Source organism: Actinomyces denticolens (assembly GCF_002072185.1).
GTDB classification, from domain to species: domain Bacteria; phylum Actinomycetota; class Actinomycetes; order Actinomycetales; family Actinomycetaceae; genus Actinomyces; species Actinomyces denticolens.
On sequence record NZ_MVIW01000001.1, the window covers coordinates 57,672 to 115,342 of the forward strand.

Here is a 57,671-nt window from a genome sequence, read left to right on the forward strand (position 1 = left end):
GACGCGCTCGGCGTCGCCCGTGAGCTCGGAGAAGGTGAGCGTCCCAGCGGCGCGCAGGCGCTGGGCGAGCACGGTGATCTGCTCGCTGACCGGGACCGCCTCGTGGAGGTGGACGGTCTGCACCCCCGGGGCGTCGGGGCGGTTGAACGCGGCCAGGGCGATGCGGGCGAGCTCGGCGGGGCCGACGGTGGCCACGAGTCTGGGCAGCAGGGAGGCGAGCTCGGGGGCGAGGGCGACGACGCGCGGGTGGGCAGTGGCCGCCTCGGCGGACATGGCGGACAGGGCGGCGGCGGCCCGCTTGTAGGCGCGGTACTGCAGGAGGCGGGCGAAGAGCAGGTCACGGGCCTCCAGCAGCTCCAGGTCCTCGTCCTCCTCGCCGTCCATCTGGGGCAGGAGGCGGTGGGCCTTGAGCGCCAGGAGCGTGGAGGCCACCACGACGAACTCACTGGCGTGTCCGAGGTCCCAGTCGGCGCGCATATGCGCGATGAACTCATCGGTGACCTCGGCCAGGGCGAGTTCGGTGACATCGAGCCGACGCCTGGCGATGAGGCTGAGAAGGAGGTCGAAGGGACCCTCGAACTGGGGCAGGCTGACGGAGAAACCGGGGAGCCTGGCGGGCCCCTCCTGCTCGGCGCCCTCACGCCTCTCGGCCCCGGGAGCCCCCGCGGTCCCGGGCTCTCCGGCGCCGTCAGGCGACACAGCCGCGAGCGATGATCTCCCTGGCCAGGCGCCGGTAGGATTCCGCGCCGGCGTGCGTGGGGGCGTAGGTGTTGATGGGCTCGGCGGCCACGGAGGCGTCGGGGAACTTCACCGTGCGGCGGATCCGCGTGTCGAAGAGCCGCTCGCCGAAGGCCTGCTCCAGCCGCTCCAGGACCTCGCGGGAGTGCAGCGTGCGGGAGTCCACCATGGTGGCGAGGATGCCGTCGATGTCGAGGCGCGGGTTGAGGCGGTCCTTGATCCGCTCGACGGTCTCCACGAGGAGGGCCACGCCGCGCAGGGCGAAGAACTCGGTTTCCAACGGGATGATGACGCCGTGCGAGGCCGTGAGTGCGTTGACCGTGAGCAGGCCGAGGGAGGGCTGGCAGTCCACGATGATGGCGTCGTAGTCGTCGACGACGGGGCGCAGCACCCGGGCGAGCGCCTGCTCGCGGGCGACCTCGTTGACGAGCTGGACCTCGGCGGCGGACAGGTCGATGTTGGCCGGCACGAGGTCCAGGCCCGGCATGGAGGTCTGCTGGATGACGGGCAGGATGTCGGGGCGGGCGGCCACGAGCAGGTTGTAGATGGTGGTGTCGAGCTCGTTGGCGTTGACGCCGAGCCCGGCGGAGGCGGCGCCCTGCGGATCGAAATCGACGATGAGGACCTTGCGGCCGTACTCCACGAGGGAGGCCCCCAGGCTGATGGTGGTCGTGGTCTTGCCGACCCCGCCCTTCTGGTTGCACATGGAGATGATCCGTGCCGGCCCGTGGGACTCCAGGGGCGCGGGAACGGGGAATTCCTTCTGCTCAGGGGCGGGAAGGTCGATCAGGCCGGGCTGCTTGGAGTCACTCACAGGGCCAGGGTAGCGGACCGTACTGGAATCATCAGTAGGCATCATCAGTGAGCCCGGGGGTGGCTCGTGGCGTAGACCTCCCTGAGGTGGTCGACGGTCACCCGCGTGTAGATCTGCGTCGTGGTCACGGAGGCGTGGCCGAGCATCTCCTGGACGACTCGCACGTCGGCCCCGCCGGCGAGCAGGTGGGTCGCGAAGGAGTGGCGCAGCGTGTGGGGCGAGATATGGCGACCGGCCTGCGCACCGTCGGCTCCGCCTTCCCCCCCGCCGACGCCGTCGGGGGCCTCACCGGGAACCCGGCCGATGAGCCCGGCGCGGGCCGCCGCCTGCTGGAGGACGCTCCACGCGGTCTGGCGGGACAGGGGCCGCCCGAGAGTGTTGAGGAAGACCTCGGGCGCTCCCCCGCCCTTGGCGGCCAGGCTCGGCCTTCCCCGGACGAGGTAGGCGTCGAGCGCCGCCCAGGCGTACTGCCCCATGGGCACGATGCGCTCCTTGCGGCCCTTGCCGAAGAGTCGGAGCACGCCCGTCTCCGCGTCGAGATCGTCGATGACGAGGCCGACCGCCTCGGAGATGCGGGCCCCGGTGGCGTAGAGGATCTCCAGGAGGGCACGATCGCGCAGGCTCACGGGCGAGTCGTCGATCCCGGCCGCCTCCAGGAGCGCTCGCACCTCCTCGACGCTGAGCGCCTTGGGCAGGCGGCGCCCGACCTGCGGGGGCCGCACGGCCGCCGAGGGGTCCGTTGGCGCCGTCCCCTCGTCGAGGAGGAATCGGTGCCAGCCGCGCACGGCGGTGACGGTGCGCGCGGCGGAGGAGGCGGCCAGGGGGCGTCCCCCGTCCTCGCCGGTGCGGATGGCCTGGGAGAAGGCGGAAACGTCCTGCTCGGCGACGGCGCTGGGGTCCTCGATCCCCCGTTCCCGCAGGAAGCCGGTGTACCGCGACAGGTCCCGCAGATAGGCGGCCAGGGTGTTCTCGCTCAAACCCCGCTCGACCCGCAGATGCGCGAGATACCCGCGCAGGGATCGCTCGAGGGCGTCCCCACGCGGGTGCGCCGCGCGGCCGGATGAGGTGGTCAGGAGAACTTCACCAGGAGCCCGAGGCCGATGATCGTCACGGCCCACACCAGGCCCACGCCCACGGTGATGCGGTCGAGGTTGCGCTCGGCGACGCCGGAGGAGCCGGCCGAGGAGGAGATGCCGCCGCCGAACATGTCGGACAGGCCGCCGCCCTTCCCCTTGTGCAGGAGGATCGACATGATGAGGAAGAAGCTCGACAGAACGAGGAGCACCTGGAGGATGATGCGGAGGATGTCCACGCCGTCGTCCTTTCTTTGGGGGATCCGCGGCAGGGCCGCGAGGAGCCGGGAGGTGCCGCAGGCGGGCAGTCGCGCGGCATGACTGCGGCCGACTCTACCCGAATCGCGCGCCGGGGCCAGGGAGCGCCTCCTGTGAAGCGCCCTGGCCCCGGTCGCGGTTGCATCACGGGCGCCGCGCCGGCCGCGTGCCGGTCATAAGGCCGCGGCCGCATGCGCGGCGCCCGGTAGCGCTCAGGCGGCGTAGAAGCGGCACATGGCCGCGAAGGAGTCCGCCTTGAGGGATGCGCCGCCGATGAGGGCCCCGTCGATGTCGGGCTGGGCCATGAGCTCGACGATGTTGCCGGGCTTGGCGGAGCCGCCGTAGAGCACGCGGGTGGCCTCGGCGGTGGCCTCGCCGAAGTCCTCGCGCAGGGCGGCGCGGATCGCGCCGCAGACCTCCTGGGCGTCCGCGGCGGTGGCGGTCTCGCCGGTGCCGATGGCCCAGATGGGCTCGTAGGCGATGACGATCTTGGCGACGTCCTCGGCGCTCCAGCCCTTGAGGGCGGCGCGGATCTGGCCGAGCACGAAGTCGACGTGCGTGCCGGCCTTGCGGATCTCCAGGGCCTCGCCGCAGCACAGGATCGGCGTCATGCCGGCGTCGAGGGCCTTGCGGGCCTTGGCGCCGACGAGCTCGTCGGACTCATTGTGGTACTCGCGGCGCTCGGAGTGGCCCATGACCACGTAGGAGCATCCGAGCTTGGTGAGCATGGCGGTGGAGATCTCACCGGTGTAGGCGCCGTTGTCGTGGATGGAGACGTCCTGGGCCCCGTACTTGATCTCCAGGTTGTCGGCGTCGACGACGGTCTGCACGGTGCGCAGGTCGGTGAAGGGCGGGATGACGACGGCCTCGCACTTGGCGAAGTCGTGTCCGGCGTCCTTGAGCTCCATGGCAATGCCCTGGACGAGGTGGTTGGCCTCGAGGTGGTCCAGGTTCATCTTCCAGTTGCCCGCCATGAGGGGGGTGCGGTTCGACATTGCGGTGGTGTCCTTCGTTGTCAGTTGGGGTGTGGGTCGGCTGGCGCTGGCGCGATCAGCCCTCGAGGACGGCGATGCCCGGCAGGGTCTTGCCCTCGAGGAGCTCCAGGGAGGCGCCGCCGCCGGTGGAGATGTGGGAGAACGTCGACTCGTCGAAGCCGAGGGTGCGCACGGCCGCGGCGGAGTCACCGCCGCCGATGACGCTGAAGGCGTCGGAGTCGCTGATGGCCTGGGCGACGGCCTTGGTGCCGCCGGCGAAGGCGTCGAACTCGAACACGCCCATGGGGCCGTTCCACACGACGGTCTTGGACGAGGCGATGGCCCGGCCGAAGATCTCGGCGGTCTTGGGGCCGATGTCCAGGCCCATCTGGTCGGCCGGGATGGCGTCGGCGGCCACGACGGTCGCGGGGGCGTCGGCCTTGAACTCCGGGGCGACGACGGTGTCGACGGGCAGGAGGAGCTCGACGCCGTTGGCCTTGGCGGTCTCCAGATACCCCTTGACGGTCTCGACCTGGTCCTTCTCCAGCAGGGAGGTGCCGACCTCGTGGCCCTGGGCGACGAGGAAGGTGTAGGCCATGCCGCCGCCGACGAGGAGCCGATCCGCCTTGGACAGCAGGTTGGCGATGACCCCGAGCTTGTCGGAGACCTTGGAGCCGCCGAGCACCACGGTGTAGGGGCGCTCGGGGTTGTTGACGGCGCGGCCGAGGGACTCGATCTCCTTGACCACGAGGAGCCCGGCGGCGGCCGGGAGGATCTTGGCGATGTCGTAGACGGAGGCCTGCTTGCGGTGGACCACGCCGAAGCCGTCGGAGACGAAGGCGTCGGCGAGTTCGGCGAGCTGGGCGGCGAAGGCCTCGCGCTCGGCGTCGTCCTTGGAGGTCTCGGCGGCGTTGAAGCGCACGTTCTCCAGCAGGACGATCTCGCCTGCGCTCATGGCGGCGACGGCGGCCCTGGCGGACTCGCCCACGGTGTCCTCGGCCAGGACGACCTTGACGCCGGTGGCCTCGGCCAGCCGCTTGGCGACGGGGGCGAGCGAGAAGTCCGGGTTGGCCTGGCCCTTGGGACGGCCGAGGTGGGCAGCGATGATGACCTTGGCGCCGGCCTCGAGGAGCTTGCGCAGGGTGGGCAGGGCGGCCTGGATGCGGCCGTCGTCGGTGATGTTCTTGTCGGCGTCGAGCGGGACGTTGAAGTCGGAGCGGACGAGGACGCGCTTGCCGGCCAGATCGCCGAGGGACTCGATGGTCTTCATGGAACCTCTCAAGGTGTGTTGTGGCGTTCGAGTGAACGGTGGATGGAGGACGGGTGGCCGACGCCCGCGCACGCTGGGCGTGCGCGGGCGTCTTCTCATCGGGTGCTCACGGTGCTCATGACGCCGCGCCTCCCGATCGTGGGCTCAACTCGTGCGCCGACTCAGGCGAGCTTGGAGCCGACCAGGGAGGTCAGACGGACGAGGGCGTTGGAGTAGCCCCACTCGTTGTCGTACCAGGACAGGACCTTGACGAGCTGGCCGATGACCTTGGTCTCGGTCGCGTCGAAGATCGACTGGTGCGGGTTGCCCACGATGTCGGTGGAGACGATCGGGTCCTCGGTGTACTCGAGGACGCCCTTGAGCTCACCCTCCGCAGCGGCCTTGACGGCGGCCTTGACGGCCTCGACGGAGACCTCGTTCTTCGCGATGAAGGTGAGGTCGGTCAGAGAGCCGGTCGGGGTGGGCACGCGGACGGCGAGGCCGTCGAACTTGCCCTTGAGCTCGGGCAGGACGAGGGCCACGGCCTGGGCGGCGCCGGTCTTGGTGGGGATCATGTTGAGCGCGGCCGCCCGGGCGCGGCGCAGGTCGCCGTGCGGGGCGTCGAGGACGCGCTGGTCACCCGTGTAGGAGTGGATGGTGGTCATGATGCCCTGCTCGATGCCGAAGGAGTCGTTGAGGACCTTGGCCAGCGGAGCGAGGCAGTTCGTGGTGCACGAGGCGTTCGAGATGATGTTCATCGTCGCGCCGTCGTAGTCGGCGTCGTTCACGCCCATGACGAAGGTGCCGTCGACGTTCTTCGCGGGAGCGGAGATGACGACCTTCTTGGCGCCGGCGTCGATGTGGGCCTTGGCCTTCTCGCCGTCGGTGAAGAAGCCGGTGGACTCGACAACGACCTCGACGCCGAGCTCGCCCCAGGGGAGCTGGGCCGGGTCGCGCTGCTCCAGGACCTTGATGTGCTTGCCGTTGACGGTGATGCCGTCGTCGTCGAAGGAGACCTCGCCGTCGAAGCGACCGAGGATGGAGTCGTACTTGAGGAGGTGGGCGAGGGTCTTGTTGTCGGTCAGGTCGTTGACCGCGACGACCTCGATGTCGGCGCCCTGCTCAAGCGCGGCACGGAAGAAGTTGCGGCCGATGCGGCCGAAGCCGTTGATACCAACGCGGGTGGTCACTTTGTGTCCTCCTAATGCGCCGGTGAGGCGCACGGTTACGTAGTTCCAGCGCATCATCGATGCGCCCCGGCCCGCCGGAAGAGCTTTCAAGGGGTCCCGTGGGCCGGCTCGCCGAGTCTACCGTCACAGCGCGGTGAGGCGCGACTCAAGTCCACGCCCTCGGCGAACGACCCCCGCGCGGCCGACGTGATCCCGCCGTGACGCCCTCGGCATGGGGGACGGACGTCCCAGGCCCCGCGGTGCGGGCGCCGGGACGGGGCCCGCGGCTACAGGTCGAGCATGTCCGGGGTGAGGACGGACTCGGTATCTGGAATGCCCAGGTCGTGGGCGCGCTTGTCCGCCATGGCGAGCAGGCGGCGGATGCGCCCGGCGACGGCGTCCTTGGTGAGCTGGGGGTCGGAGAGCTGGCCGAGCTCCTCGAGACTGGCCTGCTTGTTGGCGATGCGCAGACGGCCGGCCTCGATGAGGTGGGCGGGCACGTCGTCGCCGAGGATCTCGAAGGCCCTCTCCACTCGCGCCCCCGAGGCGACGGCGGCCCGGGCGGAGCGGCGCAGGTTGGCGTCGTCGAAGTTGGCCAGGCGGTTGGCGGTGCCGCGCGACTCCCGGCGGCTGCGCCTCTCGCCCCAGGTCTTGAAGGCCTCCTTGGCGCCCATTCGGTCCAGCAGGACGCCGATGGCCTCGCCGTCGCGCACGACGACGCGATCAGTGCCGCGCACCTCGCGGGCCTTGGCGACCACGTCGAAGCGGCGGGCGGCGCCCACGAGCGCCAGGGCCGCCTCGGAGCCCGGGCAGGTGACCTCCAGTGAGGAGGAGCGGCCCGGCTCGGTGAGCGAGCCGCGGGCGAGGAAGGCGCCCCTCCAGGCCGCGGCGGCCGAGGTGCGCACGCCGTGGACGACGGCCACGGGCATCCCGCGCACGGGTCGGCCGCGCCCGTCGACGAGACCGACCAGGCGCGCCAGCTCCTTGCCCCGCTCGCTCACGCGCAGCACGTAGCGGGCTCCACGGTGCAGGGACCCACCCTGGACCACCAGGACCTCGGGCTCCATGCCGAAGAGCTCCTTGAGGTCGTGGTGGAGGCGCCGGACCGCCCCGCCGTGGTCGAACTCCGCCTCGACGACGATGCGCCCCGAGACGATGTGGAGCCCACCGCCGAACCGCAGCATCGACGCCACCTGGGCGCGGCGCTGTGCGGTGCTCTCCGCGCTCACGCGCGCCAACTCGTCCTTGACGGTGACGGTCAGCGACATACCTTCCGCTCTCCTCGCTCGTGCCTGGCTGAGGGGCTGGGCCGCGCCCGGGTTCAGTCCCCCAGGGCTCCGCCGATGCCGACATCGCCCACCACGCCGTCGAAGGCGTCCCGGAAGGCGGCGGCCAGCCGCAAGGGGTCATGGTTGCACATGGAGTCCCCGGTGCGCACCTGCCGCAGGATCACGGTGGCGCCCATGGCCCCCGCGACCTCCTCGAGATCGTCGAGATCCTCGACGGTGGAGGGGTCGGCGAGAACCACGTCGAGGCGCAGCTCGGGCGCGTGCTCGCGCAGCACCCTCAACAGATCGGCAGCCGTCATGCCGTCGGTCTCCCCGCTCTGCGCGGTGAGGTTGAGGACGACGGCCCGACGGGCACGCGTGGTGACCAGTGCCTCGCGCAGGGAGGGCAGGATGACATGGGGGAGGACGGAGGTGTACCAGGAGCCGGGGCCGAGCACCACCCACTCGGCCTCCTCGATGGCGTGAATGGCCTCGGGATGGGCCTGGGCGTCCTCGGGGACGACGGCGACGTTCTCGAGCCGACCGCGCGTCTTGGCCACGGCGACCTGGCCGCTCACCCGCTCCCGGGACTCGCCGTCGACCACGTCGGCCTCGATGACCAGCGGGGAGGCGCTCATCGGGATGACCCGGCCGTGGATCCCCAGCAGGCGGCCCACCCAGCCCAGGCCCTCGACCTCGTCGCCCAGGAGCTGCCACAGGGCCAGGATGAGGAGGTTGCCCAGGGCGTGGTTGTCCAGCTCCCCCTCCCCCGAGAATCGGTGCTGGAGAACATCGCGCCAGGTCAAACCCCACTCGGACTCGTCGCACAGCGAGGCCAGCGCCATGCGCAGGTCCCCGGGGGGCAGGCAGTCGAACTCCTGGCGCAAGCGGCCCGAGGAGCCGCCGTCGTCGGCGACCGTGACGACCGCCGTGAGCCGGTTGGTCACGTGCCGCAGCGCCCGCAGGGTGGCGGACAGGCCATGGCCCCCTCCCAGGGCGACGACGGCGGGGCCCTCCTCGCCGCGCCGGGGCCAGCCCCCGGAGTCGATGGTGGTCGGCATGGCTCACTCCCGTCCGAGATCGCGGTGCTGGGTGTTGACGCGGAAGCCGCGCGAACGCAGGCGCGCCGAGATGCGCTCGGCGGAGGCGACGGAGCGGTGCTTGCCGCCGGTGCAGCCCACGGCGATGGTGACGTTGGGCTTGAGCTCGTCGACGTAGTGGGGCAGCGCGGGCGCGAGCAGGTCGGCGTACCCGTCGACGAAGGCCGCGGCGCCGGGCTGGCGGAACACGTACTCGGCCACGGGATCGTCGCGCCCGGTGAGGTGGCGCAGCTCGGAGACCCAGTACGGGTTGGGGATGAAGCGGACGTCGAGGACGTGGTCGGCGTCGACGGGCAGACCGTACTTGAAGCCGAAGCTCATGATGTTGACGCGCAGCGCCAGGTCGGACTCGGTGGCCACGAGGTCGCGCACGCGGCGGGCGAGGTCGTGGACGGACAGGTCGGTGGTGTCGATGACCATGTCCGCGGTGCCCTTGAGCCCGCCCAGCAGCGTGCGCTCGTGCTCGATGCCGTCGAGGATGGAGGAGGTGCCCTGCAGCGGGTGGGGCCGGCGGGAGGACTCGAATCGCCGCACCAGGACGGCGTCGGAGGCGTCGAGGAAGAGGACGCGCACGTTGGTCCCGCTCTCGCGGACCTCGGCGAGGTAGCGCATGAAGTGGGCGAAGAACTCCCGGCTGCGCACGTCGACGACGGCGGCGAGCCGGTGAACGCCGGCGCCGACGGTCGTCATCATGCCCGCCAGCGCCGGCAGCAGCTGGGGCGGGAGGTTGTCGACGACGTACCAGTCGAGGTCCTCCAGGGCATTGGCGGCCCGGGAGCGGCCGGCCCCGGACATGCCGGTGACGATGATCATCTGGGGGCTCGTGGCGGGGGCCACGGGCGGCGCCTCCTCATCGATCCGGGGGATCTCGATGGGCACCGTGTCCTGGCGGGGCTCGGCGGCCCGGGAGTAGTCGGCCTCGTCCTCGCGGCCGGAGGACCGGGGCCGTGGCTTGCGATGGGTCTCCATGGGCCAAGCATGGCATGACGGGCGGGCCTGTAGCCTGCTCCCGCCCACCGGGATCGAGCCCCGGCGGGCCCCGAGACGACCCGCCCGCGCCGCCGGGGAGCTCGGGCCCCGGACCCACGCACAGGAGTCACGCGCATGAGCATCAGCGCCGCCGTCCCCTCCCCCGCCGCTCCGCCCGACGTGCCCGACGCGCCCGCGCCGCTCGGCACGCCGTGGACGCCGCGCGCCACCCGGGTGGCGCTGCTGGGCTCGGGCGAGCTCGGCAAGGAGGTGGCCATCGCGCTGACGCGCCTGGGCGTGGAGGTCATCGCCATCGACCGCTACGACGGCGCTCCCGCCCAGCAGGTCGCGCACAGCGCTCTGACCGTCGATATGTCGGACGCGCGCGAGCTGGCCGCGGCGATCCGCTCCAGCGGGGCTCAGGTGGTGGTCCCGGAGATCGAGGCGCTGGCCACGGACGCCCTCGAGGCCCTGGAGTCCGAGGGCGTCCGGGTGGTGCCCTCGGCGCGCGCCGCGCGTCTGACGATGGACCGCGAGGGCATCCGGCGCCTGGCAGCCGAGGAGCTGGGCCTGCCCACGAGCCCCTACGTCTTCGCCTCCTCGGCGGCCGAGCTGCGCGCCGGCGCCGAGGAGGTCGGGCTGCCCTGCGTCGTCAAGCCGGTCATGTCGTCCTCGGGCCACGGGCAGTCCGTCGTGCGCTCGGCCGACGATCTGGACGCGGCCTGGCGGCGCGCCGCCGAGGAGGGCCGGGTCGACCGGGGGCGGGTGATCGTGGAGGGCCTCGTGCGCTTCGACGCGGAGATCACGCTGCTCGCCGTGCGCTCGCGGGACGCGGCGACGGGCGGAACGGTGACCTCGTTCTGCGAGCCGATCGGTCACCGGCAGGTGGGCGGCGACTACGTGGAGTCGTGGCAGCCGCAGGCCCTGCCGGCCCGCGCGCTGACGCGCGCCCGCGAGGCGGCCGAGAGGATCACCGGCGCCCTGGGCGGCTGGGGCGTGTTCGGGGTGGAGCTGTTCATCTGCGGCGAGGAGGTCCTGTTCTCGGAGGTCTCGCCGCGCCCCCACGACACCGGCATGGTGACGATGGCGAGCCAGCGCCTGTCCGAGTTCGAGCTGCACGCCCGTGCCCTCCTGGGTCTGCCCGTGGACACGGCGCTGCGCTCGCCGGGGGCCTCCGCGGTCGTCAAGTCCCCGGGCGCATCGGCGCCGGGCGAGGGCGCCCGCTTCGACGGCGTCGCCGAGGCGCTGGCCATTCCGGGGGCCGATCTGCGGATCTTCGGCAAGCCGGAGGCCCATGAGGGCCGCCGCCTCGCCGTGGCGGTGGCCGAGGGCGCGACCGTCGAGGAGGCGAGGCAGCGGGCCGCCCGCGCCGCCCAATCCATCCGCATCCTCCTCTAGCCGCCCCTTCTCCCGCCGAGACCGGTCGAAAACGCCATCGAAACCGGTCCGCCCTCCACAGGCCCGACCGAGGAGGCGCATCCCGCGGGACAGTGGTTCCAGGGTTCCAGGCGACTCCGGTATTGCTCGCTACCGCCCCGCGGGGCTGGAGGAATCGAGGAGCCGGGCGATATGGATCGCCAGATAGCTGATCTCGTCCGGCCGGACCGCGATCCCGACCCGCTCCCGGAGAAGGGAGGCCACCTGCTCGGCGAGTCCGAAGGCCTCGGGATAGCGCCCGCGCAGGGACTCGGCGATGATCTCGGCGGTGCCGTCGTCGATCTGGGCGCCGGTGCGGGCGCGGGCGAGGAAGTAGCGCAAGTGGGTGGCGAACCGGGCGGCATGGATGGAGCCTTGATCGATGCCTCCGGGGGCGGCGCCGTCGATCAGGTCGATGGCACGGGCCACGATCCGGGACTGCGCCGCGGCCTCCTGGAGGGAACCGGCCCCGGTGGAGGCGGCGAAGAGGTGGAGCGCGAGGGCGAAGGCCTCGCCGTCGGGCAGGCGCACGGCCTGGGATGCGTTGAGGTCGGCCACCATCCGCTCGGCCAGGCGCAGTTCCTCGGGGTGGAGGTGGGCGACCTCTGCCCGCAGGGGGTAGTCCATGCGCTCGCCGCGCCGGGCGCGCTCGAGCGCCTGGTGGACGTGGTCGACGACGGCGATGAGGCCCGCAGAGGTGATGGTGGCGCCGAGGTCCTTGACCGCCTGGGTGAAGACCTCCTCGATGAGGGTGATGCGTCCGAGCGGGATCTCGGAGAGCATCTGGCCGACGAGGCCGGCGTCCTGCGCGGTGACGTAGCGGCGGGCGATGAGGGACTCGTCGAGGTCCTGGCCGGCCCTGCGCCCGAAGGCGAGGCCCCGGCCCGTGGCGACGATCTCCCGTCCCAGGGCGTCACGGGCCAGAACGACGTTGTTGTTGAACACCCGCAGGATTCTCACTCCCCGAGTGTGCCACACCACACCCGCCCCTCCCACCGAGACCGGTCGAAAACGGCACCGACACCGGTCCGCCCTCCACAGGCCCGGGGTGGGCGCGCCCCGCGCCCCTCCCCGTACCGGCTGTGGTTCCCGGGCCGGCACTGGGGCCGGCCCGGGCCCGGTCGTCAGCGGCCGGCGATCTGGAGCGTCGCCCCGTTGGAGGCGATGAGGTCCTTGTACCAGCCGAAGGACTTCTTGCGGTAGCGCGCCAGGGTGCCCGCGCCGTCGTCGTCGCGATCGACGTAGATGAAGCCGTAGCGCTTGGACATCTGCGCGGTGGAGGCCGAGACGCAGTCGATGCAGCCCCAGGAGGTGTACCCCATGACCTCGACGCCGTCGGCGATGGCCTCGGCCACCTGCACGAGGTGGTCGTTCATGTAGGCGATGCGGTAGTCGTCCTCAACGGTCGGGCCGTCCGGGCCCTCGATGAGCTCGTCCTTCGCCCCCAGTCCGTTCTCGACGACGAACAGGGGCTTGCCCCAGCGGTCCCAGAACTGGTTGAGGATGATGCGCAGGCCGATCGGGTCGATCTGCCAGCCCCACTCCGAGGCGCTGAGGGTGGGGTTGGGCACGCCGCCCATGATGTTGCCCGGCCCCTGGCCCACCGCCTGGGTGGCGGTGTCGCACACGGACATGTAGTAGGAGAAGGACACGAAGTCCACCGTATGCTCCTTGAGGGTGGCCAGGTCGCCCTCGGCGATGTCGAGCTCGATGCCCTTCTCGGCCAGGGTCCGCAGGAGGTAGCCGGGGTACTCGCCGCGCACGTGGACATCGGAGAAGGCGAGATTGGCGTGGTCGGCCTCCAGGCAGGCGAGCACATCGCGCGGGTCGGGGGTCAGCGGATAGATCGGCACGCCGATGACCATGCACCCGACCTTGATGGCCGGATTGATCTCATGGGCGATCCTCGTGGCGCTCGCCGAGGCGACGAGCTCGTGGTGGATCGCCTGGTAGAGGTCCTTGGGCGCGAGCCGCTCCTTGGGCGTGTTGATGCCCCCCGACAGGAGGGGCGCATGGAGCACGGAGTTGATCTCGTTGAAGGTGAGCCAGTACTTGACTCGGTGGCCGTAGCGCTCGATCACCGTACGGGCGTAGCGCTCGTAGAAGCCGATGAGGCGCCGGTCGGTCCAGCCGTTGTAGGCCTCCGCGAGATGCAGCGGGGTCTCGTAGTGGCTGAGGGTCACGAGCGGCTCGATGCCGTGCTTCTCGAGCTCGTCGAGGACGCGGTCGTAGAACTCCAGGCCGGCCTCGTTGGGCTCCGCCTCGTCGCCGTGGGGGAAGATGCGGGACCAGGCGATGGAGAAGCGGTAGACCTTGAAGCCCATCTCGGCGAAGAGGGCGATGTCCTCGGCGTAGCGGTGGTAGAAGTCGATGGCCTCGAGTTTGAGGTTGTCCGGGGTCGGCCTCTCGGTGCGGGGGGCGATGATGCCCTTGGGCATGACGTCCTGGATGGACAGCCCCTTGCCGTCGGCGTCGTAGGCGCCCTCGATCTGATTGGCGGCGGTGGCGCCGCCCCAGAGGAATCCCTCGGGGAATCGGGGCGTGAACGTGGTTGTTCCTGTCATTCTCTGTCTCCTTGGTCGTTCGCGGTTGGTCATGGTCCGTTGCCGCCGGGGCCGGCGGGATGTCAGTGGTCGATCTCGATGATGGTCTCACCCGCGCGCACATCGCCGTCGACGACGGGCACGACGGCGCCCAGGCCGGCGGTGGAGGTCACGACGACGATAGTGGTGGTGTCGTAGCCGGCGGCGCGCACCGCCCCGAGGTCGACGACGACGAGCGGGTCACCGGCGCTCACGCGGTCGCCCACGGCGACGCGCGGCGTGAAACCGGCGCCCTTGAGGTTGACGGTGTCGATGCCAACGTGGATGAGGATCTCGATGCCGTCGTCGGTCTTGATGCCGAAGGCGTGCCCGGTCTCCATGGCGGTGACGACCGTCCCCGCGGCCGGCGCGGCCAGGAGGCCGGAGGCCGGGACGATGCCGACGCCGTTGCCCAGCGCGCCCGAGGAGAACACCGGGTCCTTGACCCGCTCCAGCGGGACGGCGGAACCGCCGACGGGGGCGACGAGGGCGTTGGTGGGCTCGGCTGCGGGGGCGGCGCTGGGGCCGGTGGTCGCAGCGGACCCGGCGGGTCCGCCCGACTGCTCCCCCGGCGCGGCATCGGCATCGTCCTTCCCGCCGAACATGAAGGTGAGGATGAAGGCGACGGCGACACCGACGATGACGCCGATGGCCCACAGCAGAAGATGCGGGGTCTCCAGGTAGGCGGGAATCCCGATGAGCGAGGGGAAGACCCCCGGCTGCGAGACCCGGCCCCCGGCGAGCGCGCCGATGGCCCCGCCGACGGCGCCTCCGAGGATGCCGAAGTAGAAGGGGAGCTTACGGGGCAGGTTGATGCCGTAGATGATCGGCTCGGTCACGCCTGCCAGGAAGCCGGACAGCGAGGCGGGGCCGGCGAGCTCGCGGACCTCGGCGCGGCGGCTGCGGAGCATGACGGCCAGGCCGGCGGCGGCCTGGGCGAGGACGGCGGCCTCGATGGGTCCGTAGATGAGGGAGTAGCCGTTGGTGGTGATCTCCTGGGTCATGATGGGCACGAGGCCCCAGTGGAGGCCGAACATGACGAAGACCTGCCAGAACCCTCCGATGACGATGCCGCCGAGAAGCGGGACGTGGATGAACAGCCACTGGACGCCCGTGGCGATGCCATTGGCGACGGTGGTGGTGAGCGGACCGATGGTGAGCAGGGTGAGGGGGACCATGACGAGCACGGTGGCCCAGGGCGTCATGAAGTTGCGGAGGGCACTGGGGAAGACCCGGTCGCAGACCCTCTCCACATGGCTCTGCACCCACACGGCCACGATGATGGGCAGCACCGAGGATGTGTAGCTCATGATGACCAGCGGGATGCCGAGGAAGGTGTGGGAGCCGCCGTCGTTCATCGCGACGATCGAGGGGTAGACCAGCGCTCCTCCGATCGCCATCGCGGTGAATTGATTGGCCTTGAAATGACGCGCCGCCGTCACAGCGAGAACGAGGGGGAGGAAATTCATGAAGGCGTCGGACGCGGCGTAGAGCACCGTGTAGGTGTCCGAGGCCTCATCGATCCAGCCGAAAGTGGCGAACATGGCGAGGAAGGCCTTGAAGAGGCCGGTTCCCGCCAGGGTCCACAGCACCGGGTAGAAGATCGCTGAGACGAGGGCGATGAAGGCGTCCAGCGGGTTGCGCCTCGGCGCCGTCCCGGCCTCGTCGTCATCGCCCTTGTCCGCGCCTAGCCCCGGCAGGAGCGCCTGCATCTGGGCGAAGAGCAGTGGGACATCGTTGCCGATGACCACCTGATACTGGCCGCCCGCCTGCACCACGGTGACCACGCCCCTCATGCTCTTGATCGCGTTGGTGTCCGCCTTGGAGACGTCCTTGAGGACGAATCGCATGCGGGTGGCGCAATGGGAGAGCGCGGAGACGTTCTCCTCTCCCCCGATCAGCTCGAGCAGGTCCGGCGCCATTGCCGCGTAATCGACTTTTGTCATGAGGAGCCTCCTTGCCTTCCCATGATCCGCGCCGGGGCAACAAAAAAGACCCGAGGCGCTCATCGCGCGGCACGGCGCGAGGCGTCTCAGGTCTTGCCCCTGGCGGGTCACAATCCTGGTGGGCTATTGCCCACGGATGACGATAGGCGGAACGCTCTTGGCATGACAAGAGCACCCCCACATGCTGCACGTCACACCCCGGGAAGAGGGAACCATGGGCATTCCAGCCACGACCAGGATCCTCCTGATCGACGTCGACGGCACGCTCGTCACCTATGAGAGCACGATCTCGGCCTCGGCGGCACGGGCACTGCGACGGGCTCGGGCGGCCGGCCACCGGCTCTACGCCTGCACGGGGCGCTCCCGGGCCGAGATGCCGCCGGCGCTGTGGAACCTCGGCCTGCACGGCATGATCGGAGGGAACGGCGGTTATGCGGAGGACGACGGCGAAGTGATACCTCCACAGCCATCTGAGCGCCGAGCAGCGCCGGCAGGCAGTGGACTTCCTGCGCGAACAGGGCCTCACTTCCTACTTGGAGGCGAACCCGGGGCTCTACGCCCCGCCCGACTTCACCCCGCCGGCTCGCCCCTACCGCCCAGGTGCTCGTGGATGGTGGCGGCGAGGGCCGGGCCGATCCCCTTGACCTGGCCGATCTGCTCCACGCTGGCGGCGCGCAGGCGCTTGACCGATCCGAAGGCCTTGAGCAGCGCCGCCTGGCGAGCGGGTCCGAGGCCGGGGACATCGTCGAGCACGGAGCGGGTCATGCTGGCGGAGCGCTTGGCCCGATGATGGGTGATGGCGAAGCGGTGCGACTCGTCTCGCAGGTGCTGGAGGAGATAGAGCGCGGGCGATGTGCGCGGCAGGATGACGGGGAAGTCGTCGCCGGGCACCCAGATCTCCTCGAGGCGCTTGGCCAGGCCGACGATGGGGATGTCGATGCCGAGCTCGTCGAGGACGGCGCGGGCGGCCCCTACCTGCGGCAGCCCGCCGTCGACGACGACGAGGCCGGGCGCGTAGGAGAAGCGCTTGGCCCGCCCGGTCTCGGGATCGATGGGCCCGGAGGCGACGGCGACGCCCTCGACGTCCTCGATCTGCTCGGCGGCCTCCGCCGCGCTCAACTCGTCCGTTCCGCGGCCCTGCTCGGCGAGGAGGCGCTTGAAGCGGCGGGTGAGGACCTCGCTCATGGCGGCGGTGTCATCGGTGGCGCCACCGCCGTCCTCGCCGCGGATGATGAAGCGGCGGTAGTCGGACTTGCGGGGGGCGCCGTCCTCGAAGACCACCATGGAGCCGACCTGGTGGGTGCCCTGGGTGTGGGAGATGTCGTAGCACTCGATGCGCAGGGGCGCCTCGGGCATGTCGAGGGCCTCGGCGAGCTCGTCGAGGGCCGCGGAGCGCTGGGTGAGGTCGCCGGCGCGCCGGGTCTTGTGGAGGCGCAGGGCCTCCTCGGCGTTCTTGCGCACGGTCCCCATGAGGGCCGCTTTGTCCCCCCGGGCGGGGACGCGCAGGTCGACGGCGGCGCCGCGCAGTCCGGCCAGCCAGGCGCGCACGGCGGGGGCGTCGTCGGGCAGGACGGGGACGAGCACCTCGCGGGGCACGGCGGTGGTGGAGGTGTGGGCGACGTCGTCGACGCTGGTGGCCGCGGCCTCGGCGCGCCTGGGCGTGGGCTCGTCCTCGCGTCGGGCGCGCGGGGCCGGGGAGGCGAGCGCCCGCCCGGTGACGCCGACCGAGGTGGTGGGACCGGAGACGGGAGCGGTGGTAGGCGCGGCCGGCTCGGGCGGAGAGGTCTCGGGGGCGCCGGTGTCCCCGGGGTCGAGGAGGTCCGCGTAGACCTGCTGGATGAGGCGCTCGATAAGATCGGCGTCGGTGGCGTCGTCGGGGGTGTCGATGACCCAGCCCCGCTGGCCGCGGATGCGCCCGCCGCGGACGTGGAAGACCTGGACGGCGGCGGTCAGCTCGTCGCGCACGAGGCCGAAGACGTCGGCGTCGGTGGCGTCGGGCAGGACCACGGCGTTGCGCTCGATGACCTTGCGCAGCGCGGCGGCGTCGTCGCGCAGGCGGGCGGCCTTCTCGAAGTCGAGGGCGCCGGCGGCGGCGCGCATCTGGGACTCGACCTCGCGCAGATAGGGCCCGGTGCGCCCGGCGAGGAAGGAGCAGAGGTCCTCGGCCAGGGCACGGTGGTCGGGGGCGGAGATGCGGCCGACGCAGGGGGCGGAGCATTTGTCGATGTACCCCAGGAGGCAGGGGCGGCCGGCGGCCTTGGCGCGGCGGAAGACACCGGCGGAGCAGGAGCGGACGGGGAAGACGCGCAGGAGCTGGTCGAGGGTGTCGCGGATGGACCAGGCCTGGACGTAGGGGCCGAAGTACCGGGCGCCGCGCTTGCGGGCGCCGCGCACGACCTGGGCGCGGGGGAACTCCTCGCCGAGCGAGATCATGAGGTAGGGGTAGGACTTGTCGTCCTTGTACATGACGTTGAAGCGCGGGTTGAACTCCTTGATCCAGGAGTACTCCAGGGCGAGCGACTCCACCTCGGTGGCCACAACGGTCCACTCGACAGCGCAGGCGGTGGTGACCATCTTCTGCGTGCGCGGGTGGAGAGCGGCCAGGTCCTGGAAGTAGTTGCTCAGGCGCGCGCGGAGATTCTTGGCCTTGCCGACGTAGATGACACGGCCCTCGGGGTCGAGGAAGCGGTAGACGCCGGGCGACGTGGGGATCTCGCCTGCGGCGGGCCGGTACGTCGAGGGGTCTGCCATGCCGGTGCCTCACTCCCGCAGCCCGGGGACGGACAGAAAAACCCGGACCGTGGGGTCCGGGCGGGGCGGGCTGCGAGTGGGCGATACTGGGTTCGAACCAGTGACCTCTTCCGTGTCAGGGAAGCGCGCTACCGCTGCGCCAATCGCCCGAGGTGGGTACCGGATTCGAACCGGTGTAAACGGCTTTGCAGGCCGGTGCCTAGCCTCTCGGCCAACCCACCAGTGAGATGCTGGGGGCTGGGTGGCCGCCCGGCTCCTCGGAGCGGATGACGGGACTCGAACCCGCGACCCTCACCTTGGCAAGGTGATGCTCTACCAACTGAGCCACATCCGCATGTCTGCCCGTTCTCCCCGACTCAACGCCGGATCGCTCGGTGCTGCGCAACCATATCACCCCACCTCCGCACCCGCGCAAATGACATGGCGGTGACTCACCTCACCGGAGCCCCGTTTGCCGGGTGCGACCAGTTCTGGCTAATCTGAGTGCGCATCGGGCGATTGGCTCAGGGGTTAGAGCGCCTCGTTCACACCGAGGAGGTCACTGGTTCGATTCCAGTATCGCCCACCAGCACGTTGGGGCCCGGACTTCGCAGTCCGGGCCCCAACGCGTTCCACGCCCCCGACGGGTGCCGGGCGCGGGCAGGTCGGCGTCGGACGCCCCTGCCGACGCGCACCGGGCTTGTGGACGCGTGCCGGGGTTGCGGACGCCTCCCCGGCACGCGTCCACAGCCCCGCCGAGCGCCCTCGGATCAGAGCCTCGCCCCATCGGCGATGGAGCCGGGTGAGCCCTCCTCCGTCACGACGGCGTCGCCCGAGGCCACGACACCCTCGCCGAAGGTCCAGTCACCGCGCACCGTCAGCGTTCGCGCACCCCGGATCGAGGGCACCCCGCCGGGGAACCGCGCCTCGAAGTCCTGGATCCTCTTGTAGTAGCGCGGGTCGAGGTCGACGGTGCAGGAGGTCTCGGAGACCATGCGCAGCAGGCTGTCCTCATCCACCTCGTACACGTCCGAGCGCACGAGGAGGAGGTCGTTCGTCGTCTTGACCGGCAGGAAGCGGCTGCGCGGCACCTCCACGGCGGTGGCGCCCTCGAAGGCCTCGACCGCCGCGCCCATCGCCGTCTCCAGCTGGTAGACCGGTGTTGAGGAGGCGTCCGACGGGTCCACGGTCTTCTCATTGCGGATGAGCGGCAGGCCCAGGATCCCCTTCCGCTCAGTGAGCGTGGCGCGCAGGACCTCCAGGTCGAACCAGAGGTTGTTCGTGTGGAAGAAGGGGTGGCGGAACTGGTCGGTGAAGTAGTGCATCTCATCGGCCGGCGTCTGCGCGGTATCCCTCAGGATGATGCGCCCATCGGACTTGCGCACCGCCAGGTGCCCGCCCTTGACATCCGCCGGGGTGCGACGGCACATCTCCGGGGCGTAGGGGGCGCCGGAGGCCGCGAACCATCCGGCGATGCGCGCCGAGGGGGCCGCGCCCAGGTTGTCCGCGTTCGACGTCATCGCGTACTTGTAGCCGCGCTCGATGAGAGCGTCGAGCACGCCTGAGGCCACGAGGGCGGTGTAGATGTCGCCGTGCCCCGGGGGGCACCACTCCAGGGAGGGGTCGGCCTCCCATTCGACCGGCTCGAGGTTGTCCTGCCGGATCTTCGGGATGCGGTTCTGGAGGAAGTCGAGCGGCAGGCCGTCGACGGCGATCCCCGGGTGACGCTCCAACGCGGCCAGGGTGTCCTCGCGGGTGCGGAAGGAATCCATGAAGATGAGCGGCAGGGCGACGCCATGCTTGGCGCGGGCGGCCTCCACCTGCCCCACGAGGAGGTCGAGGAAGGACTTGCCGTCGCGCACCGGCAGCAGGCTCTTGGCGCGGCTCATCCCCATCGAGGTGCCGAGCCCGCCGTTGAGCTTGATGAGGACCGTGCGCGACAGGGCCTCACGCGCGTCCTCGTCGCTGATCTCGACGTCGTCGATGGAGTCGATGGAGGTCAGTGGCTCGATCGTGCTCTCGGGGATGAGGCCGGTGGCGCCGGCCTCCAGCTCCTTGTAGTAGTGGGTGAAGACGTCGACGGCCTCCGGGGCCACCTCGCCCTGCTGCATCTTCGCCTGCGCTGCTCGCAATCCGCTCTCGCTCATGCACCAGAGCCTACCCGCGCGACCGCCGTATGTGAACGATAACAATCAACATCCCGGGTCTCATCCGCTCGCGTCCGATCGGACTCCTCGATGGCGCGCGCCCTCATGCGAGCAGTTCACGGTGAATGGTGGTGTCCCCCGTGAGCTCGGGGTGGAAGGCGACCCCGACGATCCGCCCGCCCGCGCCGCTCTGCTCGACGCCGACGACGCTGGGCGCCTCATCCGGCCGCCTCGGATCCGTCCACGTGGACAGCGCCTTCACGCCCTCCCCCACGCGGATGACGCGCGGTGCCCGGATGAGGGCGGCCCGCACCTGCCCGCCGCGCCAGGGCAGGACGGCCTCGGCGGAGTCCGCTTGAGGGCCGAAGGCGTTGCGCTCGACGTCGACGTCCAGCGCGCCCAGGCGCGCGAGCAGGATGAGGCCGGCGCAGGTGCCCAGGGTCGGCACTGCCCGAGCGGTGTCGGCGAGGGCCCGCGCGAGGTCGAAGGCATCGAGCAGGCGCAGGAGGGCGGTGGATTCCCCTCCCGGCAGGATGAGCGCGTCCAGACCGGCCAGGTCGCCGGCGCGGCGCACGGGGACCGCCTCGCTCCCCAGCCGCTCCACCATCCGGGCGTGCTCGGCCACCCCGCCCTGGAGAGCGAGGATGCCGACGTGACGGTGGCTCACCAGCCGCGCTCCGCCAGGCGGTGCGGCGCGGGGAGGTCGGCCACGTTGATGCCGACCATCGCCTCGCCCAGGCCGCGGGAGGCCTCGGCGATGACAGCGGGGTCGTCATGGGCGGCGGTGGCGCGCACGATGGCGGCGGCGCGGGCGGCAGGGTCCCCGGACTTGAATATCCCCGAGCCCACGAAGACGCCATCAGCACCGAGCTGCATCATCATGGCGGCGTCGGCCGGGGTCGCGATTCCCCCGGCGGTGAACAGGACCACGGGGAGAGCGCCGGTGCGCGCCACCTCGGCGACGAGCTCGTAGGGGGCTCGCAGCTCCTTGGCGGCCACGTACAGCTCGTCGGCGGGCAGGCCCCGCAAGCGGGTGATCTCCGCGTTGATCGTGCGGATGTGCCGGGTGGCCTCGGAGACGTCGCCGGTTCCGGCCTCGCCCTTGGACCGGATCATGGCCGCGCCCTCGGCGATGCGGCGCAGAGCCTCTCCGAGGTTGGTGGCGCCGCAGACGAAGGGGACGGTGAAGTGCTGCTTGTCGATGTGGTGCGCGTAGTCGGCCGGGGAGAGCACCTCGGACTCATCGATGTAGTCCACACCGAGGTGCTGGAGGACCTGCGCCTCGACGAAGTGCCCGATGCGGGCCTTGGCCATGACGGGGATCGAGACGGCGTCGATGATGCCCGCGATGAGGTCCGGGTCGGACATGCGGGCCACACCCCCTTGGGCGCGGATGTCGGCCGGCACGCGCTCGAGGGCCATGACGGCCACCGCACCGGCCTCCTCGGCGATGACGGCCTGCTCGGGGGTGACGACGTCCATGATGACGCCGCCCTTGAGCATGTCGGCCAGGCCGCGCTTGACGAGTGGGGAGCCGGTCGTGGGGGCGGATAGTGGGCGGACGGCGGGGCGCGAGGCGCTTGTCATGGTGGTCATGGTGGTCATGGCGCGATCCTCCCTGCTCGTGTGGCCCATTGATGAGTCCACATTTGATTGATTCTCATGGACCACCGCTAACCTTGCGGTCGTGAGCCCGAATCGACAGGCGCCCGCGGCCCGGGCGCGGCGGGAGAAGCCCTCCGGGGCGCCCCCGGCGCTCCCCGGGCGGCCGGGGCAGGAACGACCGGTCGCAGGGATGTCAGTGCCGCAGCGGATCGTCGCCGATATCCACCAGCGGATCACCTCCGGTCTTCTTGCGCCGGGCGACCGGCTCCCCTCCTCCCGCCGCCTGGCCGCCGAGCTGGGAGTGTCCCGAGGCAGCGTTGTGGCCGCCTATGAGCAGCTCGTCGGCGAGGGATACCTCGCGGCGACGCATGGGGGCACGCGCGTCGACCCCGCGCTCCCCCGATCCGCTCCACCCGCCGCGCCCAGGGCCCGGTCGATCGCCGCGGCCCCCGGCCCGTCCGCGCTGAGGCCCGGGGCGCCGGACGCCTCGGAGGTGACATCGGCGCTGTGGCGGGCGGCCTGGCGCGCCGCTGCGGCCGATCCCCGGCCCCATCCGCCGCCCGGCTCGGAGGAGCTTCGCGCGCTCCTGGCCGAGCACATGCGCCTGACCAGGCGGGTCACGGTCGATCCGCATCGGATCCTCGTCACCGCCGGAGCCCGTGATGGTCTGCGACTCGTCCTCTCCGCCCTGCGCGCCGCGGGCAGGATCGGTGTCGAGGACCCCGGCTACCCCTCCCTTCGCACCATCCCCGGCCTGCTGGGATGGCGCGCGCGGCCCCTACTCATGGATGCCGACGGCGCACTGCCCGAGTCGCTGGAGGGGGTCGAGGCGGCGCTCCTCACCCCGAACCACCAGTTCCCCACCGGTGGGCGCATGCCCGCGGTGCGGCGCCACGCCCTCCTGGCCGCCGCGTCGTCAAGCGGAACGCTGCTCATCGAGGACGACTTCGACGCCGATCTCCATGAGGCGCCGGCGCCACTGCTCGCCTCGGGGGTGGACGGGCCCGTGGCGCTCCTGGGTTCGTTCTCGCCCAGCCTCACCCCCGCCCTGGGGCTCGGCTGGGCCGTCGTCCCCGAGGAGCTCATCGACGACGTCGCCCAGCGCTGCGTCCCGGTGTCCGGCATCGTCCAGGACGCGATGACCCGCTACCTCCGCCAGGACGGCCTGCGCCGCCACGCGGCCAGGGCCCGCCGTCTCGATCGGAGGCGGCGCGGGGTGTTCCTCGAGGTCTTCCCCTCCGGCACGCCCATGGAGGGCGGGCTGCACGCCGTCGTGCCGCTGATTCCGGGCACCGATGAGGCCGTCGCCGTGGCGAGGGCCCGGGCGGCGGGGCTCGGTGTTGAGGGCCTGGGCTCGTACTGGTCGGCCGAGGGACGGGGCGATTGGCCGGGGATCGTCCTGGGGCTGGGCAGTCGCTCTCCGGAGCGGCTGCGCCAGCTGCTCGACGAGCTGCGGGAGGCGCTGGGGCCTGAGAGCGTGCTGGGCGAGCACCCCGGGCCGACGGTCCCGGCACCGTTCCTCGGGGAGGATTCCCCATCGAAATCCCAGGCGGGGGGCCATCAGGGCTCGTAGAGTGTGCTCTGTCCCACTTCCCTGCTGACCAGCCGGACCAGCACCAGGAGACATGATGACCGATCCCGTCCAGGGCCATGATCCCGGATACGCATCGAGCCCCTCCCGCAGCACCGACCTCGAACGAAGGCTGCACGCGCTCGAGAGCACGATCGAGGCGATCGCCGGACTGCTCGCCCAGGCGGCGGAGCTCGCCTCCCAGTGCGCCCACCCGTCCGGGGCCTCCCAGGATGCCGCCGGGCCCGAACCCGTCGAGGAGCGCGCGACCATACCCGTGCCCGCCGCCACCCGGGCCTTCCCCGTCAAGGACGCGAGAGGGGTGATGCCCTCAGGCGCCGTCGCCCAGGCCGCGGCACCTGAGGAGGGTCGTGATCCCCGGTCGGGCGCCGGGAAGGCGGGCGCTGGGAAGGAGCCCGCGCAGCAGGCCTCTTCCGCGCCGTCCCCGGCACTCTCCGCACCGTCCCCGGAACCAACCCCCGAGCGGGTCCCGCCGCAGGGCGCCGGGCCCGCTCCCGCCGTGCCCGGAGCCCAGGCCCCGACCGGAGGCCCCGTGCCGGGGCCCGGGCGCGGCCCTGACATGCCCAGCGCCCCCGAAGTCCCCGACGCCCCGGGAGTCCCTGGTACCCCCGGAGTCCTCAGCCCCGCCGCGAGGTCCGGGGAGAGGCCGATGCCGGAACCCGGGCGGCCCACCGCTCCCCAGCGGCCCACCGTGCCGGCGGGAGGGCCCGGCCAGGGAACCGTGCCGTCGTCCGCCGCGATCCCCGAGTTCCCGGCGCCCCAGGAGGACATCGCCTCCGAGGCGGAGTTCAGGGCGTTCTGGACCCCTCCCACCGAGGGGGCCGCGCGCGACTCCAGGCTCAAGTCGTGGGCCCGTGAGGGCAACATCGGCAGGCACCTGCTCTCCGCCGCCGCCGCCATCCTCGTCACGCTCGCCGCGGTGAGCCTGCTCATCATGGTGTGGGACTCGATCCCCAACGTGGCCAAGATCGGCGCGCTCGGCGCCGTGGCCATCGCGCTCGTGGCCGCGGGAACCCGGTTGGGCTCGACCAGGCCCCGACTGCGGGTCGCCGCGGCGACGCTGACCGGGACGGGCGGCGTCCTGGGCTTCGTTGCGCTCATCGGCGCCGAGGTGCTCCACCTGGGGATCCCTCTGCTGCTCCTCATGCTGCTCATGATGGGATGGGCGCTGTTCCTCCTCGCGCTGTCCTCTTACAGCCGCCAGTTCTTCACCGCGATCATCTCGACGCTCGGCGCGCTGACCACGATGGGGTTCGTGGTGGTCAGGGCCCACGGCGAGCCCTCCAGCGCTGGGATGCACGGGCTCATCCTCGTCGCGTACGCCCTGCTCCTGGCGGCCACCGCCTCCTGGCTCGGCGCGCAGGGGACCAAGCCGGTGGCTCCCGTCGCGGGCGCGCCGGGGGCCGATACGGGTGCCTCCGCGCAGCGCCTCCCGGTGGCGGCGTGGTATCCGGCGACATCCCTCGTCGTCCTCGCCTTCGTCCTGCTGTTCGACGTGCCGTCCCTGGTCCGCGGGGAACGGCCCTTCCTGTGGCTCGTCCTCAACGCGCTCGCCTGGCTGGCGGCGCAGGCCCAGTGCCTGCACCTCGGGCTGCTCCTGTCGCGCTCGAGGTGGCGGGCGCTCACCGGTTCGGAGTGGCTCGCGGACATGGTCATCACCGTGGTGCCCGTGCTGAAGGCACTGGTGTGGCACGACGGCTCCACGCAGGCCCTCCTCCTGGTCATGATCGGGGCGAGGACCGCCCTCGCGCTGGGACTCTTCGCGGGCATGGGCCCTGTCCGGTGGCGGTGCCGCTGCGCCATCGCGATCATTCCCGGCGCGGTCATCATCGCCCTGGGGGCCGTGGTGTCCTCGCTCTACCTCACCGTGGCCGCGGCAGTCGTCATCGGGGCCGTCTGCGCGGCAGCCGCGCGCAACGGGTGGGTGAGCGTCGTCGGCCTGCCCGCGCTGGCGGGCTGCACGCTGCTCGTCCTGCCCCGCTCCAGCGGGCCCGAGTCGCTCTGCATCCTGCTGGCCCTGGGCCTGTGCCTGGCCGCGACCCTCGTATCGGAGCGCCACATGGCCGGGTCGTCCAGCAGCCAGTCGGCCCTGCGTCTCGCGCTCGCCGCCACGGTGGTCGGCGTGGTCATCACACTCAGCGCCCGTGTCTCGGCGCTGATCACCGGCCCCGCCCTGAGCCTGACCGTGGCCCAGGTCTGCGCGACGCTCATGCTGTGCCTGCTCATCGCGGCGGGCCTGACCTCCTCGGATCCCACTCCGCTCGACCTGCTGGGCTTCCGGCGATTCGGCGCCCGCGGAGGCGTTGACGAGTCGGGGGGACCGAGCCTGGCCTCTCCCCCAGCGCCATCCTGGATCGGCGTGGGGGCGCTCTGGTTCCTCGCCTACCTGGACATCATCGACGGCACTCGCAATGAGTGGTTCCTCCAGGACGCCCTCGTCTCCGTGGCCGCCGTGTCCGCCGCGGCCGTGGCGAGCTGGCTGCTCTCGCCCTGGATCGGGGTCGGCAGCCTGTCACTGGCGATCGCCATCCCGGACACGCTCATCGGCCTGGGGGCGCTGGCCATCCTCACCGGATCGACGGCCTCGTCCTTGCTCATGACCGTGGCGATCCTGGGCATCGGCGGCATCTGCATCCTCGTGGGCTTCAGGATGAGTGCCACCGCTCTGCGGCACTACGGGCTGGCGCTCGTCCTCCTGGCGGTCTTCAAGCTCGCCCTGGTCGACTTGTCCACGCGCAGCTCCGCCATGCGGGTGGTCTCGTTGGCGGGCGCCGGCGTGGTCTGCTTCCTGCTGTCCCTGGCATACAACAAGCTCGCGGAGGACTCCACGCCGCCCGCCGGGCGGGCCGCCCCCGCAACCGCTCCCGGCGCACCGCCGCCCGCGGCCCCGTCGATGACCGCTCAGCCGCCGGCCTCGGGACCGCAGCCGTACGGATGGGTGCCCAAGGCCGAGCCCTCCAGCGGCGGGCCCGGCGCCGAGCCCCCGCATCAGCAGCGACGCCGCTGAAGCACCTCGGCGAGGAACGTGCCCGTGTGGGACTCGGCGACCTTCGTGAGCTGCTCGGGGGTGCCCGTGGCCACCACGGTGCCGCCGCCCTTGCCGCCCTCGGGGCCCATGTCGATGACCCAGTCGGCATTGGCGATGACGTCGAGGTTGTGCTCGATGACCACCACGGTGTTGCCCTTGTCCACGAGTCCCTGGAGCACCTCCAGGAGCTTGCGGATGTCCTCGAAGTGCAGTCCGGTCGTGGGCTCGTCGAGCACGTAGATCGTGCGGCCGGTCGAGCGTCGCTGGAGCTCGGTGGCGAGCTTGACGCGCTGGGCCTCCCCGCCGGACAGCGTGGTGGCCGCCTGCCCCAGGCGCACGTAGCCGAGCCCCACCTCCACGAGGGTGCTCAGGTGCCGGGAGATGATGGGCGTGGAGGAGAAGAACTCGGCGGCGCGCTCGATCGTCATATCGAGCACGTCGGCGACGGTGTGGTCCTTGTAGCGGATCTCGAGGGTCTCGCGGTTGTAGCGGGCACCGTGGCACACCTCGCAGGGGACGTAGACGTCCGGGAGGAAGTTCATCTCGATCTTGAGGGTGCCGTCGCCCTTGCAGGACTCGCAGCGCCCGCCCTTGACGTTGAAGGAGAAGCGGCCAGGCCCGTAGCCGCGGACCTTCGACTCGGGCACGGCGGCGAAGATCTTGCGGATGTGGTCCCACACGCCGGTGTAGGTGGCGGGATTCGAGCGCGGCGTGCGGCCGATGGGCGACTGGTCGACGTGGACGACCTTGTCGAGCTGGTCGAGGCCGCGCACGGTCCTGTGGCGCCCGGGCACGCCGTGGGCCCGGTTGAGGCGGTTGGCGAGCACCTGGAAGAGGATGGAGTTGACCAGGGAGGACTTGCCGGAGCCCGAGACCCCGGTGACGGCGGTGAGCACGCCCAGGGGGAAGGCGACGGTGACGTCCTTCAAGTTGTTCTCCCGGGCGCCGACGACGGTCACCTGCCGCTTCTTGTCGACGGGCCGGCGGGTGGGCGGGATCGGGATGCGACGGCGCCCGGCGAGGTAGTCGCCCGTGTAGGAGCCCTCGGCCTCCAGCAGTCCTGCCAGTTCGCCCGAGTGGACGACCTCACCGCCCTTCTCACCCGCCCCGGGCCCGATGTCGACGATCCAGTCGGCGGAGCGGATGGTGTCCTCGTCGTGCTCGACGACGATGAGCGTGTTGCCCAGGTCGCGCAGCCGGGAGAGGGTCTCGATGAGGCGGGCGTTGTCCCGCTGGTGCAGGCCGATGCTGGGCTCGTCGAGGACGTAGAGGACGCCGACGAGCCCGGAGCCGATCTGGGTGGCCAGACGGATGCGCTGGGCCTCGCCGCCGGAGAGCGTGGCGGCGCCGCGCGAGAGGCTGAGGTAGTCCAGCCCGACGTCGACGAGGAAGCCCAGGCGGGCGTTGATCTCGGTGAGAACGGAGGAGGCGATCTGCTTGGCCTGGCCGGTGAGCTCGAGGCCCGCGAGGAAGTCCCGGCACTCCCCCACGGGCAGGTCGCAGAGCTCGGCGATGGACTTGTCCCCCACGCGCACGGCGAGGACCTCCGGCTTGAGGCGCGTGCCGGAGCAGACGGGGCAGGGCACCTCGCGCATGTAGCCCTGGTAGCGCTCCTTCGACCACTCTGACTCGGTCTCGTCGTGCTTGCGCATGACGTAGTTGAGGACGCCCTCGAAGCCGGTGGAGTAGACGCGCTCGCGTCCCCACCGGTTCCGGTAGGTGACCTTCACCTCGTAGTCCTTGCCGCGCAGGATCGCGTCCTTGGCGCGCTCGGGAAGGGCTCGCCAAGGGGTGTTGATGTCGAAGCCGAGCTCGGCGCCGAGCGCGGACAGGGTTCGGTTGAAGTGCTTCTGGTGAATGGTCCAGGGGGCGATGGCGCCCTCCGCGAGGGTGAGCTCCTCGTCGGGGACGACGAGGTCGGGGTCCACCTCGAGGCGCACGCCGATGCCGGTGCATTCGGGGCAGGCGCCGTAGGGGGCGTTGAAGGAGAAGGTCCGGGGCTCCATCTCATCGAGGGCGAGCTGGTGCTCGTTGGGGCAGGCGCGCTTCTCGGAGTAGCGGTGGAGGCGGGCGGGGTCGTCCTCGTCGCGGTCGACCTCCTCGATGATGACGAGGCCGTCGGCCAGGCCGAGGGCCGTCTCCACGGAGTCGGTGAGGCGCCCCCGGATGCCCTCGCGGACGACGAGCCGGTCGATGACGACCTCGATGTCGTGCTTGAGGCGCTTGGACAGCTCGGGCGGGGCGTCGAGGCGGTGGGTGCCGCCGTCGACCCTCACCCGGTTGAAGCCGCGCGAGCGCAGCTCCTCGAAGAGCTCGGTGTACTCGCCCTTCCGGCCGCGCACCACGGGCGCGAGGACCTGGAAGCGCGTCCCCTCGGGAAGGGAGCGGACGCGGTCGACGATCTGCTGAGGGGTCTGGGAGGCGATGACCGCATCGCACACGGGGCAGTGCTGGACGCCGGCGCGCGCGTAGAGGAGTCGCAGGTAGTCGTAGACCTCGGTGACGGTGCCGACGGTGGACCGGGGGTTGCGGGAGGTGGACTTCTGGTCGATGGAGACCGCGGGGGACAGTCCCTCGATGAAGTCGACGTCGGGCTTGTCCATCTGGCCGAGGAACTGCCGGGCGTAGGAGGACAGCGACTCCACGTACCGCCGCTGGCCCTCGGCGAACACCGTGTCGAAGGCGAGGGAGGACTTGCCGGAGCCGGAGAGCCCGGTGAAGACGATCATCTTGTCGCGGGGCAGGTCGAGGCTGACGCCCTTGAGGTTGTGCTCGCGGGCTCCACGGATGATGAGGGTGTCGTTCACGGGCGCGAGTCTAGGCGCAGGCCGATGTCGTACGTGTGTTCGACTCGCCACGTCAGGACTGGTCTGTGCCACGGCTCACGCGCGCGGCCCCGGGGAGGATAGGCTGCCGTCATGAGCAAGATCTTCGCCGTCGAATACACCTACGTCACCGGCCGGGATGAGGAGCTGTCCGCCATCCGCCCGAGCCACCGCGCCTTCAACGGGGCCCTCGCCGATCAGGGCCGCCTCATCGCCGCGGGCCCCTACACGGGCACGAATGATGCCCTCATCATCGTGCGCGCCGAGGATGCCGACGGCGCCCTGGCCCTCCTCGACGATGATCCCTTCCAGAGGGCCGGGCTCATCGCCGAGCGCGCGCCGCGAGAGTGGAACCCCGTCGTCGGGAGGATCTCATGACCATGGCGCCCAAGGACTCCCAGTTCGCGCGGCCCAGATCGCTTACGGGCAGGCTCCTGCTGCGCGGGATGAACAAGGGGCATCGCCCCCTCCACCTGTGGGGCCTGGAGGGGCTCGATATCCGGCCCGATGAGCGCGTCATCGACATCGGATGCGGTGGCGGCGCCCTTCTCAAGAGGCTGCTGAACCGGACCCGCCGGGAGGTCGCAGGGATCGATCACTCGGCTGACGCCGTCCGGACGTCGCTGGCGCTCAATCGGGCCGCCGCCGCGACCGGGCGCCTTCGTGTCCTGGAGGCCCCCGTTGATCGGATCCCGCTGCGCAGCGGGTACTTCGACGCCGCCACGGCCTTCGAGACGCTCTACTTCTGGCCCGATCAGCTCGCGGGGCTGGCGGAGATCCATCGCGTCCTGCGCCCCGGCGGGAGGCTGCTCATCATCAATGACTGCGCCAGTAGGGACGCGGCGGGCTTCTGGGCGGACCGCTTGGGCATGAGCATTCCCGACGCCGAGGAGCTGTCCGCGCTCGCCTCCGAGGCGGGCTTCACCGAGGTGGACTGGGACCTGCACCCCCGTCGCGGCTGGCTGCGGGTGCTGGCGATCGCCTGACCGAGTGGTTCAGGGGCGGGTGCAGCGGCGGCGCGCCACGTGAACCGCCTCCATGCCCGCGACGACGACCGCCGCCATGGCGGCGATGATCAGCCAGGTGGCACTGGTCGGCCAGGCCAGGAGGAAGAAGCGGCGCACGGGCGGGATGACGACGCCGAGCACTGCCAGGGCCCCCATGAGGACCACGAGCCCGAGCCGCCATCCCAGGAGCGGGCGCGCCGTGAGGGTGAGGAGGGCCAGGCCCGCCGCGACGAGCACGAGGGTGGTGCCGGAGGTGATCTGCTCGAGCGGCAGCTCCGCGCCCCACAGCCAGGTGCGCGCGGCCAGCGTCCCCGCCCCCGCGACGACGCCCGCGGGCACGGCCAGGGTGAGCACCCGCCGGAGGAACCCCGCGCGGTAGCGCTGCTTGGTCGGCGCGAGTGCCAGGACGAACGCCGGCACGCCGATGGTCAGCGAGGAGACGATGGTGAGCTGCCGGGGCAGGAACGGGTAGGGGATCGCCGTGATCGCGACGGCGACGGCGATGAGGGAGGCGTAGACGGTCTTGGACAGGAACAGCGAGGCGATGCGCTCGGTGTTCGCCATGACGCGCCGCCCCTCGGCGACGACCCCGGGCAGGGCGGAGAACTTGCCGGTGAGCAGGACGAGGCGCGCCACGGCCTTGGTGGCCGGCGCGCCGTTGCCCATGGCGATGCCGAGGTCGGCGTGCTTGAGGGCGAGGGCGTCGTTGACGCCGTCGCCGGTCATGGCGACTGTCCGCCCGCGCGCCTGAAGGGCGGCGACGAGGGCCTTCTTCTGCTCGGGGACGACGCGGCCGAGCACTTGCGCGTCGGCGACGGCGTCGGCGAGGCGCTCCAGGTCGGCAGGGTCCTCGGCGGTGGTGGGCAGCTCGCGGGCGTCCAGGACGGTGAGCTCCGCGCCGTCGGGGCGGGTGATGCCGGCGGCCCGTGCGACGGCGGCCACGGTGACGGGGTTGTCCCCGCTGATGACCTTGACATCGACGCCCTGGGCTCGGAAGTAGGAGAGGGTCTCGGGGGCGTCGGGGCGGACCTGCTCGGCGAGCACGATGAGGGCGGCCGGGCGCAGGCCGCTGGGGAGCGCGTGGTCCGCGCCGCTCTGGCCGCAGGGCTGCTCGGAGCGGGCGAGGGCGACGACGCGGGCGCCGGTGGCAGCCGCCCCGCGGACCTGCTCGAGGGCGAGGGCCCGGTGCGGGGCATCGTCGGGGCAGGCGCCGAGGACGATCTCGGGGGCGCCCATGATCCAGGTGCTCCCGTCGATCGTGACGGCGGACCACTTGCGCCGGGAGGAGAACGGCACGAGCCCCTCGATCCGGGGGCGGGCGGCACGGGCCGGCTCGATGCCGGGCAGGCCCTCGCGCAGGGCCAGGGCGGTGGCGTTGGCGTCGCCACCGGCGGCGAGGGCGTCGAGCGCGGCGAGGGCCGGGAGGTCGGCGGGCCCGCCGTCGGGGGCGGTGACATCGCGCAGGGCGATGCGGCCGGTGGTGATCGTGCCGGTCTTGTCCAGGCAGAGCGTGTCCACGCGGGCCAGGACCTCCACAGCGGGAAGTTCCTGGACGAGGACCTTCTGGCGGGCGAGCTTGAGGGAGGCGGTGGCGAAGTTGACGCTGGTGAGCAGGACGAGTCCCTGGGGGACCATGCCGACGACCCCCGCGATGCCGGCGACCATCGCGGGGCGCCATGCGCCTGAGTCGATGGCGGTGGAGAACCCCCCGGCCTGGCGCATCTGGGACCAGATGAGCAGGAGCGCCACGGGCACGATGACCCAGGAGATCCAGGTGAGAACCCGATTGGTGCCGTCCTGGAGCTCGGAGCGCACGGTGGAGAACCGGCGGGCCTCCTTCGCGAGCCTGTGCGCGTAGGCCTCCGCGCCGACGGCCGTGGCGCGCATGAGCGCGGTACCGGCGGTGACGGTGGTGCCGGACAGGACCCGCCCGTCCTCCTGGGGCCGGACGGGGTCGGATTCGCCGGTGAGGATGGACTCGTCGACCTCGAGGCCGTCGGTGGCCAGGATGGTTCCGTCCGCGGGGATCTGCTCCCCCGAGCGCAGGCGGAGCACGTCGTCGAGGACGACGTCGCCGACGTCGATCTCGCTCTCGGCGCCGTCGCGGATGACATGGGCGCGGGGCGCCTCCAGGACGGCGAGGCGATCGAGGGCGCGCTTGGCGCGGATCTCGGCGATGGTGCCGGTGGAGGTGTTGAGGATGAGCACGAAGCCGAACAGGGCGTCGGCCCAGTGCCCGATGAGGAGGATGAGGACTAGCGCGGCGCCGAGGATCGCGTTGAAGATCGTCAGGACGTTGGCGCGCAGGATGTCCAGCGCGGAGCGGGATGTGGTCTCCTCGTAGGCGTTGGTGAGGCCGTCGCGGACGCGGGCGGCGACCTCTTCGCCCGTCAGGCCCCCGGAGACCTCGGCGGCGGCTCTCACCGCTCCACCAGCGCCCGCTCGGCGGGGCCCTCGGCAGCAGCCTCCTCGCGGGATTGGCGCTTGGAGGCGATGACGGAGGCGATGACGGTGATGAGGATGACGACGACGATGAAGCCGAGCGAGACGGGGATGGATGGCTCGGGGATGGCTTCCCAGTGCTCGCCGCCGTTGATGAAGCCGACCTCGTTCTCGTGCAGGGCGTGGTTGATGAGCTTGAAGCCGATGAAGCCGAGGATGGCGGCCAGGCCGTAGTGCAGGAAGACGAGGCGGTCGAGGAGGCCGTCGATGAGGAAGTAGAGCTGCCTCAGGCCCAGCAGGGAGAAGGCGTTCGCCGCGAACACCAGGAAGGGCTCGGCGGTCAGGGAGTAGATCGCGGGGATGGAGTCGACGGCGAACATGACGTCGGCGGTGCCGATGGCGATGATGCACAGCATCATGGGGGTGATCATGGTCCTCCCGCCGTGGCGGTGGAGGACCTTGCCGCCGACGAAGCCATCGGTCATGGGGATCACGCGGGCCACCAGCCGCACGAAGCGGGAGGGCTCGTAGTCGTCGGCGTCGTGCTCGTCGGGGTCCTCGACGCCCTCGCGCACCTGGGAGATCGCGGTCCAGATGAGCCAGGCCCCGAAGAGGTAGAAGATCGCGGAGAAGCTCTCGATGAGAGCGGCGCCGACGAGGATGAAGATGAGGCGGAGCACGAGCGCGATGACGATGCCCGCCAGCAGCACCTCCTGCTGGTACTTCCTGGGCACCCGGAAGGCGGCGATCATGATGACGAAGACGAAGAGGTTGTCGACGCTCAGGGACTTCTCGACGATGTAGCCGGCGAAGTACTCGCCCCCGTAGCGGCCGCCCCAGACGGCCCAGACGATGCCGCCGAAGACGATGGCCATGGCGATGTAGGCGAGGGACCACCAGGCGGCTTCCCTCATCGTGGGCTCATGCGGGGTGCGCACGTGCCCGACGATGTCGATGGTGATCATGGTGAGGATGACGGCGGCGAGCGCCAGCCATCCGAGGGAGTGGACGTCCATGTGGTTACCTCCGGTACGGACTCGGGTACCGAAGGTCTCCTCCCGCCAGCATCGCTCCCGGCGCGCGGGACGACTGGCCTGCGGCGCCGGGGGCCGGCGGCCTGGGCCGCTGGTCCGCCGTGATGACGACGCCGCTGTTGGTGGGAGTACTCCCCTCCGACATATGCGGTTGCGCCTCGCAGTCTAGCGGCCCGGCCGCCGCGGGTCGCGAGTCGGACGCGCCTCAGCCGTGTGATCCGCGCCGGGAGCCGTCCCGGCGGTGCCCAGCGCGACCGGCGGTGCAGGAGGCGGCCCTCACGCTCCGGCGGGAGGGGCGAAGCTCACCTCAACCGTGTAGCCCTCAACGCCGGCGGCCTTCAGCACCGCCTGGGTCTGGGTGCTGAGAACCTCCTGCGTGCGAGTGCGGGCCTTGTCGATGAGCCCGCCGTCGAGGAGCTTCTCGACTCCCGCCTCCAGGACGCTGTTCTCGAACTCTGTGGCGTCATCGAGATCGCTCTGATTGAACAGGCTGTCGTTCTCGTCGTAGTACTCGATCGACTCCAGTCCGGAATTGGTGACCACTGGGTCCGGGGCGGTGAGGGTGATCCTGCGGGCGGAGTCGTCGACGTCGACGGTGATCTGGCTGACGTCCGCGATGCCCACCTTCACTGTGCCCTCATAGACGGCCGTGAAGGACTTCCCCGTCAGGGGGAGGCTGAATCCCAGGACCTCGGTGGAGTCATCGGAGCGCCCATAGCCCGCGAATCCGACCTCGAGAGTCGAGAGCTCCCCGATCTCGGTGAAGGAGTTCACCAGCATGTGGGCGTCGATATGCGGCCCGGTCTCAGGCTCCTCCTCGAACCAGCTCTTGACGGTCATGCCCCCGACGCCGAGGAGGGATCCCACGACGACGCCGATGATCCCGACAACCATCCAGTGGGACCGGGCGAATCTGCGGACCAGGAAGGACATGGCGGCGCCTCTGCGAGGAGGAGCCGCATCCCGTTGGGCGGGCTCGAGTTTGCCGTGGGAGGGATGCGCACAGGTCATGAGGGCCTCGTCGAGGGAAGGAGGGAGGAGCAGGAAGTCATGGGCAGCCTTGCTGGCGCTGGGGAGGCGCCGTCGTCATCGTTCCACCCGGAGGTGAAGGATCGCGCTCGAGGAGGACACCGGACGATCACGATCGCGTCCCGAACTGATCGCGGCTCCCCTCCTGGGCGCATAGGGCGGGGCGTCTTCCGCTGGTTGCGGTTCTGCCGGCGGGTCTGTCGTCGTCCGGTTGCCGCCGTGCGGTGGGGCTGTGGACGCGCACGGGGGTTGTGGACGCACCCCGGGGGCACGTCGGCAACCCCGCCGCACGTCCACAACCCCGGGACGCGTTCACAATGACCCCGGTCCTGCGCCTCAGTGGGCGCGCGGTGCGGGGCGTGCCCTCCCCGCACCCCGGTTCTCAAGCGTCGTTGAAGCGGTAGAGGCGCCAGGCGAGGCCCCGGCCGTCCTTCCATTCCCTCGCCAGGGAGGCGACGCCCGCGCCGTTCTCCCACATGCCCGGATACGCCCTGTCCACCGCGTCCGCAGGAGCACTGTCCGGGGCACTGATGAGCACGTAGCCCGCCGCTGCGGACCGGGGGTCAGACAGTCGATCCTCGAAGTCGCGATCGGTGGTGATCGTGAAGACCGTGGGGTTCCGGGAGGCGAGGACGATCGGGAAAGAGTAGGCGACATCGGTGATAACCGCTCCTCTCCCGAGTCCCATGCGCCCAATGTCCTGGGCTACCGCCGCCTCGACCTCGTACTGCCGGCCCTTGGCGACTTCGCGGGCGAGTGTCTCCTCGCGACCGAACCGGGGGTCTGCCTCCGTGACCCAGGCCAGGGGCAGGGCCAGAACGAGCGCGCCCGCCAGCGCCGGCCCGAGACCCTTGCGAACCCACCGGCTCCGACTCCAGTCGCTCGCCGATGCCGCGAGGTATCCGGCGGCGAGTACTGCCAGGGGCACAGCGGCGATCTGGAAGCGGATCCATCCGAATGACATCCCTCGCAGGAATGCGAGGTTCTGGAAGAGCAGAACGGATCCGAGCACGAACATGGGCGCGAGGAAGGCCGGCTCCCGTCGCCGCCAGGCGACCAGCAGCGCCAGGAGTGTCAGTGGGATCGCCAGGGGCGCGGTGCGGATCAGTTGCTCACTGATGTAGACCAGTTGCGCGCCGCTGCCCGTGCCGACGATTCCGTCGATCGACACGCGAAAGGTCCCGACCTGGGCGGAGTTGCCGTATTGGGAGGTGAAGGTCTCCAGCCAGGAGCCGACGATGATCTTGCTGGCGAGCGCCCACAGGGCGAATGCCGCAGTGATCGGCGCGGCGACGAGCACCCCGTCGAGCAGAGCCATCCCTGCCGCCCCTTTCCGGGTTCTCGCGCGCCACCACGTGGTCCCCACGACGAGGACCGTGATCGCGGCGCCCGCCGCCAGCGCCTCGTAACGCACGAGGTAGGCGAGGCCGGCGCCCACCCCGGCCTGCACAAGATGCCAGGGCATGGGGTCGTTGAGCCACCGGGCAAGATGAAGTGCGGTGAACAGGCAGGCCAGGAGGAGCATGGCCTCGCTAGCGCCCGTCGTCGCGCCGAGCAGCACGAGGGGGTGGAGAGCGAAGGCGGCGGTGAGCAGGAGGCGCACCGCGCCCTGGGCCCCCAGGACCGCCAGCAGACGGTGCGCGAGTCCCGCCGTCACCGCCCCGCACACCGCGGACACGAGGCAGCCCGCCACGGCCTTGGAGGCCAGCGCAGGCCAGATCGGCGTGAGCAGGAGGAGGGGGATGACGGCCAGCGAGGGCAGCGGGTTCCAGACGAAGCCGATGGCGGCCAGGTGCGGATCCCGGCTGTGCATCGTGTAGTAGCCGTTGGCGACGCGGCTCATGGCATCGGGGAAGATGAGATCGTGGGCGCTGAGCCACCAACCCGCCCCGAGGTAGAGGACGAGCGCAGTGGCGACGATTCCCCACTCGATCCTCCTCTGCCTTCTCCGAGCGGAGTCGGGATGCTGCCGGGTCATGCCGCCACCCCCGCGGCCCGCTCGGTCCGGGGCTCCTCGGCCTTGTGGAGGCCGTGCGCGGTCTTCTCCCAGTAGGAGGGCGCCGTGATGAGCTGCAGCACCGCCTTGACCGCCGCCAGCCACATGAGGATCCAGTACAGCGGCATGAGGAGCGCGGGGATGAGCAGCCCCGGGCGCTCCATCTGCCGGGCGGTGAACAGCCCCATGTAGAGCACGGCGAGGTTGCCGAGAATGAGGCTGACCATGCCCAGGTAGTAGATGGCCGGCGGGAATAGCGCCGCCACCGCCGGGTCGTGGGAGGTGAACCAGGCGACCGTCAGGGCCCAGAAGAACCCGTTGAGCGCTGAGAGCAGCGGCGTGCCCGCGATGAAGATGACGAGGCCGGTCATGCCCCTCGCGCCGAGCTGGCGGCTGACGAGCCGGGGTCGGCGCAGGTGGACGAGGAAGCTCTGCAAGTAGCCCTTGTACCAGCGGCTGCGCTGGCGCACCCAGTTGATGGCGTCGGGATTGGCCTCCTCCTCCGTGTCCGAGTCGAGGACTCCCACGTGGTAGCCGGCGCGGGCCAGGCGCAGCCCCAGGTCGGCGTCCTCGGTGACATTCCAGGGATCCCAGGCTCCGACCCGCCGCAGCACGTCGGAGCGGAAGTGGTTGGAGGTGCCGCCCAGCGGGATCGGCGCGCCGAGCGCCACGAGCCCGGGCAGGAGGTTGCCGAACCATGATCCGTAGTCGAGCGCGAACCAGCGGGTGAGGAGGTTCTGGTCGGCGTTGTAGAAGCCGAGCCGGGCCTGCACGCAGGCGTACCGGGGCCCGAGCCTCCTCATCGCGACGACGGCGCGGAGCAGCTGGAGGGGATCGGGCGAGTCCTCGGCGTCGTAGATCGTGCACATGCCGCCCTCGGAGGTGAGGAAGCCGTAATTGCAGGCCTTCGGCTTCGTGCGCGGCTCGTGGGCGGGCACTCGGACGATGGTGACGTGCCGCCCGAGGGCGAGCCCGGAGGCGGCCGCGTTGGTCTCCTCGTCGTCGGCCTCCAGGAGGAGGCGGATGTCGAGGAGGTGGCGGGGGTACTCCAGGCGCTCCAGCCTCCCCACGAGCTCGCCGAGCAGGGGCTCGTGGAAAACGGGGACGAGGACGGTGTACCGGGGCAGCTCGGCATGGGGCACGGCGCGCGCCTCCTCATCGCTCACCGTGACGACATGACCGCCCTTGGCCCCCAGTTGGAACAGGGCGAGCCGGTAGACGAGCGCGATGGCGTAGATGGCGGTGACGATGGCGACGACGGCGACACCGGTGGCCCTCGGGACGAAGACGAGGCCGATGATGAGCAGTGCGACGGCGGCGATGAGCGCCACCCGCTGCCAGACCACCAGCACTCCCCTGGCGGAGTACTCGGGCGCCGCTCCGGACAGGCCGTAGCAGGCGAGGTCCAGAGCCCGCTCGTCCTGGTCGACGAGCTCCGCGGGATCGGGCAGGTCGAGGACGTGGCGGTCCCGCCTGGGCAGGACACGGATGTTGCTCACGCGAACCACCCCCTGGCCACTGCGGCGACGGCGACGGCGGCGAGCACGGGGATGACCAGGCGCGCGGGGACGATCCGCTGGAACTGCCCGCGCGGGGCGAATCCCTTGGCCACGACGAGGGCCAGGGAGGCCAGGCAGCACAGCGCCAGCGCGATCATCCCGAGCATCGCCGAGCCGAGGGAGGGGACGAGGCTGAGGCCCAGGGGCACGATCGCGGGGGCGAGCCAGGAGATCTCCCGGGTCCCCACGATCCACAGCGCCAGGCCCAGGCCCGCGGAAATGGCGGCGAATACCGCGGCAACGGGATGCGTCGAGGTCTCCCAGTGCGTGATGATCCACACGGCGGTCACGAGGCCGCCGACGGCGAGGATGTGGTCGAGATCCCGGTCGTCGATGCGGGGCTGCTTGCGGCGCGTCATCATGAGGGCGAGCGCGAGAACGGCGGCGCCGATCCGCCACATCCGGGCGCCCGCGGTGGCGATCGGCCCGGGGATGAGAAGAATCGCGATCAACGCGATCGCACTGAGAATGAGGAGATGCGGCACGAACCGCGGGATCCTGAAAGCGCGTGAGGGCGGACTCACTGCCGCCAGCGCGGGACTGCTCATGGGAGGGGTTTACTCTTCCGTTGGAGGGGAAGCCGTCAGGGAGCAGCCGAATGAGATGAGGAGGCGGGCAGGGCCCACGCCTATGCGGAGGATACCCGACATTCCCGCATATGGCGAGTATTTTGTTACCGCCCCGTGAATCCTCTGTGATTCCCGTGCTCTCCCGCCTTCCGCTCACGGTCCCCGGATCGTGGCGGTCCCATTGCCGACGACGGGTCAGCTTGTTTCGCGCATGGCGCGCAGTTCCTTCTTCAAATCCTGGATCTCATCGCGCAATCGGGCCGCGAGCTCGAACTGGAGGTCAACCGCCGCCGCGTGCATCTGCTCAGTGAGCTCGGTGATGAGATCGGCGAGATCGCCCTGCGCCGCTCCGGCGAGGCGCTCGCGGACCGTGGCCTCGGCGGCCTTCTTGCGGCCCTTCCGCACCGAGGCCTCCTCATGCCCCCGGTACCCGCCCGCGAGCAGCTCCTCGGTGTCGACGTCCTCCCGGGCGAGCATGTCGGTCACATCCGCGATCCTCTTGCGCAAGGGCTGGGGGTCGATGCCGTTGGCCTCGTTGTAGGCGAGTTGGAGGGCGCGACGGCGCTCGGTCTCCTCGATGGCCTCCGCCATTGCGGGCGTGGTGGTGTCGGCGTACATGTGGACCTCGCCGGAGACGTTGCGCGCCGCGCGGCCGATGGTCTGGATGAGGGATCTCGTGGAGCGCAGGAAGCCCTCCTTGTCGGCGTCGAGGATGGACACCAGCGAGACCTCGGGCAGATCCAGGCCCTCGCGGAGCAGATTGATGCCGACGAGGACGTCGAAGCGGCCCTGCCGGAGCTCGCGCAGGAGCTCGACGCGCCGCAGGGTGTCGACGTCGGAGTGCAGGTACTCCACGCGCACGCCGCGCTCGGCGAGGTAGGTGGTCAGGTCCTCCGCCATGCGCTTGGTGAGCGTGGTGACCAGGACGCGCTCGTCCTTGTCCACCCGCCGTCGCACCTCCTCCAGAAGGTCGTCGATCTGTCCCTGGGTCGGCTTGACGACGATCTTGGGGTCCACGAGCCCGGTGGGGCGGATGATCTGCTCGACGACGCCGTCGGAGCGCTGCGTCTCGTAGTCGCCGGGGGTGGCGGACAGGTAGACGGTCTGGCCAATGCGGTTCTCGAACTCCGTGAAGGTCAGGGGCCGGTTGTCCAGGGCGCTGGGCAGCCGGAAGCCGTGGTCGACGAGGGTGCGCTTGCGGGACGCGTCACCCTCGTGCATGGCGCCGATCTGGGGGACGGTCACATGCGACTCGTCGATGACGAGGAGGAAGTCCTCGGGGAAGTAGTCGAGCAGCGTGTTGGGAGGGGTGCCGGGGCTGCGCCCGTCGATGTGCATCGAGTAGTTCTCGATGCCCGAGCACATGCCGATCTGGCGCATCATCTCCAGATCGTAGGTGGTGCGCATGCGCAGGCGCTGGGCCTCGAGGAGCTTGCCGTCGCGCTCGAAGACGGCCAGGCGATCGGCGAGCTCGGCCTCGATGCCCTCGATGGCGCGGTTCATGCGCTCGGGCCCGGCCACGTAGTGGGAGGCGGGGAAGACGAACACCTGCTCGGCGGGAGCGATGACGTCACCGGTGACGGGGTGGAGGGTGGCCAGGGACTCGATCTCGTCGCCGAAGAACTCGATGCGGATGGCGAGCTCCTCGTACATGGGGATGATCTCGACGGTGTCCCCGCGAACGCGGAAGGTGCCCCGGGTGAAGTCGATGTCGTTGCGGGTGTACTGCATGCCGACGAAGCGCCGCAGGAGCTCGTCGCGGTCGATCTGGTCGCCCACGGCCAGGGGCGTCATGCGGTCGACGTACTCCTGGGGCGTGCCCAGGCCGTAGATGCAGGACACGGAGGAGACCACGACGACGTCGCGGCGCGTGAGCAGGGAGTTCGTGGCGCTGTGGCGCAGTCGCTCAACCTCGTCGTTGATGGAGGAGTCCTTCTCGATGAAGGTGTCCGTCTGGGGGACGTAGGCCTCGGGCTGGTAGTAGTCGTAGTAGGAGACGAAGTACTCCACCGCGTTGTTCGGCAGGAGCTCGCGGAACTCGGCGGCCATCTGGGCCGCCAGGGTCTTATTCGGTTCCAGGATGAGGGTGGGGCGCTGCACCCTCTCCACGAGCCAGGCGGTGGTGGCGGACTTCCCGGTGCCGGTGGCGCCGAGCAGGACGATGTCCTTCTCCCCCGCGTTCAAGCGCTCGGCGAGCTCGTTGATGGCGGTGGGCTGATCGCCACTGGGCGTGTACTGGCTGACGACCTCGAAGGGCTTGTCGGTTCGACGCAGGTCGGTGACGGGGCGCATGGGCTTTAGGCTACTGCTCGGCGCCGCCCCACTCGACGACGGTCAGCCTCCTGCGCGCGATCGGCGGGGGCGACGGGCCGCCGCCCCCGCGCGCCCGTTCCCGCGCTAGTCCTCGGCGAGCTCGAGCTCGGGGTCCTCGGAGCGGGCCTGCTCGAGAACCTCACCGGCGGCGCGCAGGTTGACCAGGGCCATGACAGCGCCCACGACCACGTCGGGCCACACGCTCGCCCACACGAGCGTGAGCGCCCCGGCGGCGATCATGAGGACGTTGGCCAGGACGTCGTTGCGCGCGGCGAGCCAGGCGCCGCGCACGAGCGCCCCTCCCCCGGCGCGCAGACTCATGAGCGCCAGGGCGCACACGGCATTGAGGACGAGGGCGAGGACCGCAGTGGCCGACAGGGTCCCGCCCTCGGGCGGGACCCCGGTGACGAGCCTGGCCGCAGCCGTGGCGAGGGCGGCGGCGGCCGGCAGGAGGATGAGTCCGGCCAGGAGGCGGCCGGCCCTCCTGCGACTGCGCGTGGACCAGCCCATGGCCACGGCGACGAGCAGGTTGATGAGGAAGTCCTCGAGGAAGTCCGCAGCGTCGGCGAACAGGGACGCCGAGCCGATGAGGGAGGCGACGACGATCTCGATGAGCATGCCCAGCAGGTTGAGGCCGGCGACGATCGCGACGAGGCGCCGGGCTCGCGCGTCGAGGCGGGAGGCGGTGAGCCCCAGGTCGGGGTCGTCAGTGGTGGCAGTCACGGCGCCACCGTACCCGGGCTCGGACGCGGGCCCCGCCCCGTGCCGAGCGGTCCGCGTCACAGCGGTGCCCAGTGCTCCGGTCAGGGCAGAGCGTGCCCCGCCCAGCGGTCCCAGAGCCGAGCGACGCCGTCGGCCAGGTCCTCGAGGGCGCCGTCGTTGACGAGGACGGCGTCGGCGAGCGCGCGGCGCTCGGCATCGGTGGCCTGGACGCCGATGCGGGCCACCGCCTGGGCCCGCGGCAGGCCGCGCCCCTCCAGGCGAGCGAGGCGCAGGGGCATCGGGCTCTCGACGACGAGCACGCAGTCGAAGAGGTCCGCGATGCCGCTCTCGGCGAGAAGGGGGACGTCGTAGACGGCGACCCCGCCTGCGGGGACGGCCTCCAGGCGGAACGCGGCGAGCTCGGCGATGCGCGGGAGGGTGATGGCGTCGAGGCGCGCCCGGGCGACGGCGTCGCCGAAGATGCGGGCGGCCAGCGCGCCCCTGTCCAGCGAGCCGTCAGGGTGGAGCACTCCGGCGCCGAAGGCCGCGATCACGGCCGCCATGCCCTCGCCACCGGGGACGAGGACCTCCCTGGCGATCGCGTCGGCGTCGACGACGCCCGCCCCGCGCTCGGCGAGGAGGCGGGCGACGGTGGACTTGCCGGTGCCGATGCCGCCGGTGAGCCCCACGCGCAGGGCGCGATCGCCGCGGGGCGCGGAGAGCCTGCCCGAGCCTGCGGCGAAGGCGCGGCGGCGGGTGATGATCCCGGTCATCTCCCCGATGAGGGCGAGCAGGGCGCGCTCGGCCGCACGGGGAGGGAGGGAGCCGGGGTCGGGGAGGCGGATGATGGGGCCCGGAGCGGGCCCTCCGAGATCGGCGAGGGCGAAGGGATGGCCGTGAGCGCGCAGCCTGCCCACCAGGGACGCCGTGACCTGGCCCGGTCTCAGCCCGATCGCCACATCAGGCGGGCGAGTCATCGGTGGCAGCTGATCCGGCGGCGCGGTGGCGGCCTCCTCGGCCGCGGCCGTAGGGGGCGATCCTCTCCTCGACGGCGGTCAGGCGGGCCTCGACGCCCTCGGGCGCGCGGCCGACCTTGCCGAGCTCGGACCGGGCCTTGCGGCAGGCCTCGCGAGTGGGGGCGGCCAGGGTGTTGTCCTGCTCAACGTTCTGGCAGGTGCGCTCGGCGAGATCGGTCAGGAGGAGGACCGAACTGGCGTGATCCCCGATGGCCTCGACCAGCACGGTCAGGCGCTCGCTCATACGACTGGTGCCCCAGTCGCCGAGGATGTCGCTGACCCGGTTGGCGTGCTCCCGGGCGGAGGAGGCCTCGTGACGCTCCGAGGCCGCTCGCCCCGCCGTCACATAGGAGGCGCAGGCGATCTCCTGCCAGCCCTGGGACAGGCACAGCTCCGCCGTGCGCAGCGCCTCGCCCTCGGCCCGCTCGGTGGCGCCCAGGGCGAGCAGGAGGCGGGCGAAGACGACGCGAAGCTCGATGATGACCTCGAGCTGGGTCTCGTCGATGCCCGCGGCGAGGGAGTCGCTGACCATCTCCGCGGTGCGCATGGCCCGCTCGCGCACCGCTCCGAGCCCGTAGCCGCGGGCCAGGACGAGCAGCTCCTGGGTCTCCTGGACGAGGGTCGCGCGGTTGGCGGCCGTCTCGGCCTGCATGCCGAAGCCGCCGGTCATGGTGCCGTAGGAGCGGTTGCGCAGGCTGGAGGCCTCGGCGGCCATTCGCGTCTCGATCCGCTCCGAGACGCCGTTGCCGCCGTTGCGCTCATCGAAGATCCGGGCCAGGACTCGGGCGAAGGTGGTGGCCATGTCGTAGGCGTGGGCAACTGTGTCCCATCCCGTCAGGGCGAGCTCGGGGCCGAGCTCGGAGCGCAACTGCACAGCGGCCCCCAGGGCGTTCTGGCCGTAACCGGCACGCACGGCCTCGCGCAGGACGAGCGCCATGCAGGCCGCGGTGTTCATGAGCGTCCATGCGGTGGACTGCGAGCCGTTCTTGAGATCGGTGTGGCGCATGACGGCCATGGCCCGCTCCCACTGGCCGGCCAGGGCCATGTACTCCAGTCGCCGGCCGAGCACGCGCAGGCGCTGCCAGCCTGGCGTCTCGAGGGTGTCGAGGGTGGCGAGCGCGTCCTCGCCCTCGACTCGGCGCCCCTGCGCGAGATACGGCAGGAGGCTGGAGGACAGTCCCTCCGCGGCGGCGGAGGGGTCTGCGATCTTGCGCAGCGTGGCCGAGGAGGCGGTGCGGATGACGCCGGAGAAGTCATCGTTGAACGTGGCCGCCGCCAGGGTGACCCGCGGGTCGATATCCCCCATGGCGAAGAGCCTGGCCTCGCGGAGCTCGCTGAGGGCCTCGGCGCGCTGGCCGAGCGCCGCGCACATCTCGATGCGGGCGTAGCGCGTGGGGGCCTCGGAGGCGCCGGCCGCGCGTCGGACGCCGATGCAGTGGCTGATGGCGGCCTCGATCTCATCCCTGCTCAGGCGGGGGTCCTCGGCGAGGGCGACGAGCGCGTCCCGGTCGACCTCGGCCAGGGCCTCCCCCAGCCCGGAGCGCCGAAGCTCCTCCCGGCGCCCGGGATCCGTGGGATCGGAGCCGTCGAATGCCGAGGTCATCGCGGTGAGGAAGGCAGCGGCCCCGGCGGGGGACCGCGGCTCCTCAATACCGCGCAGGGCCTCGGAGTCGTCGGACCAGCTCATCATCCTGCCTCTCAGGGGTCGACTGCGGCGGCAGGGCACCGCCCTGGTTCAGCCTCGCATAGAGACTAGAGCATTCACGATGGGGAGCACTGCCAGACATGACACGCTCCTGACGTGAGAGCGCCCCCGGCCGCTGTGGGCCGGGGGCGCCATCGGAGTGAAACGCGCGTCGCGCGGCCGCTCAGTTGCCGGTCAGCTTCTCGCGCAGGGCGGCCAGGGCCTCGTCGGAGGCGAGGGTACCCGTGGCCTCGGCAGGGGCCGAGGAGTAGGAGGTGGAACCGGCGGGAACGGCCTCGCCGGAATCCTGGTCCTCCTCCTGAGCCTTGGCCACCTGGGCCTTGTGAGCCTCCCAGCGGGCGTGGGCGGCCGCGTACTCGGCCTCCCAGGCCTCGCGCTGGGCCTCGAAGCCCTCGAGCCACTCGTTGGTCTCCGGGTCGAAGCCCTCGGGGTACTTGTAGTTGCCGTTCTCGTCGTACTCGGCGGCCATGCCGTAGAGCGAGGGGTCGAAGTCCTCGCCGGCGGGGTCGACGCCCTCGTTGGCCTGCTTGAGGGACAGGGAGATCCGGCGGCGCTCGAGGTCGATGTCGATGACCTTGACGAAGACGTCCTCACCGACCTTGACGACCTGCTCGGGCACCTCGACGTGGCGCTGGGCGAGCTCGGAGATGTGGACGAGGCCCTCGATGCCGTCCTCGACGCGGACGAATGCGCCGAAGGGGACGAGCTTGGTGACCTTGCCGGGGACGACCTGGCCGATGGCGTGGGTGCGGGCGAAGGCCTGCCACGGGTCCTCCTGCGTGGACTTCAGCGACAGGGAGACGCGCTCGCGGTCGAAGTCGACGTCGAGAACCTCGACGGTGACCTCCTGACCCACCTCGACGACCTCGGAGGGGTGGTCGATGTGCTTCCAGGACAGCTCGGAGACGTGGACGAGGCCGTCGACGCCGCCCAGGTCCACGAAGGCGCCGAAGTTGACGATGGAGGAGACCACACCGGTGCGGACCTGGCTCTTGCCGAGGGTCTGCAGGAAGTTGGTGCGGACCTCGGACTGGGTCTGCTCGAGGAAGGCGCGGCGGGAGAGGACCACGTTGTTGCGGTTCTTGTCCAGCTCGATGATCTTGGCCTCGAGCTCGCGGCCCACGTAGGGCTGGAGGTCGCGGACGCGGCGCATCTCGACCAGGGAGGCGGGCAGGAAGCCGCGCAGGCCGATGTCCAGGATGAGGCCGCCCTTGACGACCTCGATGACGGAGCCGGTGACGACGCCGTCCTCCTCCTTGACGCGCTCGATGGTGCCCCAGGCGCGCTCGTACTGGGCGCGCTTCTTGCTCAGCAGCAGACGCCCCTCCTTGTCCTCCTTCTGGAGCACAAGGGCCTCGATCTCGTCGCCGACGGAGACGATCTCGTCGGGGTCGACGTCGTGCTTGATGGACAGCTCACGAGCGAGGATGACGCCCTCGGTCTTGTAGCCGATGTCGAGGAGGACCTCGTCGTGGTCGACCTTGACGACAGTGCCCTCGACGATGTCGCCGTCATCGAAGTACTTGATGGTCTCGTCGACGGCGGCGAGGATGTCCTCGGTCGAGCCGATGTCGTTGACGGCGACCGGGGCAGGGCTGGGCGTGTTGTTGGTCATGTAGGGGTTGCTCCGAAACGGACTTGAGGGTCGGGACGATAGATGCCATGCGTCCCCCGTTCGATGAGACAGCCCGGACTGGCGTCATCGTGCGGTCGGGCCGATCATCAGACCTCATGAGAGGGCGATCCGCCCGCGGGGCGCACGCATCGAACTCTACCAGGCCGTCGGCGTTTCGGAACCCTGAGGTTCCCACAGCCCTGGCGCGCGCGTCATCATGGATTCCCTCACAGGCAGGGGCTCAATGGGCGGCATCGCGCCAGGTGCGGCCGCTCCCCACGGAGACGTCGAGGGGCACGGACAGTGAGATGGCGCCCCCCATGCGCTCCTTCACGAGCTCCTCGACGGCGCCGCCCTCCCCCGGCGCGATCTCGAGGAGGAGCTCGTCGTGGATCTGCAGGAGGATCCGACTGGCCAGGCCCCGCCCCGTCAGAGCCTCGGCGACGTCCACCATCGCGCGCTTGACGATGTCGGCGGCCGATCCCTGGATGGGGGCGTTGAGAGCGGCGCGCTCGGCCATCTCGCGGCGCTGGCGGTTGTCGCTGCCCAGGTCCGGCAGGTAGCGGCGGCGCCCGAGCATGGTCTGCGTGTAGCCGTCGTGGCGCGCCTGGTCCACGACGGCCTCGAGGTAGTCGTGGACGCGACCGAAGCGGGAGAAGTAGGCGTCGCGCAGCGCCATTGCCTCGGTGTTCTCGATGCCGAGCTGCTTGGCCAGGCCGTAGGTGGACAGCCCGTAGGCCAGGCCGTAGCTCATGGCCTTGACGTGGCCGCGCTGCTCGGCGGTGACGTCGTCGACGTCGATGCGGTGGACGAGGGCGGCCACGTAGCGGTGCAGGTCCTCGCCTGAGCGGAAGGCCTCGATGAGGGCCTCGTCCCCGGACAGGTGCGCCATGATGCGCATCTCGATCTGGGAGTAGTCCGCCGTCATGAGGCACTCGTAGCCCTCGCCGACGGTGAAGGCCTCGCGGATACGCCTGCCCTCCTCGGTGCGGGCGGGGATGTTCTGCAGGTTGGGGTCGATTGAGGACAGGCGCCCGGTGGCGGCGATGGTCTGCTGGAAGGTGGTGCGGATGCGGCCGTCGGGCTGGATGGCCTTGCGCAGTCCCTCGACGGTCTGGCGCAGTTTGATGGCGTCGCGGTGCTCCAGGAGCTGGGCGAGGAAGGGATGGCCGGTCTTGGCGTAGAGCTCGGCCAGGGCGCCGGCATCCGTGGTGTAGCCGGTCTTGGTCCTGCGGGTCCTGGGCATGCCGAGCTCGTCGAAGAGAACGGCCTGGAGCTGCTTGGGGCTGGAGAGGTTGAGCTCATGGCCGGCGGCCTCGAAGGCGGCCGCCTGGGCGTGGTTGACGCGCCCGTCGAGCTCGGCCTGCCGGGCGGCCAGGACGTCGTCGTCGACGGCGATGCCCAGGGCCTCCATCCTGCCCAGGCACTCCGAGACGGGCATCTCGAGGCCGGTGAAGAGGACGGCGGCCCCGCGCCGCTCCATCTGGGCCTCGAGGGCCTCCTGGAGCGGCAGGAGCGCGGCGGCGCGGCGCGCGGCGCGCAGGGCCTCGGCGGGGATCGCGCTATCGGCGAGGGCGTCGAGGTCGAAGCCCTGCTGGCCCTCCTCGGCGCCGGCATCGTCCTCCATGCCGGCCAGATCGATGCCGAGCCAGCGCTGAACGAGGCTGTCGACGTCGTAGCTGCGCTGCTCGGGGCGGCACAGGTACCCGGCGAGGGCGGGGTCGGCGGCCACGCCGCGCAGCTCGAAGCCCCGTGCGGCCAAGGCGTGGGTGGCGCCCTTGGCGTCGGCGACGACGAGGCGCCGCGCGGGATCGGCCAGGAGCGCTCCGAGGGCCCGCTCGTCATCCGGCAGGAGCAGGGAGGGATCGGCGACGACGGCGCACTCGCCGTCGGACAGGGCCACGAGGCGCGGGTCGCCGAGGCCCGGGCGCAGGTCCCCGATGACGTGGAGGCCGAGCGCGCTCTCGGCCAGGCCCTGGAGCGCCTCGGCGAGATGGCCGGGTTCGAGGCCATGGCCCAGGACCCGCGGCGCGAGCGCCTCCAGGGCGGCGGCGGGGCCCTGAGGGGCGGCCGAGCCCTGGGGGCCATGGTCGGAGGTATCGGCGAAGGGCAGGACGCGCTGGGCGCGCTGAAGGATGGTGCGGAACTCCAGGGCCTCCATGACCCGGGTGAGGGCGGCGCGGTCGGCGCCCAGGTACTCCAGGTCCCGGGCGGGGTCGATGCCGAGGTCGAGGTCGGTCAGGAGCCGGTTGAGGCGGCGGTTGCGCAGGACGTCGTCGAGGTGGTCGCGCAGCGATTGGCCCGCCTTGCCCTTGATCCGATCGGCGGAGGCGATGACGCCATCGAGGCCGTCGTACTGGGCGATCCACTTCGCGGCGGTCTTGGGCCCGACCCCGGGCACGCCGGGCAGGTTGTCGCTCGTCTCCCCCACGAGCGCGGCCAGGTGCGGATAGCGCTCGGGGGTGACGCCGTAGCGCTCCTCGACCTCGGCGGGAGTCATGCGGCGCAGAGTGGACACGCCCTTGATCGGGTAGAGCACGGTGCAGCGCTCGGTGACGGTCTGGAAGGAGTCGCGGTCGCCGGAGCACAGGAGGACCTCCATGCCCTCCTCCTGGCCGGCGGCGGCCAGCGTGGCGAGGATGTCGTCGGCCTCGTAGCGCTCCTTGGTGAGCCAGCGCACGCCCATCGCGTCGAGGACCTCCTGGATGAGCTCGACCTGCCCGATGAAGGGCTCGGGCGTGGCGTCGCGGGTGCCCTTGTACTCGGAGTACTCCTCCGTGCGGAAGGTCCCCCCGGCCAGGTCGAAGGCGACGGCCACATGCGTGGGGGCCTCCTGCTCGACGAGGGAGAGCAGCATGGAGGCGAAACCGTGAACGGCGTTGGTGGCCTGGCCGGTGGAGGTCGTGAAATTCTCCACTGGCAGGGCGTAGTAGGCCCTGAAGGCCATGGAGTGGCCGTCGATGAGGAGCAGACGGCGGGCCGCTCCAGCCTGCGATGAGGGTGCGGGTCTGGTCGTGGAGGTGCTCACCGTGCCAGCCTACGGGGTATGAGCGACATGAGTCCCAGCGCCCTCCCGACCGACCGCCCCGCCTCCTCCGACGCGGAGACGGCCCCCAGCCCGGTCAGCCCCGATGCGGCCGCCTGGCCGAGCGGGGCGGGCGCCAGCGGGGAATCGGCGGAGTCGCCCGAGGTCACGGCGGCCTTCCCGCCTCGTCGGACGAGGCAGTTCCCCGTGCCCATGCCGGCCGGCTCGGCCGTGTCGGCGGCCTCCGCCGTGGGGACGGCGATGGAGGACCGAGAGGCGGGGACCCTCATGGCGACCCTGGGGATGCAGGTGGTCATGCTCGGCGCCCAGCGCACGGTCATGCGGATGCCCGTCGAGGGGGCCCGGCAGGTCTCGGGGGTGCTGCACGGGGGCGCGAGCGCCTCGCTCATCGAGACGGCGGCCTCCTTCGCGGCCCGACGGGCGGCGCCGGAGGGGACACTGCCCATGGGCGCGGATCTGCAGGTCAGCCACCTGCGCCCGGTGAGGCAGGGCTGGGTGACGGCCGTGGCGCAGCCCGTTCACGTGGGCAGGAGGACGTGCGTTTACGAGGTGGTCGTCAGTGACGACGAGGGCAGGATCGCCGCCAGGGGCACGCTGCGGAGCATGTTCGTCTGACGCGGGGCCCCCTTCAGGTGAGGAGGGCGCTCGCGCGCCGATGCCGCCCGAGCGCTGAACGGCGCGCCGGTCTGAGTCGCCGGGGCTGCTCGGGCCCGCTCAGGCGTCAGCGCTCTTGGTGGCCTTGGCCGGCTTCCCGGCGCCCTTGGCGGAGCCGACCTGCTCGATGACGGCGTCGGCGACCTCGCGCATAGTCAGGCGACGGTTCATGGAGGTCTTCTGCATCCAGCGGAAGGCCTCGGGCTCGGACAGGCCCATGCGCTCCATGAGGAGCCCCTTGGCGCGATCGACCCGCTTGCGCGTCTCGAAGCGCTCGTTGAGGTCGGCGATCTCGGATTCGAGGGAGGCGATCTCCTCGTGGCGGGAGAAGGCGATCTCGAGGGCGGGCAGGAGGTCCGCGGGGGTGAAGGGCTTGACGACGTAGGCCATGGCGCCGGCGGCGCTGGCGCGCTCGACGAGCTCGGTCTGGGAGAAGGCGGTGAGCATGACAACGGCGCAGCCGTGCTTCTCGATGATCTGCTCGGCGGCGGTGATGCCGTCCATGACGGGCATCTTGACGTCCATGACGCACAGGTCCGGTTCCTGCTCGCCTGCGAGGCGGACGGCCTCCTCCCCATCAGCGGCCTCGGCGACGACCTCGTAGCCGGCCTCGGTGAGGGTCTCGACGATGTCAAGGCGGATGAGGGTCTCGTCCTCGGCGACGAGAACCCGACGGGCGCTAGTGCTGGACTCGTTACTCACGAGGATGAGTCTAGTATGATCGTCGTACGTGGTGGGCCAAACACAGTGACACAGCGGGACACGAGCCGGTCACTGCCCGGTGCCACCGCGTGGCGGCCCTGGTCGTCGCGCGCCTCCGTAGCCCAACTGGCAGAGGCATCCGACTCAAAATCGGAGTGTTGTGGGTTCGAGTCCCACCGGAGGTACCGCTGAGGAGCGCCTCTCGCACCGAGAGGCGCGGAATGCACCCACTGGTGCGTCCTGCCCGCACCAGTGGGTGAATATCGCACCGGTGGGCGCGGACCCGCCCGGCGCGCTGCGGCACCGCAGCGGCCCGCCTCAGCCGAGGTAGTCGGCAGTCTCCCCCACGGTGTGGACGCGGATGGAGTTCGTGGAGCCCGGGGTGCCCGGGGGCATGCCGGCGACGATCACCACGGAGTCGCCGACCTGCGCGAGGTGCTTGTCCTGGAGGGTCTTGTCCACCTGGGCCACCATCTCATCGGTGTGCCGGACCTCGGGCACCTCGAAGGTCTGCACGCCCCAGGAGACAGCGAGCTGGTTGCGCGTCGTCGACAGCGGCGTGAAGGCCAGCAGCGGGATGGGCGAGCGCAGGCGGGACAGGCGGCGGGCCGTGTCACCGGACTGGGTGAAGGTGACGAGGTAGTCGGCACCGAGCTGCTCGCCCATCTCGGCAGCGGCACGCGTCAGGGCGCCGCCGCGCGTCTGCGGGAAGGAGCCCAGTGGGGCGATGCGCTCGCCACCGTGCTCCTCCACGTTCTCGATGATGTTGGCCATCGTGCGCACGGCCTCGATCGGGTAGGCGCCCACGGAGGTCTCGCCGGAGAGCATGACCGCGTCGGCGCCGTCGAGAATGGCATTGGCGCAGTCCGAGGCCTCGGCGCGCGTCGGGCGCGGGTTCTGGATCATCGACTCCAGCACCTGGGTGGCGACGATGACCGGCTTGGCATTGCGCCGGGCCAGCTCGATGGCGCGCTTCTGCACCAGCGGCACGGCCTCGAGGGGCATCTCCACGCCGAGGTCCCCGCGGGCCACCATGATGCCGTCGAAGGCGTCGACGATCTCCAGGAGGTGCTCGACCGCCTGGGGCTTCTCGATCTTGGCGATGACGGGGATGCGCGTGCCCACCTCGTCCATGATCTCGTGGACGTCCTTGACGTCGTTGGCATCGCGCACGAAGGACAGGGCGATGATGTCAGCGCCGACCTCGAGCGCCCAGCGCAGGTCCTCGCGGTCCTTCTCGCTGAGCGCCGGCACGGAGACCGCCACGCCGGGCAGGTTGATGCCCTTGTTGTTGGAGACGTAGCCGGGGACCTCGACCCTCGTGACCACGTCGGTGTCCGTGACGGCGGTGACGCGCACGGCCACGTTGCCGTCGTCGATGAGGAGGCGGTCGCCGGGGCGGCAGTCCCCCGGCAGGCCCTTGAAGGTGGTGGAGGAGCGCTTGACGGTGCCGAGCACGTCATCCGTGGTGATGGTGAACTCGTCGCCCTTGTTGAGCATGACCTTCTGGTCGCCCACGAAGCGGCCGAGGCGGATCTTGGGCCCCTGGAGGTCCACGAGGACGGCGATGGATCGGCCGGAGGCCTCGGCCGCCTGGCGCACGCGCGCGATGACCTTCTCGTGGTCCTCGGCGCTGCCGTGGGAGCGGTTGATGCGGGCGACGTTCATGCCCGCGTCCACGAGAGCCTGTACCTGATCGGGGGAATCTGTGGCGGGACCGAGGGTGCAGACGATCTTGGCTCTACGCATGGCCCATATGCTAGCCGAGTTCAGTCCGCGGCACGGCGAGGGCCGCTCGGATCGTCGGGCTTCTCACGGGCGGGCGCGTCGGATCGGCCCGCAGTGGCGCCGTCGGCGATGATCGCGTCGCTGGGGCCGCGGCGGGTGACGACGATGAACCCGATGAGCCCGACGACGAAGATCACGAGCGAGGTCCACTCATTGAGGCGCAGGCCGAGGACCCGCTGGGCCTCGTCGATCCGCAGGTGCTCCACCCAGGCGCGGCCGGCCGTGTAAACCATGAGATAGGCCCACAGGAGGCGCCCGCCGCAGGCCCCGCTCGAGCGCAGGCGCCGCTCGAGCCACAGCAGGGCGCACACGCCCATGGCCGACCACAGCGCCTCGTAGAGGAAGGTCGGGTGGAAGAGCGTGCCGGGCGCATAGCCGACGGGCAGATGGCGCCGGTCGATCTCGAGCCCCCAGGGGAGCGTGGTGGGGCCGCCGAAGAGCTCCTGGTTGAACCAGTTGCCGAACCGGCCGATCGCCTGGGCGGCCAGGAGTGCCGGGGCGACGGCGTCGGCGAAGGGCGCCAGGCGCACGCCCCTGTGGCGCAGGAAGAGGGCGCCGCTGATGAGGCCGCCGGCGACACCGCCCCAGATCCCGATGCCGCCCTCCCAGACGCGCGGGATGCGCGAGAGGTCGCCGTTCGGCCCGAAGTAGGCGTCCGGCGAGGTGACGACGTGGTAGAGGCGGGCGCAGATGATGCCGACGGGCACGGTGAGCATGGCGGTGTCGAGCGCGAGCTCGGCCCGGCCTCCCCGGGCCCGGTAGCGCCGGTCCGTCCACCACGCGGCGAGGACGACGCCGGCGAGGATGCAGATCGCGTAAGCGCGGATCGGCAGGGGCCCGAGGTGCCAGACGGATTGGCCGGGGCTGGGGATCGACGCGGGGGCGGACGCGGTCATGACGACGGCGGTGGGAAGCGGCACTCAGCTGACCTCTCGGTTCGTGGCGTTCTGGAGCGCGGGGTGGTTGCCCGCCGCGACGAGCTCGGCGACGAACTGCTGGGGGTCCTGGGAGCGGATGACGGCCTCCCCCACGAGCACCACATCGGCCCCCCGCCGGGCGTAGGACATGACGTCCCTGGGACCGGTCACGCCTCCCGTGGCCACGCGCAGCACGGAGGCGGGCAGGACCTCGGCCACCTGCTCGAATCGGCAGTGGTCCACCTGCCCGGTGTGGGGATCGCGCGCGTCGGCCGCCACGCACAGGGCACCGGTCTCCACCGCGGTGATCGCCTCGCGGCGGGAGTGGGCCTCGACGACGGCGAGCATGCCGAGCGAGTGCGTGCGCTCGATGAGGGCCTCCAGGACGAGCGGCTCGAGGCGGGCGTCGAGGAGGAGGAGGTCGCCCCCGTGGACCCTCGCCTCGTGGACCTGGTAGGGGGTGACGACGAGGTCATTGACGAGGATGGGGATGTCGATGCTGGCTCGCACGGCGTCGAGGTCCGCAAGGCGGCCGTGGGAGCGCACGGGCTCGGTGACCACGGAGACGCCGGCGGCGCCGCCGGCGGCGTAGAAGCGGGCCAGAACGGCGGCATCACCGACCCCGCTGAGATCGGCGAACGTGGCGGTGGCGCGCTTGACCTCGGCGATGACGGAGATCGAGCCGGCGCGGGGGCGCAGGGCGTCGAGGGCGTTGGTGGGGCTGTCCGCCTCACGGACCCGGTCCCGCATCTCCTCCAGAGGCACCCGTGACTCGCGCTCCGCGACGGCGGCGCGGGCGGAGACGACCATCTCCTCGAAGGATGTCACAGCGCACCTCCTCGCGTCTGAGTGGGGCCCGTTGTGCCGGTTCCCATATCGTTACCCGCTCCCATGGTCCCTAAGGCGGCGCCCGGCGCGCAAATCCTCAGCACGGATTCGCGCGCCGGGCGCCGCGTGCGCTCGTCGGCGGGCCGGTCATGGGCCGGTGGGCGCTCAGACCCGACCGGCCGCCTTGCGGGAGTACCAGTACATGTCGACCGTCACGGCGGCGAAGACCACCGGGCCGAGCCAGTAGGCGATGCTCCCGAAGCTGTCGGGCACGATGGCCAGGGGCTCCTCCTTGCCGGAGAAGCCGACGATGCCGGCGTAGACCACGCCCCACAGGGACTCGCCGACGATGAGGCCGGTCGCGGCCAGGGTGCCCATGCGCTTGGCCCGCTCGGGATCCGCCTGCTTGGCGGCCCAGCGGTCGTGGATGAGGCCGAGCAGCGCGCCGATGGGGATCATGATGGTGATCGCCATGGGCAGGTACATGCCCATGCCGACGGCCAGGCCCGGCAGGGACAGGTTCTTGGTGGTGCGGGTCAGGACCTCGTTGATGATGATGACGACCACGCCGATGAGGGCGCCCAGGCCCAGCAGGTTCCAGTTCAGGTCACCGCCGAAGACCCCCTTGATGAGATCGGAGATGAGGGAGGCCTGCGGGGCGGCGAGGGCGTTGTCCCCCGCGCCCGGGGCGCCTGCGAAGCCGAAGGCCTTCTGCATGAGGTTGAGGACCGGCGGGATGATGATGGAGCCGAAGCCCACGCCGATGACGAGGGCGACCTGCTGCTTCCAGGGTGTGGCGCCCACGAGCTGGCCCGTCTTGAGGTCCTGGAGGTTGTCGTTGGAGATCGTCGCGATGCCGAAGACGACGGCCGCGGTGAACAGCGTGTAGGCGACGAGTGCGGAGAGCTGGTCGCCCTGGACGGAGCCGTGGACCGCCTTGACGACGAGCGCTGCGGCGATGGCCACGATGATGCCGACGCCGGAGATCGGCGAGTTGGAGGCGCCGATGAGGCCGGCCATGTAGCCGCACACCGAGGCCACGGCCAAACCGGTGAGCAGGATGAAGATGATCGAGACGATGACGAGCCCGATGACGGAGTGCGCGATGGCGGTGCCCTGGACGAAGAGCCACAGGAGCACGCCGATGGGCAGCATGGAGGCCAGGGTGACGGCGATGACGACCTTGGCCGACAGGTCGCGCTCGGTCAGGTCGACCTCCTGGCCGGATCCGCGCAGCGACGTGGAGCGGATCGAGTCGCGGATGCCGGTGACGATCGGGCCCATGAGCTTGATGAGCGTCCACACGGCGGCCACGGCGATGGTGCCGGCGCCGATGAGGCGCACGTCGCTCTTGAAGACGGCGCCGACGGCGTCCGCGAGGTCCTCGACGCCGTCGAGCTCGCCCGAGGTCTGGATGGGCAGGAGCACGCCGTAGGAGATGACCAGGCCGACGATCATGGCGATGCCGACGCCGATGCCGACCAGGTGGCCGACGCCGATGAGCGCCAGCGAGAGGGAGCCGGCCGCCGTCGTGCCGCCCGCGCCGATCTTGAAGGCGCCGGAGACCTCGGTGGACACGGCCTTGAGGGAGCCGAGGATGGCGAAGCCGGCGGAGGACAGCCCGCCCCAGATGATGGCCATGAGCCCGCGGCGCGACTCATCGGCGCCCTCGTGGGTGTCGCCGACCTTGAGCACCTCGGCCGCCGCCACGCCCTCGGGGTAGGGCAGGTCGGAGTGGGTGACGAGCGCGCGGCGCAGCGGGATGGAGTACATGACGCCGAGGATCCCGCCCAGGGCGATGACGAACACGGACTGCCAGTACGGGAATCCCTGCCACCAGCCGACCATGACGAGGCCCGGCAGGACGAAGATGATCGCGGACAGCGTTCCCGCCGCGGACGCGATGGTCTGGACGATGTTGTTCTCCTGGACCGTGTGGTCCTTGAAGTAGCGCAGGATCGCCATGGAGATGACGGCCGCCGGGATCGAGGTGGCGAAGGTCAGGCCCGCCTTGAGGCCGAGGTAGACGTTCGCGGCGGTGAAGATGATCGTGATGATCCCGCCGATGAGAATGCCTCGGAGGGTCAGTTCCTTCATGGGAAGGGATGCGACGGGCTTGGCGCCCGCCGACGCGCCCTGTGTGGACGAGGGGGACATGAGAATCTCTCGTTGCTCGGTTTCGGTTGAGCATCCGGGGCTCCGCGCATCCGCGCGGCACCGGGTATGCCATCGCACCGTAGCACTGGCGGGCGTTCCGACGCGTACCGGCCGGTGGCGGCGTCAGTCGGAGGGCCTCCCGCCGACCTGGGCGCCCAGGTCGCCGCCGGAGGCGAAGCAGGTGCGCTCCCCCGTGTGGCAGGCGGCGCCCACCTGGTCCACCTGGATGAGGAGGGCGTCGCCGTCGCAGTCCAGGCTCGCGGCCTTGACGTACTGGGCGTGCCCGGAGGTATCCCCCTTGCGCCAGTACTCCTGGCGGGAGCGGGACCAGAAGGTGACGCGGCCCTCGGTGAGGGTGCGTCGCAGGGCCTCATCGTCCATCCAGCCGACCATGAGGACCTCCAGGGTGTCCCACTGCTGGACGACGGCGCACACGAGGCCCTTCTCGTCCCGCTTGAGGCGGGAGGCGATGCTCGCGGGGAGAAGCGGGGGCTCGGCGGGAGGCGCGTCGTGGTTCACGGGCGGATTCTCCCACGCCGGGCGCCATGCCCGGGCATGGCCGGACGGCAGTGCTAGTCGGCCAGTGAGATGGCCCAGGCGAACAATGCGGCGCCCCCGACGAGGATGGTGCCCGAGACGGCGGTGCCACCGATCGCGATGCCCCTGTTGGTCGCCTTCCCCTCATTCGCGGCCAGGATCCCGATGATGCCGAGGATGAGACCCGCGATGGCGGTGATGGCCCCGAACACGGACAGCCCGGGGGAGACGCACCCCAGGACGAGTGAGGTGATGCCCGCCCAGTTCATCTCATCGGGCGGCCTGTAGCCCGGCGGATACGTGAGCACGGGCGCCATGGGAGGGGCGTAGGGCCGAGCGAAGGGGTCGGCCGCCGCAGTGGGGTACGCCGGGTAGGGCGCCTGAGGGGAGCCGGGGGCCTGCGCCCCCGGGGACGGCGAGTAGGGATGCCCCGCGGCAGGCGCGCCGGCCGCCGATGAGTACGGCGAATGCTCCGCGCGGTCCCCCTGCCGGGCGGGATCATCGAAATGGGACCGCTCGGCAGGATGAGGGCCCCCGGCGGCGGGGGCGTCGGGGTAGTAGGGCTCGTACCCC

The 57,671-nt window shown here is 71.2% G+C and carries 43 protein-coding genes, 5 tRNA genes and 1 pseudogene (2 of these 49 cut by a window edge); 9 read left to right on the forward strand and 40 right to left on the reverse strand.

The window, feature by feature from the left end; translation table 11 throughout:
* From B1H55_RS00255 to rapZ, 10 genes are all read right to left on the reverse strand, one after another.
* Window positions 1–699 carry the 5' portion of a segregation and condensation protein A gene (locus B1H55_RS00255; RefSeq protein WP_371836557.1) on the reverse strand. It extends 174 nt beyond the left edge of the window, so 699 of the gene's 873 nt are visible here — the first part of the coding sequence; its start codon is at window positions 697–699; its stop codon lies off the left edge, out of view.
* Window positions 689–1,552, reverse strand: a complete 864-nt coding sequence (locus B1H55_RS00260; protein WP_073451904.1) for a ParA family protein — start codon at window positions 1,550–1,552, stop codon at window positions 689–691. The genes B1H55_RS00255 and B1H55_RS00260 overlap by 11 nt, the downstream gene beginning before the upstream one ends.
* 44 nt (window positions 1,553–1,596) lie before the next feature.
* Window positions 1,597–2,568, reverse strand: a complete 972-nt coding sequence (locus B1H55_RS00265; RefSeq protein WP_096519575.1) for a site-specific tyrosine recombinase XerD — start codon at window positions 2,566–2,568, stop codon at window positions 1,597–1,599.
* Window positions 2,569–2,621: 53 nt separating this feature from the next.
* The gene (gene secG, locus B1H55_RS00270; RefSeq protein ID WP_073452028.1) at window positions 2,622–2,864 is read right to left on the reverse strand and encodes a preprotein translocase subunit SecG; all 243 of its coding nucleotides are present in this window, start codon (window positions 2,862–2,864) and stop codon (window positions 2,622–2,624) included.
* 231 nt (window positions 2,865–3,095) lie between these two features.
* On the reverse strand, window positions 3,096–3,878 hold the full coding sequence (gene tpiA / locus B1H55_RS00275; RefSeq protein ID WP_073451902.1) for a triose-phosphate isomerase: 783 nt from the start codon (window positions 3,876–3,878) through the stop codon (window positions 3,096–3,098).
* A gap of 55 nt (window positions 3,879–3,933) precedes the next feature.
* Window positions 3,934–5,127, reverse strand: a complete 1,194-nt coding sequence (locus B1H55_RS00280) for a phosphoglycerate kinase (protein WP_073451900.1) — start codon at window positions 5,125–5,127, stop codon at window positions 3,934–3,936.
* Between the two features lie 161 nt (window positions 5,128–5,288).
* Entirely contained in the window at window positions 5,289–6,296 is a 1,008-nt protein-coding gene (gene gap, locus B1H55_RS00285) for a type I glyceraldehyde-3-phosphate dehydrogenase (RefSeq protein ID WP_073451898.1), read from the reverse strand.
* A gap of 266 nt (window positions 6,297–6,562) precedes the next feature.
* A complete protein-coding gene (whiA, locus tag B1H55_RS00290) occupies window positions 6,563–7,543 on the reverse strand; it encodes a DNA-binding protein WhiA (RefSeq protein WP_073451896.1) in 981 nt (326 codons plus the stop codon).
* A gap of 53 nt (window positions 7,544–7,596) precedes the next feature.
* Window positions 7,597–8,604 carry a gluconeogenesis factor YvcK family protein gene (locus B1H55_RS00295; protein WP_073451894.1) on the reverse strand — a complete coding sequence of 336 codons (1,008 nt, stop codon included), beginning with the start codon at window positions 8,602–8,604 and terminating at the stop codon, window positions 7,597–7,599.
* Window positions 8,605–8,607: 3 nt separating this feature from the next.
* On the reverse strand, window positions 8,608–9,612 hold the full coding sequence (gene rapZ / locus B1H55_RS00300) for an RNase adapter RapZ (protein WP_073451892.1): 1,005 nt from the start codon (window positions 9,610–9,612) through the stop codon (window positions 8,608–8,610).
* Between the two features lie 135 nt (window positions 9,613–9,747).
* On the opposite strand from rapZ, the gene purT reads away from it, so the two are divergent.
* On the forward strand, window positions 9,748–11,010 hold the full coding sequence (purT, locus tag B1H55_RS00305; RefSeq protein WP_231952971.1) for a formate-dependent phosphoribosylglycinamide formyltransferase: 1,263 nt from the start codon (window positions 9,748–9,750) through the stop codon (window positions 11,008–11,010).
* Between the two features lie 129 nt (window positions 11,011–11,139).
* Here purT and B1H55_RS00310 read toward each other — a convergent pair whose 3' ends face one another.
* From B1H55_RS00310 to B1H55_RS00320, 3 genes are all read right to left on the reverse strand, one after another.
* On the reverse strand, window positions 11,140–11,988 hold the full coding sequence (locus tag B1H55_RS00310) for a PRD domain-containing protein (protein WP_073451890.1): 849 nt from the start codon (window positions 11,986–11,988) through the stop codon (window positions 11,140–11,142).
* A gap of 164 nt (window positions 11,989–12,152) precedes the next feature.
* Entirely contained in the window at window positions 12,153–13,592 is a 1,440-nt protein-coding gene (locus B1H55_RS00315) for a glycoside hydrolase family 1 protein (protein WP_073451888.1), read from the reverse strand.
* Window positions 13,593–13,654: 62 nt separating this feature from the next.
* Window positions 13,655–15,556 (reverse strand): beta-glucoside-specific PTS transporter subunit IIABC, encoded by a 1,902-nt coding sequence (locus tag B1H55_RS00320; protein ID WP_077241130.1) that lies wholly within the window; start codon window positions 15,554–15,556, stop codon window positions 13,655–13,657.
* 214 nt (window positions 15,557–15,770) lie between these two features.
* On the opposite strand from B1H55_RS00320, the pseudogene B1H55_RS12735 reads away from it, so the two are divergent.
* Window positions 15,771–15,953 (forward strand): annotated as a pseudogene (locus tag B1H55_RS12735) (HAD hydrolase family protein); the annotation flags it as partial.
* Between the two features lie 173 nt (window positions 15,954–16,126).
* Here the strand turns inward: B1H55_RS12735 and uvrC are convergent.
* From uvrC to B1H55_RS00345, 4 genes are all read right to left on the reverse strand, one after another.
* The gene (uvrC, locus tag B1H55_RS00330) at window positions 16,127–18,307 is read right to left on the reverse strand and encodes an excinuclease ABC subunit UvrC (RefSeq protein WP_073451882.1); all 2,181 of its coding nucleotides are present in this window, start codon (window positions 18,305–18,307) and stop codon (window positions 16,127–16,129) included.
* Between the two features lie 77 nt (window positions 18,308–18,384).
* Window positions 18,385–18,456, reverse strand: a tRNA-Val gene (locus tag B1H55_RS00335).
* A gap of 1 nt (window position 18,457) precedes the next feature.
* Window positions 18,458–18,528, reverse strand: a tRNA-Cys gene (locus B1H55_RS00340).
* A 40-nt stretch (window positions 18,529–18,568) separates the two neighbouring features.
* Window positions 18,569–18,641: transfer RNA gene (locus tag B1H55_RS00345), tRNA-Gly, on the reverse strand.
* A 158-nt stretch (window positions 18,642–18,799) separates the two neighbouring features.
* Between B1H55_RS00345 and B1H55_RS00350 the strand changes: the two genes are divergently transcribed.
* Window positions 18,800–18,875, forward strand: a tRNA-Val gene (locus tag B1H55_RS00350).
* Between the two features lie 181 nt (window positions 18,876–19,056).
* On the opposite strand, the gene B1H55_RS00355 is transcribed toward B1H55_RS00350, so the two are convergent.
* The 3 genes from B1H55_RS00355 to pdxS form a co-directional block, all read right to left on the reverse strand.
* A complete protein-coding gene (locus tag B1H55_RS00355) occupies window positions 19,057–20,433 on the reverse strand; it encodes a UTP--glucose-1-phosphate uridylyltransferase (protein WP_073451881.1) in 1,377 nt (458 codons plus the stop codon).
* 103 nt (window positions 20,434–20,536) lie between these two features.
* Window positions 20,537–21,100 (reverse strand): pyridoxal 5'-phosphate synthase glutaminase subunit PdxT, encoded by a 564-nt coding sequence (gene pdxT, locus B1H55_RS00360; RefSeq protein WP_077241131.1) that lies wholly within the window; start codon window positions 21,098–21,100, stop codon window positions 20,537–20,539.
* Window positions 21,097–22,029 (reverse strand): pyridoxal 5'-phosphate synthase lyase subunit PdxS, encoded by a 933-nt coding sequence (pdxS, locus tag B1H55_RS00365; protein ID WP_172575575.1) that lies wholly within the window; start codon window positions 22,027–22,029, stop codon window positions 21,097–21,099. Before pdxS ends, pdxT begins: the two co-directional genes overlap by 4 nt.
* Before the next feature lie 91 nt (window positions 22,030–22,120).
* Between pdxS and pdxR the strand changes: the two genes are divergently transcribed.
* Both pdxR and B1H55_RS00375 read left to right on the forward strand, forming a co-directional pair.
* Entirely contained in the window at window positions 22,121–23,611 is a 1,491-nt protein-coding gene (gene pdxR / locus B1H55_RS00370) for a MocR-like pyridoxine biosynthesis transcription factor PdxR (protein WP_172575546.1), read from the forward strand.
* A gap of 55 nt (window positions 23,612–23,666) precedes the next feature.
* Window positions 23,667–26,636 carry a hypothetical protein gene (locus B1H55_RS00375; RefSeq protein WP_096519450.1) on the forward strand — a complete coding sequence of 990 codons (2,970 nt, stop codon included), beginning with the start codon at window positions 23,667–23,669 and terminating at the stop codon, window positions 26,634–26,636.
* On the opposite strand, the gene uvrA is transcribed toward B1H55_RS00375, so the two are convergent.
* Complete coding sequence (gene uvrA / locus B1H55_RS00380) at window positions 26,618–29,464, reverse strand: excinuclease ABC subunit UvrA (protein WP_080461501.1); 2,847 nt, start codon at window positions 29,462–29,464, stop codon at window positions 26,618–26,620. The genes B1H55_RS00375 and uvrA overlap by 19 nt on opposite strands.
* Window positions 29,465–29,575: 111 nt before the next feature.
* On the opposite strand from uvrA, the gene B1H55_RS00385 reads away from it, so the two are divergent.
* Together B1H55_RS00385 and B1H55_RS00390 are read left to right on the forward strand one after the other, a co-directional pair.
* Window positions 29,576–29,860 (forward strand): YciI family protein, encoded by a 285-nt coding sequence (locus B1H55_RS00385; protein WP_077241134.1) that lies wholly within the window; start codon window positions 29,576–29,578, stop codon window positions 29,858–29,860.
* Complete coding sequence (locus B1H55_RS00390; protein WP_073451873.1) at window positions 29,857–30,468, forward strand: class I SAM-dependent methyltransferase; 612 nt, start codon at window positions 29,857–29,859, stop codon at window positions 30,466–30,468. Before B1H55_RS00385 ends, B1H55_RS00390 begins: the two co-directional genes overlap by 4 nt.
* A 9-nt stretch (window positions 30,469–30,477) precedes the next feature.
* On the opposite strand, the gene B1H55_RS00395 is transcribed toward B1H55_RS00390, so the two are convergent.
* The 12 genes from B1H55_RS00395 to polA all read right to left on the reverse strand — a co-directional run bounded on the left by B1H55_RS00395 (window position 30,478) and on the right by polA (window position 49,497).
* A complete protein-coding gene (locus B1H55_RS00395; RefSeq protein WP_096519448.1) occupies window positions 30,478–32,913 on the reverse strand; it encodes an HAD-IC family P-type ATPase in 2,436 nt (811 codons plus the stop codon).
* Window positions 32,910–33,947, reverse strand: coding sequence for a TerC family protein (locus B1H55_RS00400; protein ID WP_073451870.1), 1,038 nt, complete (start codon window positions 33,945–33,947; stop codon window positions 32,910–32,912). Before B1H55_RS00400 ends, B1H55_RS00395 begins: the two co-directional genes overlap by 4 nt.
* Before the next feature lie 294 nt (window positions 33,948–34,241).
* Window positions 34,242–34,898 (reverse strand): DUF4230 domain-containing protein, encoded by a 657-nt coding sequence (locus tag B1H55_RS00405; RefSeq protein ID WP_073451868.1) that lies wholly within the window; start codon window positions 34,896–34,898, stop codon window positions 34,242–34,244.
* Window positions 34,899–35,376: 478 nt separating this feature from the next.
* Window positions 35,377–36,972, reverse strand: a complete 1,596-nt coding sequence (locus tag B1H55_RS00410; protein ID WP_077241136.1) for an ArnT family glycosyltransferase — start codon at window positions 36,970–36,972, stop codon at window positions 35,377–35,379.
* The gene (locus B1H55_RS00415; protein ID WP_077241161.1) at window positions 36,969–38,489 is read right to left on the reverse strand and encodes a glycosyltransferase family 2 protein; all 1,521 of its coding nucleotides are present in this window, start codon (window positions 38,487–38,489) and stop codon (window positions 36,969–36,971) included. The genes B1H55_RS00410 and B1H55_RS00415 overlap by 4 nt, the downstream gene beginning before the upstream one ends.
* A complete protein-coding gene (locus tag B1H55_RS00420; RefSeq protein ID WP_077241137.1) occupies window positions 38,486–39,034 on the reverse strand; it encodes a hypothetical protein in 549 nt (182 codons plus the stop codon). Before B1H55_RS00420 ends, B1H55_RS00415 begins: the two co-directional genes overlap by 4 nt.
* A gap of 279 nt (window positions 39,035–39,313) precedes the next feature.
* Complete coding sequence (uvrB, locus tag B1H55_RS00425; protein WP_077241138.1) at window positions 39,314–41,410, reverse strand: excinuclease ABC subunit UvrB; 2,097 nt, start codon at window positions 41,408–41,410, stop codon at window positions 39,314–39,316.
* A gap of 105 nt (window positions 41,411–41,515) precedes the next feature.
* Window positions 41,516–42,154: a cation efflux transmembrane domain-containing protein gene (locus B1H55_RS00430; RefSeq protein ID WP_231952970.1), complete on the reverse strand. Its 639-nt coding sequence runs from the start codon at window positions 42,152–42,154 to the stop codon at window positions 41,516–41,518.
* 80 nt (window positions 42,155–42,234) lie between these two features.
* Window positions 42,235–43,110: a dephospho-CoA kinase gene (coaE, locus tag B1H55_RS00435; RefSeq protein WP_331713099.1), complete on the reverse strand. Its 876-nt coding sequence runs from the start codon at window positions 43,108–43,110 to the stop codon at window positions 42,235–42,237.
* Window positions 43,094–44,836, reverse strand: coding sequence for a hypothetical protein (locus B1H55_RS00440; RefSeq protein ID WP_080461502.1), 1,743 nt, complete (start codon window positions 44,834–44,836; stop codon window positions 43,094–43,096). Before B1H55_RS00440 ends, coaE begins: the two co-directional genes overlap by 17 nt.
* 181 nt (window positions 44,837–45,017) lie before the next feature.
* A complete protein-coding gene (gene rpsA / locus B1H55_RS00445) occupies window positions 45,018–46,469 on the reverse strand; it encodes a 30S ribosomal protein S1 (RefSeq protein ID WP_073451858.1) in 1,452 nt (483 codons plus the stop codon).
* A gap of 241 nt (window positions 46,470–46,710) precedes the next feature.
* Window positions 46,711–49,497: a DNA polymerase I gene (polA, locus tag B1H55_RS00450; RefSeq protein ID WP_077241139.1), complete on the reverse strand. Its 2,787-nt coding sequence runs from the start codon at window positions 49,495–49,497 to the stop codon at window positions 46,711–46,713.
* An 18-nt stretch (window positions 49,498–49,515) separates the two neighbouring features.
* Here polA and B1H55_RS00455 point away from each other — a divergent pair, with 18 nt between their 5' ends.
* Window positions 49,516–50,130 (forward strand): PaaI family thioesterase, encoded by a 615-nt coding sequence (locus tag B1H55_RS00455; protein WP_073451854.1) that lies wholly within the window; start codon window positions 49,516–49,518, stop codon window positions 50,128–50,130.
* 99 nt (window positions 50,131–50,229) lie between these two features.
* On the opposite strand, the gene B1H55_RS00460 is transcribed toward B1H55_RS00455, so the two are convergent.
* Window positions 50,230–50,871, reverse strand: coding sequence for an ANTAR domain-containing response regulator (locus tag B1H55_RS00460; RefSeq protein ID WP_073451852.1), 642 nt, complete (start codon window positions 50,869–50,871; stop codon window positions 50,230–50,232).
* A 111-nt stretch (window positions 50,872–50,982) separates the two neighbouring features.
* Between B1H55_RS00460 and B1H55_RS00465 the strand changes: the two genes are divergently transcribed.
* A tRNA-Leu gene (locus tag B1H55_RS00465) sits at window positions 50,983–51,056 on the forward strand.
* A gap of 133 nt (window positions 51,057–51,189) precedes the next feature.
* Here B1H55_RS00465 and pyk read toward each other — a convergent pair.
* The 6 genes from pyk to B1H55_RS00495 form a co-directional block, all read right to left on the reverse strand.
* The gene (gene pyk, locus B1H55_RS00470) at window positions 51,190–52,620 is read right to left on the reverse strand and encodes a pyruvate kinase (RefSeq protein ID WP_073451850.1); all 1,431 of its coding nucleotides are present in this window, start codon (window positions 52,618–52,620) and stop codon (window positions 51,190–51,192) included.
* A gap of 20 nt (window positions 52,621–52,640) precedes the next feature.
* A complete protein-coding gene (gene lgt / locus B1H55_RS00475; protein WP_073452018.1) occupies window positions 52,641–53,555 on the reverse strand; it encodes a prolipoprotein diacylglyceryl transferase in 915 nt (304 codons plus the stop codon).
* Between the two features lie 24 nt (window positions 53,556–53,579).
* On the reverse strand, window positions 53,580–54,404 hold the full coding sequence (locus tag B1H55_RS00480) for an indole-3-glycerol phosphate synthase TrpC (RefSeq protein WP_073451848.1): 825 nt from the start codon (window positions 54,402–54,404) through the stop codon (window positions 53,580–53,582).
* Between the two features lie 165 nt (window positions 54,405–54,569).
* Window positions 54,570–56,561, reverse strand: coding sequence for an OPT family oligopeptide transporter (locus B1H55_RS00485; protein ID WP_077241140.1), 1,992 nt, complete (start codon window positions 56,559–56,561; stop codon window positions 54,570–54,572).
* Window positions 56,562–56,684: 123 nt separating this feature from the next.
* Window positions 56,685–57,080 (reverse strand): phosphoribosyl-AMP cyclohydrolase, encoded by a 396-nt coding sequence (gene hisI, locus B1H55_RS00490; protein WP_073451846.1) that lies wholly within the window; start codon window positions 57,078–57,080, stop codon window positions 56,685–56,687.
* A gap of 53 nt (window positions 57,081–57,133) precedes the next feature.
* Window positions 57,134–57,671, reverse strand: partial view of a hypothetical protein gene (locus tag B1H55_RS00495; protein WP_077241141.1) — the 3' portion only. It continues 53 nt past the right edge of the window; only the last 538 of its 591 coding nucleotides appear in the window; its start codon lies off the right edge, out of view — the gene reads right to left on this strand; the stop codon is at window positions 57,134–57,136.

Bases quoted from the DNA above. Each gene is read 5' to 3' on its own strand.
- B1H55_RS00390 (WP_073451873.1), top strand. From the start codon at position 29,857: ATGACCATGGCGCCCAAGGACTCCCAGTTCGCGCGGCCCAGATCGCTT.
- B1H55_RS00410 (WP_077241136.1), bottom strand. From the start codon at position 36,972: ATGACCCGGCAGCATCCCGACTCCGCTCGGAGAAGGCAGAGGAGGATC.
- uvrC (WP_073451882.1), bottom strand. From the start codon at position 18,307: ATGGCAGACCCCTCGACGTACCGGCCCGCCGCAGGCGAGATCCCCACG.
- B1H55_RS00485 (WP_077241140.1), bottom strand. From the start codon at position 56,561: ATGTCCCCCTCGTCCACACAGGGCGCGTCGGCGGGCGCCAAGCCCGTC.
- uvrB (WP_077241138.1), bottom strand. From the start codon at position 41,410: ATGCGCCCCGTCACCGACCTGCGTCGAACCGACAAGCCCTTCGAGGTC.
- B1H55_RS00355 (WP_073451881.1), bottom strand. From the start codon at position 20,433: ATGAGCGAGAGCGGATTGCGAGCAGCGCAGGCGAAGATGCAGCAGGGC.
- B1H55_RS00385 (WP_077241134.1), top strand. From the start codon at position 29,576: ATGAGCAAGATCTTCGCCGTCGAATACACCTACGTCACCGGCCGGGAT.
- B1H55_RS00440 (WP_080461502.1), bottom strand. From the start codon at position 44,836: ATGAGCTGGTCCGACGACTCCGAGGCCCTGCGCGGTATTGAGGAGCCG.
- lgt (WP_073452018.1), bottom strand. From the start codon at position 53,555: ATGACCGCGTCCGCCCCCGCGTCGATCCCCAGCCCCGGCCAATCCGTC.
- B1H55_RS00405 (WP_073451868.1), bottom strand. From the start codon at position 34,898: ATGTCCTTCCTGGTCCGCAGATTCGCCCGGTCCCACTGGATGGTTGTC.
- rapZ (WP_073451892.1), bottom strand. From the start codon at position 9,612: ATGGAGACCCATCGCAAGCCACGGCCCCGGTCCTCCGGCCGCGAGGAC.
- coaE (WP_331713099.1), bottom strand. From the start codon at position 43,110: ATGACTCGCCCGCCTGATGTGGCGATCGGGCTGAGACCGGGCCAGGTC.
- purT (WP_231952971.1), top strand. From the start codon at position 9,748: ATGAGCATCAGCGCCGCCGTCCCCTCCCCCGCCGCTCCGCCCGACGTG.
- whiA (WP_073451896.1), bottom strand. From the start codon at position 7,543: ATGTCGCTGACCGTCACCGTCAAGGACGAGTTGGCGCGCGTGAGCGCG.
- pdxS (WP_172575575.1), bottom strand. From the start codon at position 22,029: ATGACCACCATGACAAGCGCCTCGCGCCCCGCCGTCCGCCCACTATCC.
- B1H55_RS00400 (WP_073451870.1), bottom strand. From the start codon at position 33,947: ATGGACGTCCACTCCCTCGGATGGCTGGCGCTCGCCGCCGTCATCCTC.
- B1H55_RS00375 (WP_096519450.1), top strand. From the start codon at position 23,667: ATGACCGATCCCGTCCAGGGCCATGATCCCGGATACGCATCGAGCCCC.
- B1H55_RS00320 (WP_077241130.1), bottom strand. From the start codon at position 15,556: ATGACAAAAGTCGATTACGCGGCAATGGCGCCGGACCTGCTCGAGCTG.
- tpiA (WP_073451902.1), bottom strand. From the start codon at position 3,878: ATGTCGAACCGCACCCCCCTCATGGCGGGCAACTGGAAGATGAACCTG.
- B1H55_RS00295 (WP_073451894.1), bottom strand. From the start codon at position 8,604: ATGCCGACCACCATCGACTCCGGGGGCTGGCCCCGGCGCGGCGAGGAG.
- rpsA (WP_073451858.1), bottom strand. From the start codon at position 46,469: ATGACCAACAACACGCCCAGCCCTGCCCCGGTCGCCGTCAACGACATC.
- pyk (WP_073451850.1), bottom strand. From the start codon at position 52,620: ATGCGTAGAGCCAAGATCGTCTGCACCCTCGGTCCCGCCACAGATTCC.
- B1H55_RS00315 (WP_073451888.1), bottom strand. From the start codon at position 13,592: ATGACAGGAACAACCACGTTCACGCCCCGATTCCCCGAGGGATTCCTC.
- B1H55_RS00455 (WP_073451854.1), top strand. From the start codon at position 49,516: ATGAGCGACATGAGTCCCAGCGCCCTCCCGACCGACCGCCCCGCCTCC.
- B1H55_RS00280 (WP_073451900.1), bottom strand. From the start codon at position 5,127: ATGAAGACCATCGAGTCCCTCGGCGATCTGGCCGGCAAGCGCGTCCTC.